Below are 57671 nucleotides of genomic sequence, written 5' to 3'. Positions count from 1 at the left end.
TGTAGCTGGTCAGGGAGGCGAAGTGATCGCCATCCGTCATCAGCCGCTCTTCGAGGGCCCGGGTGGTCTCGTCCGCCGGCGTCGTGCCTCTGTCGCCCGGCAGGCGGATGCTGTCCTGGGGACAGCCGCGGGCGATCAGCCAGGACTGCGCCATGGCCGGCAGCGGCAGCGTCGCGCGGTCGAAACTGAACGTGTGTGTATCGGGATCACGCTGGACGTGGAGAGCCACAATCTGCGGTTCGCCGGGGTGCCCCCAGGTCGCGGTCCGGTCGTGCAGGACGTAGTAGCCGTGCCGGTCGTCCGCGGAGTCATGCACGGCCAGCGGCGTGAACATGTCCTCGTTGATCCAGACGGCGTGCCAGAACTGCTCTCGGACACGGTCGTTGACGGGCTTATAGCCGTCGAGGCGGAGATCCAGGTCGTCTTGTGACATGGAGCCTTTCAGGCCGAAACGGCAAAGCAGCCGTGCCGGCAGGGATGTGGGTGTTGGTGATCAACGGCGGGGGCGGGAGGCGGCGGGCCAGGCTCCGGCCCGCTGCGCCGGGGCCGGGGCCGCGGTGCCGGGGCGGCGCGAGCCGCTCAGCGTGGTCCGGCCCGCGTCGGTGAGAGTGACGGGCTGCCCGGCATGGAGGGGATGCGAGGTGTCACGCTCGACCAGTCCGGCCGTTTCCAGCCGGTCGAGGGTGGACGGCACAAGACGCTCCCCGGACGCGGTGACAAGCGACAACCGCCCGGTGAGCAAGTGCTGGTGGAGGTTCGCGCCGCGGGCGATGGCAAGCAGGGCGGCGAAGTCGGGAGCCGACAGTTGCACGTCCCCGTGCGTGGTCTGCGTCGTGGCGGCTGCTTCGACCGGGTCCAGAGCGGTGCGGACCTTCGCCTCACGCTCGTCGCGGGTGGCAGCGGCCTCCTCCAGTTGGCCGACGGTGCGGTCGATGCGTGTGAACAGCGCCGCGTCGACCGGGTATTCGCCGGACGCCAGACGGTGCAGCAGCGTGCGGTAGAAGGTGACGGACGTCTCCGCTTGCACCAGATCACGGTGAGCATCGACCAGACGGGCGCGCGGCTCGTCGAGAATCTCACGGTCGCGTTGCTTCCACAGCGTGTCGATGCTGTGGCCGACCGCCGCCTCGATGCGGTGATCGAGGGACGTCAACGCCTTCTGCGCCTGCGCGGGGGTGGAGGGCATGGGTGAGAGAACGCTCCTTGGGGGTGAGGGGCATTCGGCCGACGGTCAGCACCTCCAGCGCGGCACGGGGCGGCGTTGTACGGGTGTGGGGCTGCGCTGTACCGATACCGTGACGCTGTCGGGGTGTCGGTGACCTGCGGATCCGGGCCGCCGACGCCCCGCCCCACAACTGGGCGAAGGGCCCTGGGCTGCGAGGGCGGGGCCGCCGCCACCTGTGGATGGCGGAAAGCGAGGTGATGGTCAGGAGGAGTGGTCCGGCAGCGCGGCAACCAGGCTGCTGCGCAGATAGGACTTCAACTGGCCTTCGCCGAAGCGGCTGTTGCGCGGGCGTGCCCCGTACGGGGCCAGGAGCCGGGCGAGGCGGAGCGGGGTGAGTTCGGCGTATGCCCAGCGTCCCTCGGCAAGGCCCGGAAGATGGCGCAGGCGGTCGGTGAGTTCGGCCGAGGCCATGGCCTCCGGATCGCCGGCCGTGGCGAACATGTCGAGGCAGGCGTGGACGATCGTTGCCGGCGGGCAATCACCGGGACAGCACAGGAAGTCACCGTCCCCGCCGAAATGCTCGTCGCAATCCTCGGCGGAGTTGTCGGCTTCGGGGTCCGCGCAGCAGCATGCCATGGACAGGAGGCGGCTGAGTTCGGCTCCGGCAGCGAGGCGTTCGACGAGCAGGTCGACGAGCCTCTCCAGCTGGTCGGCGGCGCCGGCATCGTCGCTGGGGTGGCGCTCTGCCCAGGCGACGAGCTGCCGGTCCAGAGCCCGTACGTCGGCGTAGGTGTCCAGCAGGGCGCGGTGCTGGGGGTTTTCGGGCCGGGGATCACTGTCGAGCAGGGTGGTGGTGAGAGCGTCGAGGAGCGAGGGGAACGTCGTCAACGGGCGGGGCCCTTCGGGGTCTGGAAAGCGGCGGGGTGGGGCAGGCCGGGTGCAGTGTGTGACGGCGGGCCCGGTTTCGGGATGGTGGGTTGAGTGGTCAGCTGCGGCGAGCGGGAGCGGGCGGCGTGAGTACGCGCGCTCAGCGGCCGGCGGGTCATACCCAGGCGCGCGGCCACCGTGTCGTACACGTCGTTACGCGCCCGGGGTCGCACGGCCACGATGTGGATCTCGGTGGTGTGGACCGCGTGGGCGGGGGCCGGGCGCTGGGCGTAGACGATGCGCCAGTCCTTGCGGGCATCGACGTGGAGCTTGCGGTAGCCGGACAGGTCACCGGTGAGCTTGCCGCCGAACACGTCGGCGTTCACGACGTCCTGCAGTTTGGCGAGAGCCAGGTCGCGAATGTCCTGCGGAGCGGCCAACAGGTCCCCCAGCGCCCGCGGGTCGAAGCTGAGGCCGAAAGCCGGCCGGCCGGTCACAGCGTGACCTCGTCCGCCTCGCCGTTCTCCTCCGCCACCTCGGACACGGAGGTGGAGGCGGTGGACCGTGCCGAGGGCTGCGGGCCCGGCAGCCGGCGGTGGGCGGGCCGGTCAGGTGAGGTCATGCACGCCGACAGCGGCCCGCCCGGGGCCCGGACCGCGGCCATGGCGTGCGTGAGGAAATCGCGGTGCCACACGAACATGCCGGACAGCCCGGCTTCGGGGTCCTTGTGCTGCTGGTAGGCCATCCACAGGGCGTGCAGCCAGGCGACGACATCGTCGTGGTCCTGCCACTGCTCGCACCAGGGCGCCGCGGTGGTGACCTCCGCCCCGTAGACGTCCATCAAGTGGCCGTCCACCCAGTCGGTCAGGGCGTCAAGTTCGTTCTCGTACTCCTCACCGTCCAGCTCCAGGATCGGGAGGGGGTCCGGGGGCGCCGGCTGCTGTGGCATGCCCCCGAGCCCCGGTATACCGAAGGCCGGGAAGCCCGGCGGCGGTGCGGTGGCGAGACTGTCGAGCTGCCGGGCCTGGTCGGCGGACCGCTCCATGAGCCTGCGCACGCTCGCCTCGATACCGTCGAGATCGGAATCCGGAAGCCGGATCGGTTCCATTTCCCCGTCGCGGGGATCGATGGATTCAGGCATGGAAATAGGGGCTCCTTGCAGCCGCAGCCGTGAGTGGGGAGTACGGCTTCAACGATCCGCGGATTCCCCGGTTTGGCCAACCGGGGAACCGCTGCTACAAAGCCCCCCGCCCGGCGCGGGCGTGCATACCGACGGCGGATAGACGCCCGCGCCGGTCAGCGGCAGGCGGTCTAGGCTGACAGGGTGAAGTCGTCCTGGCTGAGGGTCTGTTGCAAAGATGCGGTGAGGCGGTCGGCGGCGATCTCCGCGTAGTGCTTCGTCTTCTCGACGCCGATGAAGTCCCGGCCTTCCAGCAGGGCCGCCACCCCGGTGGAGCCGGAGCCGGCGCAGAAGTCGAGCACCGTGCCGTTGTCCGGGCAGATCTTGACCAGTTCGCGCATCACCTCGACGGGCTTTTGTGTGATGTGCTGCCGGTTCTTGCCCGAGGGCTGGGAGGCGCTGTAGAGGCCGGGCAGGTAGACCGGGTTGCGGGAGGCGTCGATCGGGCCCTGGCTGGCCCAGATGATGAACTCGCAGTTCTGGGTGAAGCGGCTCTTCTGCGGCCTGGCCTGCGGCTTGTGCCAGGCCAGCACGCCGCGCCACAGCCAGCCGGCGGCCTGGATGGCGTCCGTGGTGACCGGCAGCTGGCGCCAGTCGGTGAACAGCAGCGCGGTGCCGCCGGTCTTCGTGGCGCGGTGTGCTTCGGTCATGATCTGCGTCAGCCAGAAGCCGTAGGAGCGCTGATCCATGTTCTCGCCGGTGAAGTCCGGCAGGTCATGTCCGGCATCGGCGGAGGTGTATTTCTGGCGGGCACTGCGGCTCGTGCGTTCCTTCGCGGTCCGGCCGCCCGAGTTGTACGGCGGGTCGGTGATGACGGAGTCGACGCAGTCGTCCGGCAGACCGGAAAGGACGCTCAGCGCGTCGCCCTGATGGAGGGAAAAAGGCAAAAGGGGTACCTCAATGGGTCGGGAGAAGCGGTGGGGGTGAAACGCTCCGGATTGCACGTGATCCCCTGCCGACGGGATACGGGCGTGGCGAAGCCACTGCTGCAGGGCAAGGGGTGCGAGGGGGAGGAACCAAAAGTGTAAGGGCGGATCCCCGGTTGACTGCTATCGCGGCCGGGAACCTCACCGGGCCAGAGCGTTAATCACTGACTTTTAGGTCAACCGGGGATCCGCCCTTATTGTTTTGGAAGTGCCCGGCGGACACCGCCGATGGCCCATCCCCCGCCCTGCCCCTCGTGGAGGTTTCTCCTGCCCTGGCACCCCTGCCCCACCGCCCCGACATGGGTGCGAGCGGCAACTCGCATCCCTCGCGGCTCGATTCACCCACCGCCGGCCGCCGCGCCCTTTCCACGAGTGCGCATGCGCGACGGCCGGCACTTCACGTCGAAGGACACCCCTGCTGTGACACTGCCCTGCCCCTCCCTGCCGGAACACCGGCCGCCGGCCGACCGCGAGCCGCAGGGAGGCGTCCCGGGTTGAAGTGGATAGCCGCCGGTATCGGCGTCGTCTTCCTCTCCCCCTTCCTCCTCGGCGGCACGGCCATGATGCTGGCCTCCTCCACCGAAGCCGCCCAGAACAGCGGACAATTCGGCAACTGCCTCAACGGCGTTGACACGGACGCCGTCACCCAAGCGGTCAGCGAGATCCTCGACGGCGCGGACGGCAAGAGCGTGCATATCGAGGGCCTCACGCTGCCCGCCGAGCAGATCCCCAACGCGCAGACCATCGTCGCCACCGGCATCAGCCTCGACGTGCCCCAGCGCGGCCAGATCATCGCGCTGGCCACCGCGATGCAGGAATCACGTCTGCGCAACCTCGGCTCCGGAGACCGCGACAGCCTCGGACTGTTCCAGCAGCGGCCCTCCCAGGGCTGGGGCACCGCACAGCAGATCCGCGACCCGCTCTACGCGAGCGAGAAGTTCTACAGGACTCTGCTGACCGTGCCCGGCTGGCAGCAGCTGACCGTCACCCAGGCCGCCCAAGCCGTACAGAAATCCGGCTTCCCCGACGCATACGCGCAGTGGGAGAACCTGGCGACAGCCCTGCAGAAAGCCATCGCCGCAACGTTCCCGACCAAGCCCGGCGAGGATGCCGGAACGGAACCCGGGACAGGAATCTCCGGATGCGCCCCGGGTGAGGACGGCTCGGGATTCGGACGTATCCCCGAGGGCACCGTGCCGAAGGGATACACGATCCCCAAGAACGCTCCGGCGAAGGCGCGCAGCGCCATCAATTGGGCGATGCACCAGCTCGGCACCCTGTACCAGTGGGGCGGCAGCTGCACCAACGCGCACGGCCCCGACCCGATGGGCCGGTGCGACTGCAGCTCGCTGATGCAGCAGGCATACGCCCACGCCGGCATCACACTGACCCGCACCACCTACACCCAGATCAACGAGGGCACAGCGGTCTCGCCAAAGTCCCTCCAGCCCGGTGACCTGATCTTCAGCCGAGGCAGCGCCGCACGCCCCGAACACGTGGGCATGTACATGGGGTCCGGGCTGGTCATCGAGGCGCCGCGCACTTCCAAACCGGTCCGGATCACGCCGATCAAGGACTGGGACGTTCTCGCCGCGCGCCGCGTGCTCTAGCACCACCACCCGCCACGCCCCCTGTGCCCGCCGTACCTGGGCGCCGCCCCCCTTCTTCCCTGTTCTTTCCTGTCCCGCCGGCCCCTTCTCCGGGCTGCGCATGCAAGGAGTTCCGTCATACCTATGTCGCTCGCAGACCGCGTGGTCTACCTCGCCTATGACCCGGGGATCTCGCCCAAGGGCGGTGGCCTGCCCGGACTGTCCGTACTGAAGAATGTCGTCAACTCGATCAACCTGTTCGGGATCGTCGCCGTCGTCGGCGCGCTCGCCGTTTCCCTCGCGGTGTGGGCCTGGGGCCACCACACCGGCGGTCACCAGGCCGAGGCCAACGGGAAAAAGGGCGCGACCGTGGCCGCCGGCGCCGCACTCGGTCTCGGCGCGGCCAACGGGATCGTCGCGTTCTTCAGCACGCTGGGGTCGCAGATCCAGTGACGCAGAAACGCTTCCCCTCCCTGGCGGACTACGGGGCGGGCTGGTCGGCCAACCGCCGGATCCTCATCGTCGCGATCACCGTCGCCGCCCTGGTCGCCGTCGCCGGCACCGTCGCATGGTTCACCGGCCGCAGCGACCAGCACCACACCCCCAGCGCCCCACCCGCCACGAGCAGTACCTCACCCAGCGGATCCGCGCCCGCGCCAACTCCGTCCGGTTCCGGTTCGGTGCCCGGGCCACCGCCGATCTCCGAGCCCGTCGCTTACGCCAAGGCCGCAGCTTCGATGCTCTGGTCCTACGACACCCGCGACACCAGCCGTGACCAGCACCTGTCCGGCATGCGGGCGTGGATGACGACGGAGAGCGAGTACACCGACTGGACGTCCGTCTCCGCCCAGGTCCCCGACCCGGTGCTCTGGTCGCGGATGGCCGACCAGGACCAGCACGCCAGCGCGTCCGTCACCGAAGGCCACTACCCCTCCGCGTTCAAGCAGGCCCTCGCCGACGACCCGTCCGCGATCACCGAGGCGTACATCTACGCGGTCACCGTCAACGGCACCCAGCAGATCACCTGGAAGGACGGGAGCGGCGGCGCTGAGGACCGGGCCGTGACGCTCGCCGTGCAGTGCCGGCCCGACCACGACTGCACTCTCGCCGCCATCGCACCCCGCGTCGTGCCCTGACCCGACCCCGACGAATAGGAGGAACAACTCCCCGTGGGTTTCTGTGACTTCCCCCTCGCGGAAGCGCTGTGCACGGTCGGCGACGCGGTCGACTTCGCGTCCAATCCCGGCCAGGCGATCGGTGACTGGATGGCCAAGAGCACCGGCGAACTCGCCGCCGCCGCCGCTGACCTCGCCGCCATCGCCGTCGACTCCACCACCCATATCGACCTGAACGCCGGATGGTTCCGCGACAACTACGAAACTCTTCTGCCGATCGGCCTGGTGGTCCTGGTCGGTACCTTCTGCGCCCAGCTCATCCGGGCCGCCGTCAAACGCGACGGCCAGGCCCTCACCCAGGCTTTCACCGGCACCATATCCGGCGTCCTGTTCGCCTTCTGCGCCATCGCCCTGACCACCGTCGCCATCGAAGTGGTCGACGCCCTCTCCGCCGGCCTGTTCACAGCCGCGAGCCTCGACATCGAGACGGCGGTACGCCGCATCGTCAAGGTCTCCCAGATCGGGGCCCTGTCCGGCCTGGGCTGGCTGGTGCCCACCTTCGCCAGCCTCGGCGCAGCCCTCGGAGCATTGCTGTATTGGTGCGTGATGATGGTCCGCAAGGTCGGCATCCTCGTCCTGGTCACCCTGGCGGTCTTCGCCGGGGCGGGCGGTGGCTGGGAGATGGCCCGCCGGTGGCGCAGGGGCTGGGCCGAGGCGACCGCCACCCTCGTGGTCTCCAAGCTGCTGATGACCATCATCTTCGTGCTCGGTGTCGCCGCGATGGGCGAGACGGAGTCCAAGGACGGACTCGCCGCGCTCGCCGATGTCATGGCGGGCATCGTCATCATGATTCTGGTCCTTCTGTGTCCCTTCGCGACGTTCAAGTTCGTGCACTGGGCTGCGGAGGGCTCGGACGGCGAGACGCTCCACCGGGCCGGCGGAGCCGGTGCGCAGATCGCCCGGCAGCACGCGGAGAGGGCCGGGCGCAAGGCAGCCTCCATGGCGGCCACCGCCGGCAGCGGAGGCCCGGCCGCCGCAGCGGGCGGCGCCCCGCAAGGCCCCGCCGGACCCGGCGGCACGGTCCCCGGCCATCTCGCCTCCCACCCCTCCGGCGGTGGAGCCAGCCAGGGCGGCCAGGACGACGGCGGCTCCGGGATGTCGCCCGGCGGTGACGCTGTCAAGTCCGGCCTGGCCAAGGCTGTGCACCCTCCACCGACCAGCCCGAACTCCGACACCGCCGGACAGTTCGGCGCAGGTCCCGACGGCAACGGATCCGGCAACGGAACGGGGCACGGCGGCGGATGGATGAGCCCGCCGGTCTCCGGCGACTCAGCTCCCCCGCCCCAGGGCGCCCCGCCGGCTGCTCCGCACACAGGCGCCGATGGCGGAGGTTCCGGCACCGCGCCGCCGTCACCAACCGGCCTGTGACCCAGCCCCTTTCCCGGGCGGGAGGCACCGCTGCACCAGGCGCTGCCTTCCGCCCCGACCACCGCCCCGCTCGCGCTTCATCGGAAACGGTCCATGTCTCTCTCCGTCACCCCTCTCACGGTCAAATTCCCGCACAGGTCCCGGCGCGGCATCCTGCTCGGGCTGTCGCTCGCCCAGCTCGTCCTCGTCTCCTGCGCTCTGGCGTTGCTGCTGGTCATGGTCGTCAGCACCGGCCTCCTCGGGGCTATTGCTCTGGCACCCCTGTGGGCTGCGGTCGCCGCTGTGGTGGCGGTCCGGCGCCACGGCCGGTCGCTGGTCGACTGGGCTCCCATCGTCATCCGGTACACGCGGCGCCGCCACGGCGGGCAGACGCTGTGGCTTGCCCGGCCGGTGTCCCGGCCACGGCAGGACGGCCTGTTGCACCTGCCCGGCACCACCGCCTCTCTGCGCGTGGTCACACCGGACGGATCCCAGGCCGCCGCCGTGCACGACCCGCACCACCAGACCCTGACCGCCGTCGCCCGCGTCTCCTCCCGCGCCTTCGCCCTGCTCGATCCCGCTACCCAGAACCATCATGTGAGCGGATGGGGCAGAGCCCTCGCCAGCCTCGCCCGGACCGGGCACATCGCCAGCGTGCAGGTCCTGGAACGCACCGTCCCCGACTCCGGTGACACCCTCGCCCGGCACTGGGCCCAGCAGGGCCGGCCCGAAACGCCCGTAGCCGGCCAGATCTACACCGACCTCGTCGCCTCCGCCGGACCCGCCGCCGCACCCCACGAGGCATACCTGGCCATCAGCCTGGACCTCAAGGCCGCCAAACGCCTCATCAGCCAGGCCAGCGGCGGTCTCCCTGGCGCCTTCACCGTCATGGAGCAGACCACCACCTCCCTCGCCCAGGCCGCACGCAGCGCGGGACTGATGGTGACCGGCTGGCTGACCGCACGCGAGATCGCCGCCGTGATCCGCACCGCCTACGACCCCGCCGCGCTCGCCGCACTGCAGCAGTGGTCGCCGTCCGGCCGGGCCGAGGCCGACCCCGCCGCCGCCGGACCCGTGGTCCAGGTCGAGGAGTACGACCGCCTGGCCACCGACTCCGCCCGGCACGCCACCTACTGGGTCGAGGACTGGCCCCGCACCGAAACCACCGCCGGCTTCCTCCACGGGGTGATGTATACCGCCGGAGTACGGCGCAGCCTGTCCCTCGTCTATGTGCCGCAGGGCCTGGAGTCCGCGCTGCGAGACGTGCAGCGCAAGAAGGCCGCCATCATCGCCGACGCCAACGAACGCGCGAGGCGCGGACAGGTCGACTCCGAGGCCGACTCCGTCGAATACGCCGACGTCAAGATCCGTGAGCGGCAGCTGATCGCCGGCCACGCCGACATCGCGCTGACAGGACTGATCACCGTGTCCGCAGAGAGCGACGCGCTGCTCGATGCCGCGTGCGCGCAGATCGAAACCGCCGCCGGCACCGCCCAAGTCGACCTGAGGCGCCTGATCTTTCAGCAGCCCGAAGCCTTCACCCTGGGCGCCCTGCCCCTGGCCCGCACCACCCTGTGACCAGGGCCGACATCCTTGCCGCACGGGCAGGAAGGACATTCCCCTTTTGACTTCTCCCCCCGCCGTCGGCGACGCGCACCCCTATCTGAGGGCCGCCAGCGCCGGCGTCCGCCACCACACCCGCGCACACGCCCCGGATGCCGGCACATCACCCGCGCCGGCGGACCGTGTCCACCTCGACGTACTGCACACCCATCTCACACTGCTCCATCAGCTCCTCGACCAGGTCGCCGACGCCACCCGGCCGCCCCACCCCGCTGCGGGCCGGCATCTGGCCATGGCGCATGCCCGGCTGTGGCAGGCGGCCACCTCGGTGCACGACGCCTTCCACCTCACGCCCGCATCACCCGACGACGCTGACGCAACCCAGTGCCATCCCGAGCGGCTGCCGGAGGGGCCGCCGGTCTTGACCATCTGCCAGCGCCACCTCGCCTCCGGCCACGCGATCCGCCGCAAGACCACCCCGGCCGACCTCAACACCCCGCTCCACGGCCACACCACCACCTGCGCCCGATGAGCGGAACCCCCCGCCGAAACGAGCCCCCGCGATGACCCACCGGCCCACACGCCGCGCCCGCCGCGCCTCCGCCTCACCCCTGTTCACACCGCACGGCACCAACCGCGCCAGCCGAAAAGCCGCCCGCCGCCAGCTCGCCGAAGCCACCGCCAAAGCACGCGCCAAAACCCTTGCACAGCAAGACGGAGCCGAGCCCACCGATCAGGAAACCCCGCCCGCCCTCTTCCCGCCCGGCGGGCGTCCCGGGCCGGCCTCCGCCCGCGGCAGCAGGCTGCGGCTGCCCGCTCACCGCATGACCACCGCCGTCGCGGCCGGGGCCTACCCCTTCCTCGCTGAAGGCGGACTCGGCGCCGAAGGCATGTACGTCGGCCGCGACGTCCACGCCGAAGCAAGCTTCTGCTTCGACCCCTTCGCCCTCTACGGCAAGGTCGAAGGCTTCACCAACCCGAATGTCCTGCTGGCAGGGGTCATCGGGCAAGGGAAGTCCGCGCTCGCGAAATCCTTCGCCCTGCGCTCCGTGGCCTTCGGATACCGCGTGTATGTCCCCTGCGACCCGAAGGGCGAGTGGACGCCCGTCGCCACCGCGCTCGGCGGCACCTCCATCGCCCTCGGCCCCGGCCTGCCCGGCAAGCTGAACCCACTGGACGCGGCGCCCCGACCCGACTCGGTTTCGGAGACCGACTGGACGAGCGAGATCCGCAAGCGGCGCCTGCTGCTCCTCGGCTCCCTGGCCCGCACCGTCCTTGGACGCGACCTGATGCCGATGGAACACACCGCCCTCGACGTTGCCCTCGACACCGTCGTCACCCACGCCGCAGCGAGCAACCGCGTGCCGCTGCTCGGCGACATCGCCGCCACCCTCAACCACCCCGACCAGCTCGATGCGGCCGGCGGCATCATGTCGGGACGCCTGGGCGACGCCGCACGCGACCTCGCCCACGCCATGCGCCGCCTCGTCCACGGCGACCTCGCCGGCATGTTCGACGCACCCAGCACCGTGGCCTTCGACCCCAACTCGCCGATGCTCACCATCGACCTGTCCCAGCTCGGCGGAGCCGGCGACGACACCGCCCTCGTCCTCGCCATGACCTGCGCGTCCGCATGGATGGAATCCGCACTGACCGACCCGAACGGCGGCCGGCGCTGGATCGTCTACGACGAAGCCTGGCGCCTCATGCGCCACCCCGGCCTCCTCCAGCGCATGCAGTCCCAGTGGAAACTCTCCCGCGGCATGGGCATCGCCAACCTCATGGTCATCCACCGGCTCTCCGATCTCCTCACCGCCGGTGACGCCGGATCCCGCGGACGCGCCCTCGCCGAGGGCCTCCTGGCCGACTGCTCGACCCGCATCGTCTACCGGCAGGAGACCGACCAGCTCCACGCCGCCGCCGCGCTGCTCGGCCTGACCTCCGTGGAGACCCAGGCCATCGCGCACCTCAACCGAGGCCGAGGGCTCTGGAAGGTCGCCGGACGGTCCTTCATCGTGCAGCACCTCCTCCACCCGCACGAGGCCACACTCTTCGACACCGACGCCCGCATGCACTGACAGCCCAAGATTCCGTCCGAAGTCTGCCGCCACCTGTGCCTTTCCCTCCGCCCCCCAGGGAACCCATGCCGCCACCCCGCGCCGACCTGTCCGCCTTCGCCACTGCTCTGGCCGCCCGCCTCCCCGGGGACTGGACCAGCGAATACCACCGCCACGCCGCCTACGAGGACCAGTTCCCGATCATCGACCGGCTCTGGGACATCGGCCACGTCGACTACATAGTCAGCCAGTACGTCCTGGTCCACGACGCCGTGCTGTACGGCCCCGACGACCAGGCACTGTACATAGCCGACCGGCCCCTGCGCCCCCGCCAGTTCGTCGTGGCCCCGCTCGAACCCCACGGCGACACGATCAAGCCCCACCACTTCGTGGGCGTCGAGGAACCGAACGGCATCGCCGTGCCCAACGATCCCGCACGTGCCGCAGCCCAGCTCGTCCAACGCCTCCTTCCCCGCTACGAGGACGCCCGGCGCACAGTGCGCCACAACGCCCAGCGCCAGCCCGAGCCCCCTCACCGCAAGGGCCCGCCGCAGGTCGCGCAGGTCGTCACGCTGACCCAGTACAAAGACGGGGCGCTCGGCGCGCCGTACGAAAGCGTGCCGCCAGAGGCACACACCACGCTGTACCTCTACGGATTCCAGTACCTGCCGCATCAGGCCGCTTTCCTCCTGCCCTCCGCGTACGGCGAGGCCGGTCGAGCTCTGCGCGTCTATGCCATGGCCCAGGAGCTCGCGGCACGGGGCATCGGTGTGAATCTGCGCCACGCCGCCCCGAGCACGAGCCCGGCCCTGTCGACCGCGCCGCGGAAGGCCGCCCATGCACATCACCGCTGACGGTGTCTTCCCTGACTCACCTGTCTTACGGAGTACCCCCTGCTCTTCGCCTACGACGACATGGGCCAGCTGCACGGGCTGGCCGAGCGGATCCATAACGTGGCCGACGAACTGCCGCTCACCGACTCGCGGTACACACGCAGCGACGACCTCGACGAACTCGACGAGCGCGTGCGCGACATCGCCGGGCTGGTCACGCATCTGACGACCGCCGCCGCCTTCGAAGACCGGTCGGTGAACAGCGGCCAGGGCCCGTCGGCCGACGTCACCCGGTACAAAGTCGCGGCGCTGACGCACACGGTGCGCGCCCTGGCACAGGCCCTGGCCCATCTCGGTGAAGCCGTCTCCCAGGCCGGTCGCCTGCACCGACTCGACGCCCTGCCCCGCTCCGCGGAACGCAGCAAGGCACAGCAATCCGCGCGTAACGCCGTCAACGAGCGAATCGACAGCACCCGGCGCGACCTCAACGAGGCGGGCCGACAGTTGCACCACGCCGCCAACCGGCTCACCGCGCGGCAGGGCACCACGACACCTCCGCCCCTGCCCAGGCAGAGTCCACGCACCCGGTGACCGCCCCATCCGCGCCACCATTCGGCAAGACGCCCCCGCTGACCCTCACGATCCGAAAGCTGCGCTGTGCTGTACCTAGGCACGCCCTCGGGGCCTGACATACGAGCCGCGATGAGCGCCGGACTGATCGGCTGCATGACCACCCCGGCGCAAGGCAGCGTGATTCCGCCCGCCGCCGAATACGCCTGCGACAACGGCAAGTTCGGCCAAGGCTGGCCCGGTCACGATGCGTGGTACACGTGGCTGGAGCGCACGGTCGAGCGGTACGGCCCTGGCCGGTGTCTGTGGGCGGTCGCTCCCGATATCCCCTTCGACGCGGCCGGCACGCTCGCCGAGTCCCTTCCATGGCTTTCCCGTATCCGCACCCTAGGTATTCCGGCCGCGTTCGCCGCGCAGGACGGATGCGATCTTCTCGGTCTGCCCTGGGACGATTTCGACGTCTTGTTCCTGGCCGGATCCACCGAGTGGAAAATCGGCGCCGCCGCCGAGCGACTCGCCCGCGAGGCGAAGGCACACGGCAAGGGCGTTCACATGGGCCGCGTCAACTCCCTGCGCAGGATGGGTATCGCCGAATGGTTCGGCTGCGACAGCGCTGACGGCACCTATCTCGCTTTCGGGCCGGACAAGAACCTGCCCCGTCTCCTTCGCTGGGTCGACGAACTCGACCGCCGCCCCTCCCTGTTCGGAGCCGTACACGCAGATACCCGCGCCACCGACCACACGGCCGTAGACACACCGCCCAGTCCACGCCCCCATCCCGAACCCCGCCCTGGAGCCCCCTGCCTACCAACGAGAACACGCCGCCCGGTCCGGACGGCCACTACATCCACGGCCACGCGGTCCTCCATCTCACCGACCAGCTCAACGCCTCCGAGTCGTACGAGCAGGCCGCAGCACTGACCGACCAGGTCCTGCATCCGACTGACGGCCTGCTGGAACGCCTCGCGGACTTCTTCGAAGCCGCAGCCGAGAAAGCCAAGGAATCCGAACACGAAGACGACCTGCACTACGACTTCGAGGACGCGGCAGCATCCCTGCGTGGCCTCGGCGAAGACCTGCACGCGGCCGTCGACCGGATGCGCGCCCTCGGTCCGGCACCGCGCCCCAACTGGCAGGCACAGGTCGCCACCGACTACGGCACCGCCGTAACGGCACCGCCTCCGCAACCCGCGTCACCCGCCGCCGGCCCCGGCCACTCACGCTGACCCCTCACGACCACGGATCCCGGGCCCCCAGCCCCGGCACCGACCTCGCTGACCTTGCCACGGTCGTGGCCGAGCGCCTGCCCGGCACCTGGACGAGCGCCCGCCATCAGCATGCCCAATACCAGGACCAGTTCCCCTTCGCGCCACCGTCCCTATGGAGTCCGTCCTTTGTCCACCGACGTCGCCAACCCCGACCACCTGCTCCGCCTCGCCGGACGCGTCTCCAGATACGCCTGGCGGCTTCCCGAGCCGCCTGCGCACGCGGACGACATCGTCACTCAGCACATCGAAGACCGGATCGCCTCACTCGGTGACCTGCTCACGAGCCTGGCGTACGAACTCTCCTATCGACGCGGTGAAGCAGCCCGGTTCCCCCACCGGCACACCCAGGTCCACCGCCGCGGCACCGCCGCTCTGGCCCGCGCCGCCCGCCCCATCGGCCACGCCCTCGCAGACCTCGGCGCAGTCGTGGAACAGCTCGGCTTCCTCCACGAGATCTCCGAGTACACACCGACCGCGGAGCACGCCGACGCCATCCGCTCCGCGCGCGAGGTCATGGGCGACCACCTCGACAGCGCCCGCTCCCACCTTGACGCCGCCGCTCAGCAACTCACACAGGACGCCCGCCGCCTTCTGGACCCGCCCGGGGACCGCGGACTCAAACGCTGCGCGGCTTCGAGCCAAACCCCCGCTGCCGCCTCCCGCCCTACGGCGGCACCGCGTTCGCCCTCACAGACCCGCTAACGGCCCGCCGATTCAGAGAGTCCCCATGTACATGTACAACCCCGATTTCGACCTGTACGACAACGCCGGCCGCACCACCGAACAGAGCCACGCCTACAACACCAACAGCCCCACCAGCGACGACCTCCACCGCTGGGCCGCCCACGACGCACAGGAATTCACCGACTCCCTTGCCATGGCCGCAGCCGGGCAGAGCATCACCGCCTGGACCGACCAGATACCGAACGCCCGCAGCGCCGCGGAATTCCAGGCCGTCACCGAAGCGGTCCTCAGCCACGAGCACGGCGCCCTGGGAGCGCTGCACCAGTTCCTGGAATCGGCCGCCGAGTGGTGCGACCGCAACGAAGAACCGGACATCGCCCGCCGCTACCGCGCCCGCGCAAGCCGCCTGGCCGAACTCGGCGATCAACTCGCCTACCTCGGCGAAGACCATCTCGCCCACACCTACAGCCCCACGTCAGCAGCAGCCCCTACAGCACCAACCAGCACCGCCTGCGCGCCACCACCCCCGACCACGGGTACACCGCTGCGTCGCCCGCCCCGCTGACCACCCGCCGAAGGAGACCACCCCCTGTCGACCCGATCATTCATCGCCCGCCCCACGACCACCGGCTACGAGGGAATCTACGTTCACCTCGACGGGGTACCCAGCCACCATCTCCCGCTGCTGCTGACCGCCTACCAGTACCGTTTCGGCCGCGACCTCGACGCCATGAGCCGGCACCTCATCGACACCGTGACCATCGCCTGGGACGAACTGGGCACCGACCTTCTCGACGGCGCGCCCGACGACCTGCTCACCGCGCTGACCGGCGGCCAACAGTGGCCCAGCACGACGCTGGACAACCTGATCCCCCCGGACGGTTCGCCCCCGAGCCGCATGGCCGTCACCGACGAAACCGCCATCGCGCAGGACATGCAGTGGGGCTACATCCTGTACCCGTCCGGCGTCGAAGTCATCAGCCTCACGGAAGAAAAGCACGGCCCCCTGGTGAGGTGGGATACCGACCCCCGTACCCGGTTCAGTGACCATCCCGGTCTGTGGAGTCCCGCCCGCCCGGCGCCGACCACCGCGCCCGCCGCAGGCTGCGCAGCTCCCGCGACACCTGCCAAGCCGACGCGGGCATCCCGCAGGTGACACCGCCTGCGCCCGCCCGCCACTCACCGTCCCCCGTGGCCGGGCGCTGACCCGAAAGCTCCTGTTCATGACCTCCGCACAGATCATCCTGCTTCTCAGCCGCGCGGACGACAGCATCGTCGCCCTGCCCCGCGGCACCGGCCGTCCCTGGGCAGAAACTGCCCTGGATCTGGCCGGATTCACCCGGCAGTACGGCGGCATCCGCACCCTCCCGCTCACCGACACCGCCGCCGCACGCGAGGCCCTGGCCCACCTCACCCAGACCGCGAGAGACTGCCAGACCCAGATCACCACCAGCAACCGCGCCTACCTGGGCGACGTCGCCTCCGCCATCTCAGGCAGCCTGCCCGGAGCCTGGAAAGTGACCACCGAGAACTTCACAATGCCCGATGTGCAACAGGGCCTCGTCTCCTGGCTCTGGGGCTCGGAGAACAAACTGGCCACTGCCATAACGCAGTACGGGGTGCCCTACGGTGCTGTCCTGAGCGACCAGAGGGGCGCGGAGTTCCTCCTGATCGAGCGGCCCGGGGCGGAAGGCTGGTATCTGCTCGGTGCCCTCGTGCCGGACGCCGACTACATCGACCTCCCGGTGCCGGCGCCGTGCACCATCGCGGCGCCCACCCTACAGACGGCCTCGGTGGCGATGCGGACCGTGCTGCTGCCCGCGTATGAACAGGCAGTTCGCCTGGTACACCTGCACGAGGCCGAGGAAGACCTGGCCTGGGTACAGGAAACCTTCGAGCCCGGCACCGTGATCGAGCCGTACCCCTTTCACCTCGCTGCCAAGCTGGAGCAGTTCCTGAAACGTGCGCCCGGGTTCATCAGCGCCATCCGGCATCCCGACGCCCCAGTCCTCGCCCCGCCGCAGGCGGCGTTCCTCGACTCGTTCGAAGACGCCCTGAACGCGGCCCGGTCCGGCCCCGACCAGGCCCTCCGCAGCAGCCCCAACACAATGGCGCTGTGGCTGGACAACGGCGCGCAGCTCATCGAACTTGCCAGAGCGATCCGCGCGCCCATCGGTCCCTCCGCGCCGTCGGCACCGGCACGCCCGGGCGTGCGCACGGCCGCCCCGCCCCCGCCGCCCGCTGCCGACACTGCTGCCACTCACCGCCGATAGCCCGCCACCCACGCTCTCGAGGCACTGTCTTCCGCCTCCGCTCACCGCCAGGACTTCCATGCCCGCACCCCCGTCCGCACAGATCACCCTCTGCTTCAGCCGCGCCACCGGCATCGTTGCCATCGCATCCGGGGAGCAATACCGCTGGGCGCAGACCGCGCTCGCCGGATCCCGGTTCCAGCGTCGCGACAACGGTACGTACACACTGCCGCTGGACGATCCGGAGACCGCCCGTACCACCCTCACCGGCCTGGTCCGCTCGGCCGAGCGCCACCAGAGCACGGTGGCCACCAGCAGCCGCCGCTTCATCGGCGACATCGCCGGCGATCTCGTCGCACAGCTCCCCGGCCAGTGGAACGCGACAGTCGAGGTCTACAGCCACCCCCTGTGGCAGGAGGAGGACCTCGTGCCATGGCTGTGGGACAGCGGCGAACTCACCCAGGCCGCGCAGAGCGCCCGCGTCCCCTACGCCGCGCGGCTCAGCGACGGAGCGGACATCAACCTGCTCCTCATCGAACGACCGGGCCACGACCAGGGGTATGTGATCGGCGCGTTCGCCCCCGAGGGATTCGACGACAACTACGAGGAGCCCAACGCCCCGCGCAGCATCGTCGTCCCCGCATCCCCTGGGCTGGCCGCCCGCGCCGTCACCGGGCGCTTTCTGCCCGCCTACCAGCGGGCGCTGCACGCCCGGCGCGTCACCGAGTTCGCCTCCGCGCTCTGCCACGTCCGCGCCGAGCACGAGACCTGGCAGGCGATCCGCGCATCCGGCCGTTTCAGCGACGCCACCCCGCTTGCCACGGACGGCCTCGCCGCGGCGAGCGAAGCCTTCCAGGACAACGCCTGGTACCACTTCCGTGACTTCCTCACCCATGGCCCCATCCTGCTGGAGCACTGCCGTCCGGCCGGCACACCCTGGCCCGAGGACACCGCGGCGCTGGAGCGCCTGCGCGCCGCTGTGCAGGAGGGCCAGGCCACACTGGAGTGGTGGAATGGCCAGCTCACAGGACTACGCGAGACCCCGGCTGCCCTGCCTGCCGACAGCCCCACCGCCGCCAAGCGGACGCGCAACGAACGGGTGTGGCCGGCGGTCGAAACGTGGCTCGCCGATGGCGAGGCCCTCATCCGCCAGGCGAAGGCCGCCGCACCCGCGCCACAGAGCCCGGCCCCGCTCACGCCTGCGACGGCGCCTGCGGCCCTCCCGCCATCCCACCGGGCCACGCCGCACCGCTGACTTCTGTACGGAACTCCTTCATGACACACAACAAGACCAAGACCACGGCCAGCGCCTTCTTCCACATCAGCCCCCGCTATCTGGCAGCGAGTTGGCCCATTCAGCACCAGGCGCACATCGCGGCATTCGGCACGGCACGCGACTGGTCGTGCCGGATGAGCGCGTTCACGCTCACGGCCACCAGTCCCTGCGGGCGCATCACCATGCACCACGACCAGCGGGCTGAAGGCCGCGGCCCCCACCTGGTCATCACCGCGGGCACCGGCCCCGGCGCGCCCGACCGGTGGCGGATCGACGTCGCCGGCAACACGCCCGTCGAATTCGTTGCCGCTCTGACCACCGCCATCGCCGAGCACCTCGAAGCCGACCCGGAGCTGATCGAGCTGACGGTCGACCCGCACCGGTGGGAGTACGTCGAGGAATCCGGCCTCTCCGGGTTCCAGTCCCGCGACGGCCGCGCCTTCATGATCGGCCGCCCCGCCGACTCCCCCGCGCCGCCCCTGCAGGGCGACGAGTCCATCGAATTGCACATCGGTGCGGTCACCGGCGAACACGGGGCACTGTGGGCGGTCTCCTTCACCCACCAGACGCCGCCCACCGTCGTCAACTCGGTACTCAGGCAGACCTTTTCCCCCGAACCGGTCACCCGCCCCGCCAGCCAGACCCTCCCGGCGGCTCTCGCTCCGCTCGTCACCGTACGCGCCGCCCGACGCCACCCTGGCCCCGGTCATCCGCCACCGCCCGACCGGCCGCCGCACCGCCCCGGCATCCGCCGGAGCCGCTGACACACCCCCGCCGGCTCGAACACGACAGGAAGACCTCTTTTCACTTGTGGACCCATCCACTCACTTCATCTTCGGTATCCACCACGACCACGGCTTCGTCGCCCGGATCGGCCCCAACATGCCCATGAACCTGGGTAACTGGTTCCTGACCCGTGAACAGTTCGAACAAGTCCCCGGCACTCCCGGCCTCTACCGGCTCACCAACCCGGAGACCGACGGACCGCGGCGTACCCGTCAAGCCGTCCACGACCTGCGCGAACTCGGCTGCCACGTGCACTCCGACTTCTCCCTCGACCCCGCCGCCACACCCGATCCGCCGCAGCCGACCGTACGCAACGGGCTGATGGAGCGCCGCACGCGGATCGCCCGGGCCGCCGCCGTCCGCTCGCCCCAGAATGGTCCCGCCCTCACCACCACACCACCCACCGCCAGGCCGGTCCCACCCAAGCCCGCCTACGCCCCCACCGCCGCCACCCCACCCGGCAGACACGGACACGGCAGGCGAACGTGAACAGCGACCCGATCCGCATCCTCCGCGGGCAAGGCGGTCAGGTCGAAATCGAAGGGCCCCTCGACGCCTACGCCGCCGGCACCCTCAAACGGGCGGGGTTCATGACCTTCCCCACCCTGTACGGGCAGTGGGTGCGCCTGCCGTTCGACATGGGCGAAGCGTGGGAGAACGAGCACGCGTCCTGGGCCGCCGACATGCTCACCACTGCCCACTACCCGGTCGAACTCGACCCCAGCCTGCGCACCGCGGCGCCGGACGATACCGCGCCGCCCGCGCCGGTGCCGCGCCGCACCACAGCCGCCATGACCACCCAGGCCGCACCGCCCGCTCGCGGCTCCCGCCGCTGAACTGCCCCTGGAGGGGCTCATCACCGACACCGCCACGCCCTCACCGGCAGCCCTCGCCGGTCACGTCCGCGCCTACGCCCTGCGCTTCTCGGTCATCCATCTGAAGTGCGAGACCGCCCTGGACCAGCTGCGCAACCGGCACGGCACGATCACCGACACCCACGCCGCCACAGCCGCACGCACCGAGCGAAACCGTGACGCCGCAGCAGCCTTCGAGACCCATGTCCTGCCGCACACCAACACCCTGCTCACCGCCGCGCGGAGCGCGATCGCCACCATGACGCCCGCACGCCACCACCGGGCGTGGCGGCTCCTGCTGGACGACCTCGACCACGCAGCCACCCAGATCGATCGCATCCTCACCGACCCGGTCGAGCCCGGCACCGAGGCAGCCCGGGAACGGGACACCGCGCTGTGGCCCTACCTGACGGCCTGGGCCGAGCACGAGTACATCGTCAGCGACCTCGCTGAACAGCACCGCCTGCCCGCACCACCGTCACCGAGCGCCGACACGCAGCGGGAAGGGACCGCCCGCGCCCAGGACGCCCGCCAACGCGGCGACCTGGACCCCTTTGAATCCTGGTACGACGCCGAGGGCCGCCTGATCACCCTTGCATACCTGATCGAGGACGACGTATCGACCGTCCTCGCCCTCGCCGGTGACCTGGACAGCCATGCGTGGCAGGTCCTGGGCCAGTACGACAACGAGTACGCGGCCGGGCAGGCCTCACCGCCCCCGGTACCGCCCGGCGTGCTGCGCCCGGACTCCTCCCGCTACCACCGCCGCGTTCCCACCCCGGAAGTCACCCTTCAGGAACTGATCGGAGACATCGTCGAGGCGCGGCACAGCGGTGATGTCGCCGATGTCCTGCTGACCGCGACGCAGGACGCCGGGTACGCGCCCGGCCCGCTGGCCCGTATGGGCGAACTCATCTCCACCGCAGCGCAGTTCGCCGAGGCGACGGAGACACGTCAGGGCCACCGAACCGGCGCACGGCTGAGTGTCATCGCCCAGCAGCTCCGCCTCCTCACCGGCGAACTCCGTCAGGCCGGTGAGGAGTTGTCGGCGGCCGTCGGTGTGCTGCCCCCGCACCGCGCGCCCCGGCCGCGATTCCTGACCGCACCGGCGACGCCGGCCCTCACCACCACACCACCACTCACCGGCCCCGCACCGTACGGGCGGACGACAACCGCCCCGCGCCGCTGAACCCCCAGAAACCTGCAGCGGGCGAACGCTCCCGGCTGACGGAGCCCCCGGCAGGCGGCGGCCGTCCGCCGCCGCCTGCCGAAGGGCCCAGACCACGTGCAGGTGCGCCGTCGCAGGAGCGCCCTACCTCACCGGCCCCGCGCCGTAGACAGCAAGGACCCTGTGCCCACCGACCATCCCTCCCAGATCACCCTCGCCCACAGCCCCGGTCCCGGCATCATCGCCATCCCCTCCGGCGAACAGCACGACCGCGCGCGAACAGCGCTGCGGTCAACCGGCTTCGCCCAGCGTGACGATGGCACCTACGCGTTCCCGCTGGCCGATCCCGTCCGCCAGAGCGCCGCTGTCGCGGAGCTGGTCGGCTTCGCCCGTGACCACGACGTCTCCGTCACCCTCACCGCCCGCCGTTACCTCGGCGACATCGCCGAGCACATAGCCCGTCGGTTGCCCGGTGGCTGGAGCGCCAGGGTCGAGATCTACGCCCTGCCCGCCGACCAGGACGGCCTGGCGGACCGGCTGTGGGATGCCGGCGAACTCGCCCAGGCCATCACGACGACCCGCATCCCCTACGCGGCCGTCCTGACCGGCCACCGGGGAACTGACCCCGGCCTGCTCGTGATCGAGCGGCCCGGCCACAACCACGAATACCTCGTCGGCGCCCTCGCACCCCTCACCGGCCGGGCTTTGACAGACGAGCGGAACGCCCCGCGCTGCGTCGTCGTCACGGGCGAGCCCGCCCATACAGCCCACGCGATCACGGAGCGGCTGCTGCCCGTCTGCCACCAGGCACTTCACACCCGCCGCATCAGCGAAGTCGCCCGCGCCCTCACCCGCGCACGCACAGCGGAGCGGACATGGGACGAGACCGTCCGCACCCGCCGTACCAGTGACGGCACTCCGCTGGACGACAAGCGCCTCGACGGGCTGGAGGTCTGGTTCCGCTACCAGATGTGGGACGCCTTCCAGACGTTCCTCGACCACGGCCCTGCCCTGACCGGCGACAACTCCCCTGCCTCGCCGGCCACGGTCGTGTCCGGCGTCGAGGCCGAAGCGCTCGACCGGCTGCGATCAGCGCTCGACGCCGGTAACCAGATCCGGCATCGCGCTCCCGCACCGCCGACCGCGGAGCCCCCTTCGGCCGCTCTGGCGCAGCGCACCGCGGATGCGTGGCCTGCCATCGCGACCTGGCTGCTCGACGGACACGTACTGATCGACCACGCCCTCAAAGCCACCACGCACCAGACGCCGGACCCCGCCACGCCACTGCCACCCCCACCGCCCCGGGACCGGCACCGCCTCTTCCCGTTCTGAATCACCTCATCGACAAGGAATCCCCACCCATGCCTGTGCCGAAGACCTGGCACGTCCACCACCTGTGCGGACATGACGTGACGCATGACCTGACGGCCCGTCCTGCCGACCAGCGCGCCGGCCTCGCCCGCTGGCTCGCCGGACGAGACTGCACCGACTGCTGGAAGGCCGCCCGCGACAACGACACCGCCAGCAAGGAGGAGTGGCTCGCCGCCAAGCGCGCCGAGGAACAGGCCACCGTGCGGGAGTGGGCGGCCCAGTTCGACATGCCGCCCCTCGACGGGCCCGAGCGCGCCCTGGACTGGGGCGAACGCTCCCGCCACCAGCTGGTCACCACCGCCTATGCCGCCCTCGTCGCCGAAGGCACCTGGGACGACGCCGACTGGGCCCAGTTCGAGGAGAAGATCCGTGCCGTGACCCGGGCCGGCTGGTGGATCGACCAGCGGGACGCCGACGGCACCGATCTGCCCGAACTCCTCGACGCCGCAACGGACAACGACCGCGCGAGCGAGAACCCGTTCCGCTAGACAGGGCGGCTTATACCCGACGATCCCCGGTTAGCGAAACCGGGGATCGTCCAGACCATTGAATCCCCCCCGCCAACGCCCGCGCTGCCCGTGGAAGGACTCACCGCTGTGCCCGACGCCGTCTCCCGCCCCCCGCAAGTCCCCGCAGACATCCTCACCCCCCAACGGGACATCACCCACCGCCACTTCACCCCCGGCGACCAGATCGTCGTCGTCAGGGGCGTGGCCGACGGGGAGTTGTGGGGCGATGCCATGACGGTCGTCACGCCGTCCTGGCACACCCCCACCGACGAGGACGGCTGGCGGCTGCGCGACCCCGACGGCGGCGCACGCACCTACGTCACCGGCCACCCCCGCTACCTCGTCCACCTGACCCGCCGCTGCCCCGACTGCCTCATCCACCTGCGCGCCATGGAGGACTACCTGCTGCCCAAACTCACCGACGTCCGTGGTGTGTTCGACTGTGGCTGGTACACGGTGACCGAGCTGAACCAACTGGTGCACGCCGCCGACGCCCGGAGCACCCGATGACCCGCCCCGGTGACCGGGCCGAGCGCCACCACCTGCTGGAGCAGGTGCGCGCCGCCGCGCGCGTCGCGGCGGCGTCCGGCGGCCACTGGCCCACGACCGTGGCGGGGATACTCGGTGACATCGGCGCGACGTGGCGGGAGTCCGCCGAGGTGTGCGCGGATGCCGCCTGGCAGGCCCGCGCCGACGGACACAGCGCACTCCTCGTCCTGGAGCCGGAGCAGATCACCCGCCCCGGCACGGATTCCGGCGTGGCCCGGACCTACCGGCACATCTACCTGGGGACCCTGCGCTACGACTTCCGCTGCCACAGCATCGAAATCCTCCTGCAGACCCTGCCCGACAAGGCCGCAGGCGAACTCGACCCCTACAGCCGGGCGCTGTGGGCGTTCGCGCTGCTCGGACAGTCCCGCACCGCCGGATACGCCCTCATGGAGCAGGTCCTCGACGAGACTGGCGACCACGCCAAATCGTTGCACGTGCTGCTGCACGGGCTGTGGCTCGGAGTCCGCCTGCCCGGCCGCGAGGAACGCATGCTCCAACTCCTGACACGGGAGCCGTTCGCCGACCGCAGAGACCCGATCGCCCTGTTCCGGGAGGCGGCAGCCCTGCGCGGCCTGGGCCGGTACCACGATGCGCTGGCGACGATCGACCGTGCGCTGGACCTGCTGGCGCCGGGCGACACGGCGGTCCACGCGGACTTCGTCCGGGAACGTGCCCTGATCACCGCCGCCCACGACTGGCAGCAGCTCACCACCCCCGGCGGCGATGGAAGCCTGCGGTGATGCCCCGCGTCTACCCCGGGGGCGTCGACTCCGCCGAGGCCCTCGGCGAAGCGCTCGGCCGGCCCGTCAGCGAACAGGAAGCGCTGACCGACCACACCGTGGTCGCCTACTGGCCGGGCCTGGACTACTACACCCTGGACGACGAGCAGCAGCTGTGGACAACGGCCCAGTGGGCGGAACACCTGGACGACCCGAACTGGCAGAACCCGTTCGCCACCAGTCCCCGGGGCAGCCGGGAAGCGATCTTCCACGCCAGCCTCCGTCTCGCCCCCGGCGACCGCACACTCACCGGGCCCGAGTGGTCCGAGACCGCCCACCGGCTCGCCCGCGCCGCCGGAATCGCCGTGCCGGGCGATGACCAGGGCTGCCGCTGGATCGCCGTCCAGGCCCAGCCCAGCCGGCTCGACCTCCTGGCCAACCTCATCCGGCTCGAAGGCACATGGCAGCCGCAAGACCCGAAGCTGCTCCAGCGACTGGCGGCCGAGGCCCGCCGCATCGAATTCGACCTCGGTCTGCGCACGCCACAGCCTCACGTCACCCGCGAACCGGACCTGAGGTCCACCGCGCCGGAAGCGGCCAGCCCGGCCGGGCAGATCGCGCAGATGCTGTCGCAGCTCACCGACGAGCAGACAGGTCCGCTCGCCACCGTGCGCGGCTTCATCGAGCACGCCGCACACCGCCTCACCGGCCTCCCGCAGTCCTACGGCCCCGAGACGGGGCACCGCCTGCAATGGACCGCCCGCCGCCTTCTCGCCCTCCAGCAGGACCTCGATGACGCCGCCACCGCCCTGCTCGACCAGGCCCGCCTCACCCCGGCCACGCCTCCGCCCCCAGCCGCACAGCCAGCCCCAGCCCCGCAACGTGCGCGCTGACCACCTCTGCAGAGAGATCGCTACTTGTCCCTGGCCGACCGCCTGCTGGCCCTGCGGCGCGACGTACATTCCGGTGAAGTCCTTGCCCGCGGAGGCGACCCCGAAGCGCACAGCATCCTTCAACGCACCGGCTTCGTTCCCGTCCTCCGCCTCCACGAGCACTACCACCGGCTGCCCACCGGCCTCGACGACACCGAGGAAACCCGCCTCGCGGCCCGCGCCGTCTCCCGGCTGCGCGCCGTGGGCTACCACGTCGACTGCGACGAACCCCTCGACACCAACCTGCGCGAGCCGCACTACCTCCCGCTCGGCGCACAGGTCGCCCACCTCGCCGAACGCATCCGGGAGGCGCCCTGCACCGAGGACGTCGCCGAGGCGCTGACCGAACTGACCGCCGCCCACGACGGGATCCTCACCGCCCTCAGCGAAGTCCTCACCGCAGCAGCCGACTTCCACCAGGACCTCGGCCAGGCAGCCGACGTGCATACCGCGATGCGGCTTCGCTACCTCGCCACCGAAACCCTCGCCGTCATCTCCTGCGACCTCGGTCACACGCGCAACGCACTCGCCGACCGCCACCAGCCGCACCCCAGGCGCAGCGAGTGCCGCGATGAAGTTCCCGCCGACGAACGCGAAGCGTCCGCCCTCTGCGCCTGCCCTCCTCCGCCGCCCCGCGTCGTCGCCGGCCCCGTCCCCCCGGCGACGCCTGGGTGCAGGCGCTGACCACAATCTCCTGCACTGAGGACCATATGCCCGACCTGAAAGACCCCCGCGACCTGGAGTCGTTCGGGATCGCCCTCGCCGACGAACTGCCCGGCCACTGGCACAGCACATATCACCGGCACGCCGAATACGCCGACCAGTTCCCCCTCGCCGACGACGTCTGGGACATGAACCTGGTCTCCGCCGCGATCGCCGACATCGTGCTGGAACAAGACGCCGTACTGACCCGCGACGACGGCGCCCGTCTCTACGTCATCGGCCGCCCGCGCCACGACGAGGAATACCTCGTCGCCGCCATGGCGCCCTCCGGCCTCGGCCCGGAAGCGTTCCGTGGCGTGCGGGAGCCGGACGGCATCGCCGTTCCCGACGATCCGGCCCGCGCCGCAAAGGACGTCACAAGTGACCTGCTGCCCCGCTATGAAAAGGCCGCCGCCCTGGTCCAGCACAATGTTGACCACCCCGCGCCCGCGCCGCTCTCGCCGGCGCCCGAGCCGGAGCGCGTGGTCATGACCTGGTACGGCGACGGCCTCCTCGCCGCGAAGAGCACCAGCCAGGAAGCGGCCAGGGCCCTCCACGAGAACGGATTCACCTGGGATCCGAGCGAGCAGGCGTTCGTGCTCTCCGGAGACGACACCGCCCACCAGGCCCGCTGCGTACGGGAAGCCGGAGCCCAACTGGCCCGTCACGACATCGGTGTCATCATGCGCCACCCGCCGAGCGGTCCCGGGCTGCAGACCACCGCGGCCCAGCCCGCGCCGGCTCCCACCCGGCCAGCCGCCCGAACCCGATGACACCGCTCGACGGCAATCCGGGACTCCCCGCCCTCGAAACGACCGCACACGCAGAAAGGGGAGCGCCCTCATGAGTCTCGCCGATGAGTCGGGCACCGACGTCGAAATCTACCGGCGCTACGGTGACGACAGCGTCTACCTCGACACGCGTACCGGGGCAGGCAAACAGCTCGAAGGCGCCCTTGATGATCTCGGCGCCACACGGCACAGCAACGGCCCGTACGTATGGCGGCAGCTTCCGGTCGAGGGCCTCACCGAGGAAGAGATACGCCAGTCGGCCACCGGCGCCCTGGTGTTCCTGGCCCAGGCCGGCTACCGCTGCAATCTCGACCCTGCGCTGTTCGGCCAGACCACCCACGACGCTCTGCTCGCCCACGCCGCCGACATGCGCGAGCACTACCGACAACATCCCCCGCCCCCAAGGCCGAACCCGCTGCGGCAAGCGGTCAAGCCCGCCACGCCAGGCGGGCACGGACAGCCGCCGTCGACCACGCGGTCGCGCACGAGCTGACCGAGACCGCCACACCCGACAACGGCCATGGCACCGCCTCGGTCAGACTCTGACCACCGGGCTGCCACAGGCCCAGCACCGCGCCCGGGTCCCGCCGCCGCGACGCCTGACTCCGCCCCGGGCTGGTTGGCGCCGGGGCGGCCCCCACGCTCATGCCTGCTGGAGCACCCTCATCTCCGATCCCGACCGCACCCCGCCTCCGATTACCGCTGGTCGCCGCCCCCGCCTGGCCGTCTTCCTCTTCCGCCGTTACCTGCGCGCCTGCGCCGTCGGCGGCGGTGAGCGCGGTGTCCGGCTCGCTCCCGGCCGGCTCCGGGCGTATCCCGCCGCCTCGCCCCCCCGGTGTGACCGGTGCCTGGCCGCGGTAACCCCTCATTCTGCGAAGGAATATGACCGACACCTCCACTCCCTACGCGGTGCTTCTCGCGCGCGACATCTCCCACCGGCTCGGCCTGCTCGCCGACCATCTGGCGAAGGCCGACCCCGCGGAGGCCGCGCGGATCATGAACCAGGTCCTCGACAGCGAGAGCGGCATCCTCGGCCGCACCGGCACCCTGCTCGCGACCGCGTCCCACTACGCGAAGGAACACGCCCATCCCGGCGCGGAGCCGGGCCTGTGGCAGGACCTTGCCCGGACCGCGAACAGCGTCCACGATCACGCCCTCGACCTCGAAATGCAGGCCGGTGAATTCCACGCACTCACCGGCAAGCCCGCCCCGGCGCCGAACCCACCCCCTGCACCGTCCGCCGGGCGAAAGGGACGGCGGTGAAGCGGAGACAGCAGTGGCCCACCGGATGGGGTCCGGCCGGGGCCGAAGTGCCCCAGCCGTACTACCTCGTAGAACCACGGCATCTGGCCGGCGGCGGCGACCTGCGGCACATCACCGAATACCTGCGGGCCTCCGGCTGGAAGGACCGCGCCCCCCGCGCCGGCTCCCCTCTCTGCTTCGAGAGCCCCGACCGCACGGTGCGTGTCGGCTACGCGGGACACATCATCCCGCCGATGTGGACAGTGTCCGGCGGGCCGAAGAACGACGCCGCCGCCGGCTGGCACGCCATCTTCGGCGCCGCGGTGCCCGTGGAGATCCTCGCGGGATTCGCCGACGCTCTCACCCGGCCCCCCGCACCGCACGCCCCCGACGTGTGGCGCCCGCTGACCCGACGGGACTGGGCCGTGGGGAAGAAGGACCATCACACGGCCAGCAGTCCCGACGGCACCGCGATGCTCCAGTTCTGCCAGGAGGAGGGCCAAGCCAGCTGGTGGGCCTGCGCGAACGCCACCACCGCCACTGGCACGTCCACCCGGGTGTGGTCCGCGGCATTCAGCGACAACGCACCCCTGCACGCCGTCGAAGGCTTCGCCGCCGCGCTGGCCGACCCGAGACCGCTGCTGCGTCCGCCCGGCCAAATCCCCTTCGCCGCCGCACGGCAGGTCACCGCCACCCCGTACATGGTGCTGCCCTCACAGCTGGGCTCCTGGCAACGCGACCGCCTCGCAGCCGCCCGCACCACCCGGGCCAAGAGCGGCTGGGCCGTCAACCGCGCCCGCACCTCCGGCCACACACCCCCCGCCTACGCAGCGCCCGGCGGTACGGGAGGCAGGAGCCGGTGAGCCACGAGTACTTCCACACCCGCGCCAACGAGCCCCTGGACACGATTCAGTTCGCCACCACTCCACGTCACTTCGCCGGACACGGCGACCCCCGCCACATCACCCAGGCACTGCGCGCCGCCGGATGGAAAAACCATTCCGCCCCCGACTACCCGCACGTCATCCTGGCCAGCCCCGACAACCGCTACCACCTCGTCTTGGAGCCCACTCCGTCCACCTACAAGGCATGGTGGCGTATCACTTCGGAGGCGCCCGGACAGTACTGGCACGCGGAGTTCGGCGGCGAGACCCCGGCCGAGATCCTCGCTGGTTTCACCGACGCCCTCATCCTCCCCGCGCCCGAGCAGCAACCGGACGTGTGGCAGCCACTTGTCGCGGCGGGCTGGACCTACAACCGCGACGAGCACGGCACCGAGGAAGCCGTCGCCCCGGACGGCATCATGCGCGTGAGCCGGTTCACCACCCTGACCAGCAACAGGTCTACCTGGAAGGCCGAAGCCGCCCTGCCCACTGGCCTGGGCGGGCACGAGCGGATCTGGCACGCCTACATCGATGACGAGACACCACGGCACCTGATCGCCGGCTTCACCGCCGCCCTGGCACACCCCGAACCCGTGCAACGCGGCATGTATGACGTCCCGCACGCTCACCTGGTCACCCAGAAACAGAACGGCCCGCAGGGCAAGCACCTCCTCGCCGCGCACGAGGCCCGGCTCAAGGCCGCCCGGACCGCCGCCCGCAGAACCCGCCGCGCGGCGGCGCTCCAGACACAGCCCAGCCCGGCCACCGCCGCGCCCGCCAAAGCCGCGGTCCACCGCCGCTGACCAGCCTTGCCCGCGCGACCAAACCGGACAGATGCCGTGCTCCCTCTCCGATTCCGTGGCGCAGCCCGCCCGTCCCCTCACCCGGAAGGTCTTCTTGACAACGACAGACACCCTCGACGCACACAAGCACCGGCTGGAACAACTCGCCGCGTTCATCCGCGAGGCCGACCAGATCCTCGCCGACTGGGACAACTACTCCGACCAGCACACCGACCTCGACGGCTGGCCCCACGACGACCACGCCTACGGCATGCGTGCCAGCCAACGCGACGCCGACACCTGGAAAGCCTTCAACCGCATCCGCACCGGCGCCAAAGACATCCTCACCACCGCCGAAACACAACTGCAGCAGCTCCCGCCCACGGCCATCCAGCCGCGGTGGACCTGGCAGCTCAGCCGTCTGTACATCGCGCTCGACCGGCTCACCGAACTGCGGGACGAATGGCTCACCACCCGTGACGGCCTGCCCCCGTCCGCCCGGCCGGGGACCCCGGAGTTCGACGACGCGCGGGCCGAGCGAAACGCCGAAGCCTGGCACTACCTGGACGAGTGGGCAGGCGCCGGCGAAACCGTCCTCGAAATCCACCGTGCGGCAGAACACGCCCTGTCAGCACCCGCACCCAAGACTCCGGCGCCCGTCCCGGCACGGCCCCGACCGGACGGCCACTCGGCCGCGGCCAGGAGGTGACCATGCACAACAACATCGACGTGGCCCTGGTCGCCCCCCGCTACCTCGCCGGCGGCGGCGATCCCGCCTGGATCACCGTCCCCCTCCACCGGGCCTGCGGCTGGAGCCACGGACACGACCCCCTGATCCCGCGCGTCATTCTCTCCAGCCCCGACCAGAAAGCCCTGCTGCGCCTGGACCCGCACCCCAGCGAGCCGTGGTGGATACTCCGGCACGCTCCCGTCGGCGAACAGCGGGCCTGGTCGGTGAGCTTCGACGCCCGCACCCCGGTCGAGATCATCGCCGGACTCACTGACACACTCACCGCCCCCAAAGCCGGGCCAACGCCCACTCCCGACCCGTACGAGCCTCTGCGGCAGGCCGGCTGGCAGGACACCCACAACCACGACGGCCTCACCTCCCCGGACGGAATCTCCCACGTCGAACACGTCAACAACGGCGCCTCCAACAGCTGGTTCGTCAACACCACGGTCAGCGGGGACCCCGAGGGACTGATCTGGCAGGCGTACTTCAGCCGCGACACACCCGCACACCTGATCGCCGGATTCACCCGCGCGCTCGCCGACCAGACCCCGCTGCCCCGGGATCCCCACCGGCTCCGCATCCCCGCCCACAGCCGACGCCATACCCACGTCACCCGAACCCAACGCCCGGCCATCGACGTGGCCTTCCCGCTGGAGAACCGCGTCAAGACCCTCGCCGACCGGACGCCCCACCCTCCGGCCCCCGCCCCGCGGCCACCGGACACCGCTCAACACCGACGCACCCGCTGACGCCACCCACATGACTCCTCCTCTCCCTCTGGATCCGCCTCCTTGCCCACCCCCTCTCCCCCTTCCAGCGACGGCTACGACATAGCCTTCAAGATCCTTCTCGGCGCCGTCGCCATCGCTGTCCCCCTGTCCAACCTCGCCTGGCTCGGCGGGAACACCACCGCCTGGCTCATGGGCTCCGGTCCCTGGACGCCCTACCAGCCGGCCGACGCCCTCTTCCACCGCGACCAGCTCTGGCCCACCACCGGGCACACCGCCCAGCTGGTCGGCGCACTCATCATCCCGCTGCTGATCACGATCACGCTCGCCGTCGCCGGCGCCCTGTGGTGGACCCGCCACAAGAGCGGAAGCGGCAAGGCGAAGCGGGTCGCCGGGATGGCGAAGCACAGGGATATCGAGCCTCTGCTCGCCAAGGCGATCACCGCCAAAGCCCGCTCGCTGCGGCCGAGTCTGAAGGACGCCAAGCACATCGACGCCCGTGACTCAGGCATCCTCCTGGGCAATTTGCAGGGCACGAGGCACGAGGTCCGGATGGGGTACGAGGATGTCGCCGTCGCGATCATGGCTCCACGCTCGGGCAAGACCACGAGCCTGGCCATCCCGTCCATCCTCAACGCGCCCGGCCCCGTCCTGCTCACCTCGAACAAGGCCGCGGGCGACGCCTACACCGCTACCCTCGACGCACGTACACGGGTGGGGCGGACGTGGTCGATGGACCCCCAGCAGATCGCCCATGCCGAGCGGGCCATGTGGTGGAATCCGCTCGCCGACGCCAAGACCCTCGACGGTGCCGGACGGCTGGCCGGGCATTTCCTCGCCGCATCGGTGGACGCCTCCCAGCAGGGTGACTTCTGGTCAAAGGCCGGATCCAACATCCTCAGCCAGCTCTTCCTGGCCGCGGCTCTTGACGAGCGGCCGGTCACCGACGTCATGCAGTGGCTCGCGTTTCCCGCCGACCGCACCCCGCTCGATATCCTCCGCGACCACAGCTTCACGGCCGTCGCCGCCCAGCTCAAGGGCACCGTCGAAGGGCCGCCGGAAACACGCGACGGCATCTACGAGACGGCCCGCCAGTACGCCGCCGCCCTGCTGAACTCGCAGATCGCCGCCTGGGTCACCCCGCAGAAGAACATTCCCGAATTCCGGCCGTCCGACTTCGTCACCAGCACCGACACGCTCTACCTGCTGTCGAAGGACGGCGGAGGCGGCGCCAGCGCGCTGATCGCCGCATGCGCGGACTCCGTCATGCGGGCCGCGACCGCCCAGGCCGAACGCGCCGGCGGACGCCTCGACCCGCCCCTGCTCGCGATACTCGACGAAGCCGCCAACGTCTGCAAAATCTCGGACCTGCCCGACCTCTACTCCCACCTCGGCTCCCGGGGCATCATCCCGATCACCATCCTGCAGTCCTACCGCCAGGGCCAGAAAGTCTGGGGCGACGCCGGCATGGACGCCCTCTGGTCCGCCTCCACCATCAAGGTCATCGGATCCGGCATCGACGACCCGGACTTCGCGGACAAGCTGTCCCGGCTGATCGGCGACCACGACGTCGAAACGAAGTCGACCTCGCTCTCGGACTCCGGCAAGTCGACCAGCTTCAGCATGCGGCAGGAACGGATCCTGCCCGCCGACGCCATCCGCGCCCTGGCCAAGGGCACCGCACTCTGCTTCGCCACCGGAATGCGCGTCGCCATGCTCGACCTGCGCCCCTGGTATCTGGAACCCGGCGCCCACGAACTGACCGCCGCATCCGAACACGCCTCGGACAACATCACCCAGCGCGCCGTCGCCAAGGCCGCCCCGCAACAGACCGACTTCGGGACAGCGGCATGAGCAACCCCCGCCCCAGGGCCGAGCGAGGCACCGAGCACATCGCCCGCACCCTCTGGGAAGACTGAAGCTGCCGCACTCCCTTTGCCGTCCGGCAGGACGGCATCACCTCCGCCCGCGAAAGACCCGATCCCAGAAACCGAATATTGATGACCTTCCCCGACCACCACCACGACGTCTTCATCGGCTCGGCCGACGATGCGCCCCCTGTCGCCCGGGGTGCGGTGTCGGGTACACCGGCCGCAGCCCAACGGCGAGGGGCGGACCGGTGACGCCCGCCTCAGAGCGGCAGCACGGCACGTCACGCGGAGGCACCAGCACGGGGCGTCACAACTGGGAACTGGCGCGCGGTGATATCGAGGCGTTCGGTGAAGCGAAGACGCTCAGCGCGTGGGCACAGGATCCGCGCTGCCCGGTGACGAAGCCGACTCTCCGGGGGCGGCTCGCCCTCGGCTGGGACCCCGAGGACACGATCACCCGCCACAAGAACCACGAGCCGCCGCTGCTGTTCACCCATTTCGACCGGTCCCTGACCCTCCGCGGCTGGGCCGAACAGAGCGGCATCACCTACCAGACGCTCTACACCCGCGTGTTCACGAACGGAATGCGATTCAGGGCAGCCCTGCTGCAGGGACCGGGTGAACCGGACTACGCCATACCCGTCACCGCATTCGGCGAGACCCGGCCGCTGCACCAGTGGGCGCTCGATGCCCGGACGAACTGCACGGCCGCCACACTGCACCAGCGCATACAGGCCAGCTGGCCACCCGAGTCCGCGATCACAGAGAACCCGAACGCCGCCAAGCCCGGCACGCCTAGCGAAGGGCCGGACGCCACCGGGCCCCGTGCACCTGAAGCGCCCACCCTGCGCATCCCCGCCGCTCAGCTGCAGGCCGGCGACAACGTACTGGCCGTCAACCAGGACCCCGCCTCCGGCACACCCCTGCTGACCATCAGCCGGCCCACCAGCCCGCCGTGTCCTGCCCGCCCCTCGTCAGGAACCCGCAACGTCACGGGCCAGCGCCCCGCACCGCTGACACCCCCGACAAGCCACCCCCGAACCAGCCGGCCCTCACGGTGACCGCCAGCCGGCCTCACGACCAGTCGGCAGACCCGCTGACTCCCGACGCACCGGAGCCCCACCATCGGCATACGCCAGATCGACCTGCTCGGGCAGATCGACCATCTCCGACAGCTCGGCGCCGACTTCGCCGCCCTCCACTCTTCCCTCACCGCCCTGGACGCCCAGCCAGGGAGCGAGATGCTGCAGCAGCTCAGTCCCCGGATCCTGGCCGTCCACGAGCTGGTCGGCCGCACGCTGGTTCGTCTGTCCGTGCTTGACGGCAGCCAGTACACGGCCGTTCCCGGGAGCCGGGCTTCGCTGGAGACGCTCAGCTCCGTCGTCGCCTCCGCTTCCGTCGCTGCCTCGGAGCTGGCGAGGGCGGTGGCCGGCAACCCGCTGGACGCCGCTTTCTTCCCGGGCGGCCCGCCGGTCGATGACGTGGCCGTGCGCCGGGCACGGCATGCCGAGGCCGCGCCCCTCCTGGCCGAGAGCCTGACGACCGCCGCACACCACCTCGACCTGTGCGCGACCTCCTGCCGGTACACCGCCTCCGGTATCACCCGCGATCTCAAGGACCACCCCGAGCACGCCCCGCGGTTCCCAACCCTGACGGCCGCACAGTACGCCGCACTCGACAAGATCGCTCAAGCCGGTGCCCACCGCTACGAAAGCCGGGGCAGAGGTATGAGCGTCCTGGCCGGTGACGGCAGCACCATCCACGCAAAGCCCTTCGGAGCGATATACAAGCACCGCCTTGTCCACGTCAGCACGACAGCCTCCGCTCAACACTCCGCGCTCGCGGGCCAGAGCATCACTATCACCGCCGCCGGAAGGTGGGTCCTGGATACCCAGAAGCCTGGCCCTGCCCCAACGGCCCCACCGGGAAAGGTGCATACGGCCGGCAAAGCAGACGGAAGGAGCCGGTGACAGCCTCGCGACACCGTCGACCTCGTCAGCCGTGGCATCTGGCCGCGGGCGGAACAAACAAGATCACAGACGCGATCGGTTCGCTCGTCCGCTTGTCCCGTAGGCCCTTCGTGGACTTCGAGCTGGCCCAAGCCAGCGGCATCCTGGTGGGAGGCCCACCACCAACCACCCTTCCGGGCCGCCCCGTTCGCTGGCAGTCACCGGCCGTGACACCCCGGCTCCGGGCACAATCCAGCACCGCTGACAGCAGCACCAACGTGCCAGACACCTTCACCGTTCCGCAGGATCCCACTGTTCGCCCTGCCGCCGGCGACGTACTGACCACGACCGTGCGCGGCGACCGCGTCAACGCCCACCATGCCGCGGCGTGGGCCGCACCGGCCGCCACCGCCCGACTCCACTGCCCACACTCCTCTACACACGGAAGCCGCACACCCTTTCTATGCCCGACGACACCCCTTCTCTGCCCGAGCGCCTGCTAGTCCTCGCCGGCACGTTCACCCGCCACGACGACGCCCTGGCCGGGCTGTCTCTCAACAGCGCGACCGCCGGCACGCTCCACGCGTACATCCCCGCAGTCCAGCGTCTCGCCCACAGCACTCTCAACGCCCTCGACGCCGTCAACTGCCAGTTCCCCCGGCGCAGCGGTGCTGTCCGTGACGCGGAAGTCCGTCTCAAGCAGATCGCGTTCCTCACGACCGCCGCCGCGGACCACCTCACCGACGCGGCGGACATCATCGACGCCACCCGCGCCGAAACCCCGGACCACGACGACCCGTACCACTCCTACGAGCACGCCCTCCTCGATGCTCGCAGCCAGCTCCAGACCGCCCGCGAACTCACCGCCCTCGCCCCCGAGGACGCCGCCGGCATCGCCGAATCCCTCGCCACCGAACTGCACGACCAGATCCGCGACACCCCCTGGCTCGCCTCAGAGAAGCGCACATCCCTCTCGCCGGTCCAGCACGCCGCCCTGCGAGCGACCGCCCGCGGTCGGGTAGAGGTCTGCGAGACAGACGGTATGCAGTACGTCAGCAGCCGCGAGCTCCCCCTACCACTCACCACGATTCAGTCCCTGGAATCCAGGAACCTCCTCACACGACACGACCGGCCCAACACCCCGGGCCGGCAACGGCTCCACCTCACCACCGCCGGCCGCCGTGCGCTCGCAGCCGCCAGCGCCACGACGAGCCAACGGGAGCCGGCCGCTCTGAGCACCCACGCCGCCGCGAAACCGGCACGCCCCACACCAGCCCCCGCACGCAGCCGCTGAAGCGCCCTCCGGCCACTACCCGGAGAGGCACGACGTCACCTCCGCAACGTAACGCCCCAGCCACACGCCCCGCGCGTCAGCCGGCGCGCGGGGCGCAGGACGGCACCTCCGGCCCCGGGACGCCACGTCTCCGCCGGACTCTCGCGGCCGATGCATGCCCGAAGAAGGATGATCACCACGTATATTGACCGGCCCACGGTCGATGACGTCGCCCGTGCCCTCGCCAACCGCATCTCCGTAGATGTCCCCGTCCGCGACATCATCGCGAACTTCAGCGTCCGCCCCCAGTCCGCATCCGACTACGGCAACCGCTCCTCCGGCGCCCCGCTGATCAGGATCGCCGAGCGGGTCCACGCCGACCTCTACGGCCTGCCCCTCGACCCCAAGCCCGCCCCGGCGAGTCTGCGCGAACTCGCCGACACCTCCTACGAGGCACTCAACCAGGACGAGCAACAGGCCATCCTCGAAGCCACCGCCGCCCAGCTCCCCTACCTCGCCACCGTCCTCGGCCGCGCGGCCCTGTGGGCCGAGCGGCGCACCGGCATTCCCGAACAGGCCGCCGGACAGTTCGCGCACGCCGCTGCCATCATCCGCCAGCTGGCCACCGACCTCGCACAGGCACACCGCGCCTTCGGCCAACCCACCACGAAGCCCTCCGTGACCGGCCAGGCCGGCAACTCCCCCACACCGCCGCCGAGCCGTGGACAGCGCTGACCCCGCTCTCTGCCCAGCCACTTCCACAGACCGAACCCTGGAACAGACCATTTCGACGACGCCCCGCCTCCGCATTCTTTCACTCGGTGCCGGAATCCAGTCCAGCGCACTGCTCGCCCTGTCCGCAAAAGGCATTCTTCCCAAGGTCGACTATGCCATTTTCGCCGACACCGGATGGGAACCGCAGGCCGTATATACGCACCTGGACCGCCTGGAACGCGAGATAGCCCAGCCCGCAGAAATACCCATCCTGCGCGTCTCCTCCGGTAACATCCGCAACGACGCTCTCGACCCGGATCACCGGTTCGCGTCCATGCCTCTCTACATCCTGAACAAAGACGGCCGCCCCGGGATGACACGACGGCAATGCACCGGCGAATATAAAATAAAGCCGATCAAGAAGAAAGTCCGGGAAATCCTCGGATACCCCTATCCGGCACGCATCCCGAAGAGCGTGTTCGTCGAGCAGTGGGTCGGCATCAGCACCGACGAATTCCACCGCGCCAAAGACTCCGACGTCAAATACATGCACAACCGCCACCCGCTGATCGTGGACCTGGACTGGTCGCGCACCGACTGCGTCCGCTACCTCACCGCACTCGGCCTGGCCGACACCCCCAAGTCGAGCTGCCTGGGATGTCCGTTCCACGGCAACGCCCAGTGGAGACATATCAGAGACACATCCCCGTCCGAGTGGGCGGACGTGGTCGCCTTCGACGCCGCAATCCGCCACGGGAACGCACGCGCCAACCAGACCGGCAACAAGCTGCTGAGGCACGCCTTCCTCCACCGCTCCCGCGTGCCACTCAGCGAAGCGCCGATCGACCATGTCACCGCCGCCGAATGGGCAGCCCTCCAGCAGGAATTCGGCGACATCACGTCCGACCCGCAGGAAATGGAGCAGGGCGTTATCGACGGGTGTTCCCCGTGGGCGTGCCGCGGAACCGACCAGGAGCCGGTGCAGGACGACTTCGGGCTGGCCTCTTGATCCTGGACCTATTCGCGGGTCCGGGTGGCTGGAGCCACGCTTTGACGGTTCTCGGCGTCCCCGACGTGGGACTGGAGTGGGATGAATGGGCCTGTAAAACGCGATCCGCAGCCGGGCAGTTGACCATTCGCACCGACGTCGCCCAGTATCCAGTGTGGCCTTTCCTCGGACGGACAGCCGGGTTTATCGCGAGTCCGCCCTGTCAGGCGTGGTCGAGGGCGGGCAAGCGCCTAGGACTTCTCGACCAGCCGCTGGTCCACCAGGCCGTCGCCGACCTCGCCCAGGGCCGCGATACCCGCGGACAGCTGGTGGGCGCCTGCCGGGACCCGCGTTCCCTCCTCGCCGCCGAGCCCATGCGCTACCTGCACGCCCTCCACACCGTCGGCGAACCCGAGTGGATCGCGATGGAGGAAGTACCGGACGTGCTGCCGCTGTGGCGCCACTACGCCGCGATCCTGCGCACCTGGGGATTCTCCGCATGGGCAGGAATCCTCAACGCCGCCGACTACGGCGTCCCCCAGACCAGGAGGCGGGCGATCCTGCTCGCCTCCCGCACCCGCACCGCCGCGCCCCCCGAACCCACTCACGCCCGCAGCCCGGAGCCGGAGACGCTGTTCGGTCCGGGCCGTGAACGATGGGTGTCCATGGCCGAGGCCCTCGGCTGGGGTGCCACCGACCGGCCCGTGCCGACCGTGTGCGCGGGCGGCGGTCCCGGAGGCGGACCCGAACCCTTCCCCTCCGGCTCTCGCAAGATACTGGCCGACGCCCGCGCCCGCGGCACCTGGAAACAGCCGCCCATCACACAGGAGATCGACCACACGTCCGGTGACGAAAGGTCTACTCAGCCCGGATCGCAGGGCACACGCGGGTACCGTCCGGCCGGGGACCACCGCTGGTCCTGGTCGCTGCGCAGCAACAACCAGGCCCACGCGACCATCCGCTCCATCGAGGAGCCGGCCGGGACGCTGTTCTTCGGTCACCGCGCCAACGAGTGCGTCTGGATCGCCGAACCCTCCCACGATGAAGACACTGAGCAGTCTCCTGCACCGGAATCGATCCGAATCACCGCTCAGGAGGCGGGCCTGCTGCAGACCTTCCCGGCCGACTACCCGTGGGCCGGCAACAAGGGCCAGGCATTCGCCCAGATCGGCAACGCCGTCCCCCCGCGGCTGGCCGCTCATCTGCTCGCTCCGCACCTCGGCACATCCGTCAGCCCCGACGACTTCACCCTCGCCGCGTGATGTCTCCCTTTCCTGCTTCCGACCAGGGCGATGCTCCGGAAGACCCGTCTGCGCCGCTGCCGGTGCACTACGCCGAGCAGGCCCTCCTCGGCGCACTCCTCCTCGAACCCCACCGGCTACAGGCCCTCGACAGCCTGGAACCCGCCCACTTCGGCAACCCCGCACACAGCGCCCTGTTCGCCGCCATGCGCAGCGTTCCCGCGCCCGACCCCGAGCAGCACCGGAAGGACCCGGCCTGGCTCCACGACGTTCTGGAGGAAGCGAAGTCCGAAACGCGCGGGCTGACCGCGCCCTACCTCCACGCCCTGACCCAGGTCTGTCCCCGGCCCCAGCACGCCGTGGCGTACGCGGGCATGATTCGGGCCGATCACGCCCGCCGGACCGTCGGCACGCACGCCGAGCACTTGGCCCAGATTGCGACCGACACGACCCTGCCCGCCCCGGTCCCGGTCGTCCTCGCTCAGGCCGACACGCTGGCCCGGTACCTGGATGACCTCGTGGCCGAGTTCGCTCCGCACTCTGGTTCCCTTCCACGCACGTCGCTGCCGCCGGTGCCGCTACGTGACACCAGCGAAGAGGCCCTGGACGAGGAGCGCCTGCTCCTCGCCACCGCCACCGCTCATCCGGACGAGGTGAAGGCGATGCGGTGGCTGCGGCCGGATGACTTCGCGCTGCCGCTCCACGGCCGGCTGTACCGGTGTCTGACCGCGCTCGCGCACCGCGGTGACGTCGTCGACGCGGTGACCGTGCTCTGGGAGGCCCAGCACCAGGGGCTGCTGACCGCCAACCTCACACCGGCCGGCCTGATGGCCCTGGTCTCCACGCCGACCGGTTCCCCCGAGCACTGGGGCGAGAAGATCCTGCAGCGTGCCCTGCTCCACCGGGCCCACGCCGTCAGTCTGCGGATCCGCGCGTTCACCGACGATGCGGCCAACACTCCGCACCAGCTGATCACCGGCTGCCGCCGCGCACTGGCCGACCTCACCTCCGTGCGTGCCCGCTGGCAGCGCACCAGCCCGCAGCCGCTGGTCGCGCCCCGCGCTCCGCGCACGCCGGCCGTCACCCGCGCCGGCCCGCCTCCCCGCGCCACCGTCCCCTCGTCGACGGCCCGAACCACCCGATAACCCCAACCAGAACCGAGGCCCCTTTGCCCCACCCCGCCCTCCACGCACACGTTCACCTCGCGGCTCACCCCGACCATTCCTCCGCGGTCGTCGCCACGATCACCGGCTCCGGCGCCTCCACTGCCCGCGCCCTGCTGAGCGTCCAGGGCTTCCGCCCGACCGGCGAGCAGACGATGGTCCTGGCCCGCATCGACCACGAGGAGCACCACTACGCCGACCAGGCCGCCCGCGCCCTGCGCGAACACGGTGCCGCCGTCGACATCACGCCCGGCCTGCAGGCGGACATCGACACCGAATGGACCTGGGTCAACTACGCCTTGGACTGGCTGAACCGCGACGAGATCCGCGAGGTCTCCAACGAGGCGCAGAAGATCCATGACGACATCGTCTCGGGCCGTCTCACCATCCACCTGCACGCTGATGACGGCTGGACCATCGTGGCCGTCGGCAGCTACCGCCACGGCCAGAGCATTCACCTGCACGGCGAGAACCACTTGCGCCAAGTCGCCCTCGTCTATGACAAGCCCGCAGAAGCCATCGCGGCGTTCCACCAGTTCTACGGCGACACCGTCCGCCCCGGACCGGCGCCCGCCACCGACACCGAACGGGCCGCCGCGCAGGCCCTGGACGCCACGGCCGAGGCTCCGCCGTCGGAGTCACCTGCCACAGCGGTGTCCGAGACGGCCACCCCTGCGCAACAGAGCGAGCCCGGGTATGCCAGGGATCTCGGCGATCACGAAGCCCTGCTGAACGATTTCCTCGAAATGCACGGCGAGTGGGAGAAGTACCGGACCTGGGACGACAACACCACCGTCGTCAGCCACGAATCGCTCACCCTGCGCGTGATGTTCGTCCACGAGGCATACGTCAACGACATCGCCTGGACCATCGCCGCCTACGAATCACCCGTCGGTGCCCGCACCTGGCACGCCACCGCCAGCACCGGCACACCGGCCGAGGTCATGCGCACCCTCCTCGACCACCTCGCGTCCGAAGACGCCTACGCAGCCGGGCACAGCACACCAGTCTCCGAGCAGGCCATCGCCGAGGCAACGAAACCGCTGACCGAAGCGGGCTGGAAGCAGACCGTCGAGGGGAGCTGGATCCGGTGGGCGCCGCCGAACGGCGATCCCGTGGGCCTCCAGTTCGACGCCTTCGCCGCCCGGTTCCAGCCCGAAAGTTCCCTGGCAACCTGGACGCTCTGGGGCGGCAACACCCTCCGCCGGCCGACCTGGACCGTCAACTTCTCCCCGCACACGCCAGTCGGCCTCCTACAGCACCTCACCACAGAACTCGGCGACGCATACGACCAATCCGTACGACAAGCCCCCACACCCCCGCCGAACCACCAGACCAGCCACACCCAGCACCCGGGCGACAGCAAGCTCCCACCCTCACCGGCCCCTCCGACGCCCAGCCGCAGTCGCTGACTCCGCCCCAGTGCCTGCCGGTTGAGCCCAGCGCGGTCGCGCGGTGGAACGGCCGCGAGAGGCATGAGGGCCCCTGCCCCGGGGCCCGTGTCCCTTGCCCGGGGACCAGTCGCCGTCTGGGCAAGGGGCACAGCAGCGGCCCATCTCCGGTACAGGATCAGCATGGCTTCGGGCATCGTGAAGTGGTTTCACGCGTACACAGGGTATGGCTTCATCGTCCCTGACGACGGGGGACCGGATACCTCCGCCAACCCCTACGCTCGCCTGCCCGAAGGGGCCTCAACCGCCAAGCGACGGAGCCGTCCGCCACACCACCCCCGCGAGGTATCGGCCCTGGCCGCCGACGGGAGCCCGATCTGGGGCCTGAGCTGTCGTCACGCATTCGCTGGAGCCGCGCCTGCGGACGCGATGGGGCCGGCTGTCCGCGCCATGCCCAATCCGGTGGACGCAGCGACCGCTCGCGGTCAGCTGGCTCAGCTCACCGTCGTCGAAGAGGTGACTCCGCCCGGGTACAGCCGTACGAAGTTCCCGCACTGGACGACCCAAGCCGGCACGTGTGACACGCGCGAGGTCGTACTCCACCGCGACGGCCAGGACGTGACGCAGAATGCGGCGTGCCAGGCGGTCGCCGGTACCTGGTACTCGGAGTACGACGGCGCGACCTGGCCCGACGCGTCTGATCTGGACATTGACCATGTGGTGCCGCTCAAGGAGGCGTGGAGGAGCGGCGCGGACGTCTGGACGACGGCGCAGAGGCAGGGCTTCGCGAACGACCTGACCCGACCGCAGCTCATCGCCGTCACGGACAACATCAACCAAGGGAAGGGCGACAAGGACCCGGGGAAGTGGATGGTCCCCCTCGCCTCCTACAGGTGCGCGCACAGCCGCGCCTGGGTGCAGGTGAAGGACTACTACAACCTGAGCGTCGACTCCGCAGAGAAGGCCGCGCTCGGAGGCATCCTGAACAGTTGTTGACCCGCTGTGTACTGCCTCCGCCCCCGGCCCGGCCCGGGGGACGGGGCCCTTGGTCGTTCCAGGGCAGGATGTCCGGACGAGCTGCGGCCGTTGTCGTCGGGTCCGCAGCAGTGATGACGTAGCCGCCGAAGTGCCGTAGCACGCAGGTCACGAAGTGCGGTCCCCGCGTCTGCGGGTTGAATCCCTTTTCGACCTCGACAGTGGCGTCGGTCTCAAGTGCTCCTCCGGCGGCGGGGTTGAGCCTGTTGATGTTCGTCCAAGGCACAGGGTTATGGAAGCGAGCGTCGAGCGTGCCGTTGGTGCTGTTGCCTCCGACGACGGCCGTCCTCCGTATAAGCAGGTTTCATTCATGCTGTTCGCGGCTGTTCCTGGATCTCCAGACGGATCGGGCGAATTCCGTCATGGGTACCCAGGATTCGTAGCGGGTCGGTTCGGGGCCGTGGCCGGTGGGATTGGTCCACAGGGCAGTTGGTTTCAACGTGCACGGCGTGCTGTAGGCGAGTGCGGCCACCGTGCGCAGGTCCACGCACTCCGTCACGGTCTCGCAGTGGAAGAGGAGCCGCTTGAAGCCCTCCGGCCGGCCTTGCATGAGGCACCTGAGAGTGACCTCCAGAGAGCCCATGGGCAGACCCGCCAGAGAGCCGACGGCTTCGCCGATGCTGGGGCCGCCAGCACGGTGACCCCACCCTCTGGCGGCGAGTACGGCATGCGCCGCCAGGACAACCGCCATCACGTTGTCGTGGACTCTCTGCTGCCGCTCGTCGTCTCCGGACTGCTCGTGCGCGACGGGCAGCCCGGCTTCGTGCGCCGCTATGAAGAGGTCTACCGGCGAAACGGCGAGGAAGTACCCGCTGCCCGGCGCACCTGCCGACCGCGCCCAGCGGCGTGCCCTGTCCTTCCACCACCCTGGGGCCGGGGCCTGTTCTGTCAGGAATGCGCAGAGCACCCCGAGGTACGTTTCGTCAGTCATGTCTTCCTTCCTGGCGCTCTCCGGATGCCTGCCGCCGCCCCGCGCAGGGCGCGTCGGGGCGGCGGTGAGGCGGACAGACGGTATGACGGGCGCCATTCCCACGTCGGGACTCGGTGGTCCGGGATGTTTCGGGCATCTCCCGGCGCCGTCCGTCCGCCCCTGTTTCCCGTCCCTGGCCGGGGACGAGAGGAGAAGGCCGGGGCGGCGTGCGAAACCCGGTCTTCTCCTTCCGTCTCCGACGGGACAGGGCTCATACCGCTTCCGGCACCCCAACCGGCGCCCTGTCGCGGAACGCCAGCGCCTCGTCGTACAAGTGGCTGGTGGCCAGGCAGTGGTGAAGGCACCGGGTGAGGCGTGCGGCGAGGTTGCGCAGTGCCGTGTTGTGGTTGTCTCCGCGTTCGCGCCGCGCCCGGTAGTAGGCGGCCGCGCCCGGGGATTTCGTCAGGGCGCAGAACGCCGCCTGCCGCAGGGCGTCACGCAGGGCGTCGTTGGCGAAGCGGCGGTAGGAGACTCGCTGGGACAGGCCGCTGGCCCACGCGACGGGGACGACGCCGGCGTACGCGCACAGTCCGCGAGCGGTCGGGAAACGCCCTGCGTCGCCGATCTCGCCCAGGATCCGGGCGCCCAGGACGGTACCGATGCCGGGAACCGACTGGATCACCGCTGCGTGCGGGTGGGCGGTGAATGCCTGGTCCAGGCTCTGCGTGAGCATGGCAGCCGTACGGCACGCGTGGTTGAGGTTGTCGAGCAGGGCCAGCATCTCGACTCCTCGTGCGTCCTCGACAAGCGGATGGGTCCGTAAGGCGCGCCGGCGGAAGTGGAGGTGGAGGCGCTCGGCCTCGTCGAGGACGGTGCGCCACCGGCCGCCGCGGCGCAGGGCCTCGGCGATCTCGGCGCGTGAGAGTGATGCGGCGCGGGTCGGGGTGGGGGCGGCGGCCAGGACGGCCCGGGCCTGCGGGTGGGCCAGGCGCAGTTTGGGCCAGGCGGTGACGGCGGCCGGGTAGTAGGTGACCAGTCCGGCGCGCAGCTGGTGCTGGGCGCGTTGCCGGGCGTCGACGGCTGCGGCCTGTGCCCGTGCGAGTACGCCGATCGCGCGTGCTTCGGGCGTGCTGGGAGGGGTGGGGCGGAAGCGGCCGGAGGCCACCATGCCGGCGAGAAGAAAGGCGTCCTCCCGGTCGGATTTGGTGAGCCCGAGCGTGGTGGCTTTGCGGGCGCGTGCGGCCAGCATCGGGTCGATGCCGATGACGGTCAGCCCGGCGGCCTCAAGGCTTTGGAAGAAGAGGCCGCTGGGGTCCTCGGTCCCCACGGGGATCCTGGGCCAGCGTGTCCGGTTACAGGAACGCAGCAGGGCGATGAAGTCCGCGACCGGGTCGTCGGTGTCCTTGTAGACGATGCGTCGGTACGCGAGCCGGGTGCCGTCCTTCGCGATGACCGCGCAGTCCAGCCACCGATCGGCCCAGTCCACGGCGGCGTACATCGTCGTACTCGTCCCCACACCCGCTCCCGACTCCACCACAACCCCCCAGGACGCCAAATCGGTCCGTATACGGACCGCACCATTAGGAAATACACCCGCATGATGTCCATAAGATAACCAGCTTGGACCGTACACGGTCCATTGGTGGGGCGTCGACGCGGGAGTGAAACCGGACGGGAGGATGGACAGGTCAGATGGACCCGGTTGATGTCGGAGGGGTGTGCGTGGCTCGCAGCCGTGACCACCAGCCTCCGGCCGATTTTGTGGCGCATGGGCAGTGGCCGCTGGTCACACTCGTCCCGGACGCGCCGCTTACGGCCCGGTTCGGGGCCGCCTTCGCGCTGAACCTGTACACGGCGATGACCGGACAAGGGCTGAGCGACCGCGCGCTGGCCAAGCGCGCCGGGTTTTCCCACACTACGGTCGGGCGGATCGCGCGGGGCGAGGTGCTTCCCGACCTCGGTACCATCGCGCGGCTGGAAGTCGCGCTCCAGGCAGACCTCTACCCGTTCGGCCTGCGCGCCACCTTTGATCCCTCCGCGGCTGCCGGCGCTCCCGACGAGCCCGTACCTCCCTCAGCGTGAGGGCCGTCAGCCTCCGCGCGGTTGACAGGCGGGAGGCCGCTCGCGCGGTCCTATACTCCGGCAGAGTCACCATATGAGGGGTGTGTGTCCGTGGGGCTGGATCGCGCCGGTTACCACGTGACGACGTCCCGGTGGTCTGATGAGGAGCCAGGTGCGGTGAAGCCAGTACGTGTTGATGAGCTGAAGGTTCGTATCACCTATCACGGGTGGAGTGTGCAGGAGTCCGACGAGGCTCTCGTGCCGGTCCCCTTCCCCGACGATTCCCCGAGCGGGGGCTTCCTGACCGCGTACCAGGGGCGGTTCGACCTCTACAGCGCAGGGCACACCCATACCGCGGCGGTGACCGTGGAGCAGTGGGACAGCGAGCCTGCAGCGGACACGCGCACGCCCTGGGACGAGAGCGACGAGGCGGAGTTCGTCTCAGGATCGGGAGAGATCGCTATCTGGTCGGACGGCCGGGACCACGAACTGTCCCTGCTACCGGGAACCTGGAAGGTCAGGGTTTACTGCGCCGGGCGCGAAGAGGTGGAGCGGATCTGCAACGACGACGGAGTGGCCGACGGCGTGGAGATCTACCTGCTGCAGTTCTGGCCGGCCACATAAAGGGCACGACGCTGCCGGGGGCGGCCGGGCCGGCCGCCCCCGGCGCGGTCAAGAAGTGATCTTGACGATGAACTTGTCCTCGAAGCCATCGATGACGCGGTTCTTCCCGTAGAAGCCCTTCAGCAGATCACCACCTGCTTTGTTCTCGTCCTTGGAGATGACCTTCACCGAGAAGTTGAATTTCTTGGCGTCGGGGTCGTAGTCGACCTCCGCGGCGCCCTGGTGTGTGGAGGCGAAGGGATACTCGTCGCACTCCTTGCCTGTCTTGGCGTAGTCCTTCCCGTAGTGCCGCTTGCACTGCGCCACCGCCTTGCGGCGGTTCTCGTCCTGGCGCTTCTTGTCCGCGTACAACCGGTTCAGCGCAATGCTGGGCACCTGTCCGGGCACCTTCTTGGCCGACATGTAGGGCTTGGTGTCCTCCGGCTTGGTGAACGCCGTCCGGATGTGCTGGGCCACAGCCCGCTCGGGCGCCCCGGCCTTGGCGCTGTAGTTCAGCGTCGCCACCACGGCGAACGTGGCCGCTCCCCGCTTGTCCGGTTTGCCGCCGCCGGTGGAATTACGCAGATACTTCGCGGCGTCCCACCGCGGAGGCAGCAGGAAGAGATCCCCGCCGGTGGCTCCGTTGACCCCGGTGGGGAACTTAAGGTCGATGGACACCACATATGCCGAGGCCACGAGGTCCGTGGAGCCGCTGCTGCCCTGTCCAGGCGCGACGGTCATGGTGCGCAGGAAGGGCTTGTCAGCCTTGACCTTGTCCCAGCTCCTCGTGCCCGGGACACTGCCGCCCAGCTTGTACTTCGCTTTCTTGGGCGCCATGAACGGCACGGCCGTCTTGGGCGTGATCATCAGCGCGCCCGTCTTGGTACTGCCCGTCTTCTCCATGGACGTAAAGTGATGCGTGAAGCGCACCTCGCGGCTGTCCAGCGCGATAGTGCCGACCGCCAGCACGACGAAGCGGCTCTCCCCCACCGGCCGGCCCCTCTGGGTCCACACCTGCTGGAACAGGGCGCCCGAGCAGACGGCGAACCTCGACTTGATGTAGAACGCCTTGTCCGAGCCGAGTCCCTTCTGGCACTGAGCCGCCGTCATCGCGCGCGACGGCTCCGGATACGTGACACCCGCCGCCTGGACATCCCTCGCGCCGGCATCAGCCGAGGACGACGGCGCGGTGGCGATCCGGCCGTAGGACCGGGCCGGGCCCACCGTCTCCATCGGGAGCTGACCTCCCGGAGGGGCAGTCAGGGCCGGCTGCCGCTCGAACCGCTCACGCCCCGAAGCGGTTTGCAGTTCCGCGAGCGACGAAACGTCCGCCCCTACACGAAACACGCGTGACTCGACACGGATGTCCCCCGAGGCGCTCTCCGCGCCGTGAGCGAGCGCCGGGCCCGTTAACGGCAGCAGGGCAGCCGCCGAAGCCAGGACGAGTCCCCTCTTCGCCCGCTGTCCCATGGTTCTGATGTGTGGTCTGTTCATTCCATCCCCCCGCTGTAACCGGTGTCAGGGCTCCTCGCCATGACACGGACAGCTAAGCCACCGCGAGTCGGCACGTCCAGGGAATATCGGTTCGCTGGCTTGATCCACAGACTCTTTGACCAATGGCGACCGCTGTTACCTATCAGGATGCACGGGCGCCCAGCAGCCGGGGCGGATACCGGCGCAACAGGTCAGCGTGAATACCGGCGCATTGAACGAAGTTGACCGCTTACTTCCGGAATCGTTCGTTCTCGTATTCATCTGCGTGGCGGCTGACCGCAGAGACCTTCCCAGGACTCTCGACAACCGCAGTCATCCCATTAACGGACAGTAGCGATGGAGTTCGCAAGGGTGAGCGGGTAGCGGCACGGCACGAGCCGACCCCTCTACGGCACCAACCATTTAAGAGGTCGGCCCGCCCACCTGTACATCGTCGATCGAGGAAAGCCCAGTGCCTCCTGACCACTTGTCCTGCCCGCCGCCCGAAAGCGCCCGGCCGGGACGTCCCGAAATTAGCATCCCTCATGTGCGGGGGGCCAAAACCCGTGAGCTGCGTGACTATCAGGTCAACATCCAGCTGGTTCCGTTCGTTGCCGTGTCGTTTCTCGGCGTTGTGCTGGTGTTCCGTCCGGATGCCGTCGAAGCCGTCCTCGCGGTGAGCGGTGCCGCGGTCCTTGGTCTGCGCGGATCGTATCTGTGCTGCCAGCGGATTCTCTCGGTCTGATGACCTGACAGGTGCCGGGCCGTCTCATACCGCGGTCCGGCACCGCACCGCACCGGAGTCCCGCCCCCGCGTGCAGCGGGGCGGTGTATTCCGTTCCACAGGCCGGAAAGTTGACGTTTTCCGTGCCGGAATCCCGGAAGCAACCCCGTGAAAAGGACCGACCGCATGACCCCGAAGAGCCAGGACGGCTTGGAGTGCCTGGGCCCCGGCTGTTCCCGCATCGTCGAGCAGAGCCAGGGCTCTGGCCGGCCGCGACTGTACTGCAGCGACAAGTGCGGTACGAGGTACCGCAAGTCCCGCAGCGCGCGCCACGACGCGGTGGGCAACGACGCCTACGCCGCCCAGGTCGCCGAACGAGTACGCCCAGCATGTCCGCGTCCTCGCGCAGACGATCCTCGACGGCCGGCCGGAAGCCTCCCTGCGGCTGCTGGTGGAATGTGAGCAGGACTGGAAAGACCTGCGGGCCGCTGTCGTCCAGCTCGCCCGTGACCGCAAGATGAAGACCGCCGTTATCGCCGACGCGCTGCACATCAGCCCGAACACCCTCAGCCGTGCCGTCGGTGCCGGCCACATCGCCAGCCGCCGCGAACACCGGGCGCCGCAGCCCGCCCAGGGCACCAGTGTCCCCCACCAGCGACACCCCCGGCCGGCCCCCGCACCACCGCCACGCCCCGACGGCGGCTTCTCCGACGCCAGCGGTGGCCCGCCCACGAAGGGGCCCGCAGCTACCCTGGCCCGCGCACTGTCCCACCTCCACCGCGTCAGCGATCTGGGCCGGCCCCACCATCGACCAGCCCACCTGGACGATCCACGCCTCCACTTACGCGCCCGCCCCCATGATCGCCGACCTGGCCGAGGAACTCGTGCACGGCACCGGCACGCGGCGGTTCAGCCCCAGCGTCCAGCGGCAGCCTCCGCGTCTCACTGCTACCGCACCGGCCATCGCGACGACCGTCGCCAGACCGCAGGCGAGCCGAAGTCGCTGACCAGCACACTCACGCACGCGAACAGCAGTGTGGCCCTGCGGACGGGGGATGCCGCAGGGCCACACTCGCACCGTACCGCGTCTGTCCGTTTCACGGGGGCTTACTCTCGCTGAATGCCGGTGAGGTCCCCCGCCCTCGGCAACCCAGCGCGGGGGCGCTCGTGGATTCACTCTGCAGAGCGCTCTCGCCTTAGCTTGTGGCCCCTAAGGTCCAAGCAGTGGGCGTGGGCGGCAAGGGAGTCCAGGTGAAACGTGAACGGGCAACGGAGATGCTCGACAATCTGGACGCAGGCAGTCGCCCCCTCGATCTCGTAGACGAGGTCTATGTATTCGGTTCCTACGCCCGAGGCGCGCTGCAGCCAGGCGACCTCGACGTGGCGGTGGTCCACCGGACCGACACCGAATTCACCGAACACGTCGTCGGCGCCCTCATGTACGGGCGGGATCCGATGGCGGGCATGAAGCGCGCGCTCAAAGGCAGCAAGCGAGGCTTCCAGTTCCAGTTCAACCAGAACGACCGCCTCCCCGAAGGCTCCGAGCCGAGGCTGCTGTGGAAGCGCGGCGACACCCGCGCCACAGCAGAGGAACGGCTACAGGGGATGACAGCGGACCCGTCCGCCGGCCGTGCGCCACGTGACGCGATGATCGAGCAGTTCGAAGGACTCGACCGGTGGATCCCCCTCCCCGTGCGCACCCGGCTGGTGGAACTGCTGAACGCTGGCGGGATCGAGATCCGCCGCATCGAGCTGGCGGCTGCCGAGCCCACGAGCCCGGCAGCCGTGGCGGCGCTGGGGCGCCGCTGGAAGCCGGACAGCCCACTGCACCGCGCAGCCGCTGCCGCAGTGCGCTATACGGAGGACACCGGCATGTCCCCGCCGTCCGTGTGGGTGCAAGGACAGCCACTCGACCACCGACGCGACCAGTACGGCGCCGGCACCCTGTGGATCTACCTCGGCTGGTACCACTTCGACCAGCTCATCTTCCGGCTCCGCGAGGGCGCACAAAGTCTGGAGATCGTCCGCCCCACACGGACGCAGCCGCTTCACGCCCTCCACATCACCGTGTGCGACGCCACAGCCCTGCCCCCGCTGTAGCCGCGCCAGCCGGAGTGATGACGAAAACGGCGCCGCTCAGGAGACAGATCAGGGCCCGAGCAGCGCGACGAGGCCCTGCAACCGTCACAGGTTGCCGGGCCTCCATGCACTCGTCAGTCAACGAGGTAGTGGGCCTCGATGTAGGCGACGGTGGAGCCGTACGGCTCTCCCACCGGCTTCAACGTGTACCGGCGGAAGACCGCAGCGGTGGCGCGGCGGACACCTCGGTTGCGAGCCTCGGCGTTGTCCCACGACTGCGCGAGGGTGCGCTTGACCACCTGATCGATCTCCTCGGCCAGGTTCCGCTCCGTGATGGTGAGGCCAGACGGTGCGTGATCGTGAATGATCCGCGACAGGACACCCACGTGGTCGTCGTCCAGCACGACGGCTTCGTCGGGGTGCTTCTCGGCGTCCACGATGGCGCGGGCGACGCGGAGCGCATCGGCCAGGAACTCCAGGGCGTCCTGCGCGTTCTGAATGATCCGGTCCCGCAGCTGCCTGATTCGCTCCGCGAGGGCGGTGTACTTAGCGGACCCCGGTTCGACGCCCCTTTCGAGGGCGTCCTTGATGTGGTCCAGGATCTCCGCCGCAGACGGCGGCCTCATGTCCTTGCCGTCGTCCTTGCCGGCCTTGGGGCGGACGAGGGCCAGCAGCTCCTTGAGGATGGAGATGCCCTGGGCGTCCAGAACGAGGGCTTCCTCCTGGGAGGCGGCGACAGAGAAGGAGTGGACGTGGGCATTGATGATCTCCAGGACCATCGGTCCCAACTCGCCCAGCCGTTCCTTCCTCTCCTCGTTCGAGGACTTCTTGAACAGGGTCGTGTACACGGACCCGAACAGCCCGAAGCCGTCCTGGTACTTGGCGACCCGCTTGTCGGTGTTGATGAGCGGGTACAGCCGGGCCAAGAGCCGGTAGTCCTTGGCGAACACCTCGGCGGCGTCCGAGCTGGTGTCCAGGAAGGCATTGATGGTTCGCACGGACTCGTAGCCGTGGACCGTGAGATCCAGGCCATCCACGTCTGCGAGGAGGTCTTCGATGCGGGCGAAGGTGGTGCGGAACTCGGCGACCAGCTCGGTCAGGTCGGTGACGAACCCGCCGCCCTTGCCGGCGGATCCCTCCGAGGTGGGGTCCACGACGGCCCGCTGGACCTCTTCGGCCAGGCTGATGTAGTCCACGACCACGCCGGTGGTCTTCACAAACCCGGTCGGGGATACCCAGGTCCGGTTCGGGCGTGTGATCGTCTGGAACAAGTTGTGGGCCTTCAGCGGCTTGTCGAGGTAGAGCACGCCCTCGTTGGGGGCGTCGAAACCGGTCATCAGCTTGGCTGTCACGATCAGGAAGCACAGCGGGTCGTCCGGGGCGAGGAATCGCCGCTTCTGGTCCTCCTCATCGACCTCTGAGAGCCGGTACGGGCGCATGGCGCGGTCTTCGTCCTTAGCGTCCGAGACGTGGATGTTCACCTCGGCGGTGATCCGGTCGTGCTTGCCGACCTCAGCGAGCACTTGGGACGCCTCGAAGCCTGCCAGCAGCTCGTTGATCTTGTCCGTGTATGCCACGGCCAGCTCACGGTTGTAGGCGACGACCTGGGCCTTGAGACCGTTGCGGTAGGTGCCGGCCAGGTAGTGGTCCACGATGTCCTGGCAGACCGTGTGTATGCGATGGGGGTTGGCGAACACCGAGGTGAGGCGCCCGAACTTGCGGGACAGAGTTTCACGGTCAGGGTCGTCGAGGTCGAATTCGTCGGCGAACTGGTCGAACTCTGCCTGCAGCGCCTGGTCGTTCATCTCGAAGGTGACCGGGTGTGGGTCCAGCATGACCGGGACGGTCGCCTCGTCCAGCAGAGACCGGGACACCGAGTACCGGTGCAAAACCCTGTCCGGGTCGGTCTCCTCGCCAAAGAGGGCGAAGGTGTCGGTTGCGAGGTTCCTGACGGGGGTGCCGGTCATGCCGAAGAACTTCGCGTGCGGCAATGCCGCGCGCATCTGCCCGGCCAAGGACTGTGACCTGTCGGACTGGGTGCGGTGTGCCTCGTCGACCAGCACGATGATGTTCCTGCGGGTCGACAGGTTCTTGCCGGCATCGGCGAACTTATGGACGGTGGTGGAGATGACGCCGCGCACGTCGTCGGCCAGCAGGGAACGCAACTCCGCGCTGGTGGCGGGCTGGTGGAAGTAGGCGTCCCCCATCGCGGAGGTGAACACCCCGGAGGTCTGCCGGACGAGATGCGTGCGGTCCGAGAGCAGGATGATCGTGGGCGAATCAGTGCGGGTGTCGGCCAACAACAGGGAGGCGGCGAACACCATCAGCAGCGTCTTTCCAGACCCCTGGTGGTGCCAGATCAGGCCCTTCGACCCGTCGGCCAGGACCCGCTTGTGGATCAGATGGGCGGCCTCCATCTGCGGGTAGCGGGGCAGATACTTCTTGTCCGCGCCGCCCCCGGAGGTGTCGAAGAGGGCGAAGTTGGCCAGCATGTCCAGGAGCGTGGCCGGGGCGAGCAGCAGCTCGACGGAGCGCTGGACATCGGCCTGCCCTGACAGGTTCTCGTCGTCGTCAGTGGAACGGAACGGCTGCCAGAGGTTCGTGGGCGCGCCGGCTGCACCGAACCTCAGCTTCAGCCCGTCGGAGGCGATGGCGAAGACATTGGGCGTGAAGAACCACGGGTACTCAGTGGCATACACGTCGTTGATCTCGCGGGCGGCGTCGGCCCACCCGGACTTCGCGGTCGGTGACTTCACCTCCACCACAACAAGGGGCAGGCCGTTGACCCAGTAGACGAGGTCGAACCGGCGAGGTGTTTTGCCGGGGACGGTTATGGTCACCTCATCCGACACGACCAGCGTGTTGGCGGTCGGGTGCTCGAAATCGACGACCTTCAGGGCGTGCCACACACCGTCGGCGTCCCGGAACTCTTTGTGCCCGCGCAGCAGGTGGAGCACCTGCTCGTTGGCCCGCACCAGCCCGCCGTCGACGGCGTTGACCATGGCGGTGATCTCCTCGACCACCGCGTCCACGTCGAACCCGTGGATCACCCCAGGGTTGAGTCGGACGATGGCGTCCCGCAGCTGGTCGACGACGACAGTCTGCGTCGTTTCACGCGACAGTAACCTGCCCGCTGTGAAGCCCCAACCCATCGGGAGGGACCACTGGATCATCAGGTTCTGAAACTCGCGCTCTCGTATGCCCTTTGCCACGGCTCAGACCCCCAACTCGGCGGACTCAATGTCGATGGTGCGGTCTAGCAGTCCCGACAGCAGGCCCGCCCGGACTTCACGGAGTCGGGCGGCCTCCGCCCGGGTCGCCTCCAACGCAGACTCCATCGCGTCGAGTTCCACCGCCATCTCACGCTGGCGGTCGAGCGACGGTAGGCGCACGGCCATCCCCTTCGCCCGCTTGGCGCTGATGTGTTTGATGTTGGTGCCGCCCGCGACGTCGAGGAAGGCCCTGGACTCGTAGGCCCACATGCTCCAGTGGAAGACGAATTCAGGGATGCAGACCCCTTCGAGAGCCCGGAGACGGAGCAGGGTCATCTGGGTGCAGACGGGCGCTGGCAGTTCGTCTCGCCACATGGCGGGCATCCCGACCGCATTCGCGCTTGCGCTGCCCTCGGACACCACAACGTCGCCGTATTGGAGACCGAATTTCTTGCGCTCCGCTGGGTCGTAGTTCATTTCGAGCACGTCGGACAGGTCGAGCGTCCCATAACCGACGTTCGCGGAGCGGAGGTAGGGTGTCATGTATGGGCCGACCGCCCTGTCCGGTGTCCGGCGCACGCCGGTGGAGAAGTCGAAGGCGTGCTCGGCCCTCATGACTTCAACTGAGTCGTCGGTGATGAGGTCGGCTCGTCGTCGACGCAGAACCGCTGCCAGCGCCCCCGCCTCGGCATCGAGTGCGATGATTTGGTCGTCAACTGCGCTGATGACCTTGACGATCCGTTCTTGCATGGACGCGGGCGGCAGGGTGACGGTGGCAGCGTAGAACTCCCCCAGGCGGACATTCAATGCGCCATGGGAACGGGCTCCCTCTCGGAGCATGCCAGCGAGTGAGCCAAAGAACTGGTCTGAGTTGAGGGCCAGTTCCAGGTACTCGGGAAGCGCAGCCCCCTCCTTGGCCTCGAACACGAAGTACAGCGGGGAGACGATGCCCGGCTCGTCTCTGAGGTTGCGCGCCACCGTTCCGTAGGCGGCCGACCTCGATGTGCTCTTGTTGTAGACGAACTGCCCCGGTGCGACAACGTAATAGCCCGACGTGTCTTTGCTGGCGACCTTCTTCGTGAAGAATGATTCTTGCGCGATCAGCCCGTGCTCGGCGGAGACGGTCAGGACGTTCTGGTTAGTCCCGTCATCATTCTTCGCCGTGACACGCGTGACGACTTCCGACAGTGCTACCTGCCGCCAGTCACTCATCGAAGTCCTTGATCCCGCCTGTGGCGGAACGGCCACTTTGGGGCGCCCACGAGTTTGCAGGTCACCGAGGGTGATCTGCTCCCAGTCACTCATCGAATCCCTCGATCCCTGCGGCGGAGAGGACGGCGAGCATGTGCTGCTCGGTTTTCTGTCGCTCGGCTCGGGCGAGGTTGTAGGCGTCGATGAGGGTGCCGAGGTCTTCCTGCTCGGCAGCCGCCTGCTTGACGTACCGACCGATGTTGAGGTCGTACGCGTTTGCCACGATCTCCGCGGTAGGGACGAATCGCGCTGGGAGGCCAGCCGTTCCATCGGGGTCCACAGGGGTGCCGTCGGCGTTGAACTTTGCGTGGAAGGCAGTCACCGTGTCAGCGATGTCTGCCTTGGTCAGGACGTTACGGTTCTTGGCCTTGGTGAACCGGGTGGATGCATCGATGAACAGCACACCCTCCTGACGCTCCGGAGCCTTGGTGCCCGAGGCACGGAACACGAGGATGCAGGTCGGGATCGTCGTGCTGTAGAAGAGGTTCGAGGGCAGCCCGATGACAGCTTCCAGGAGGTTGTCGTCCAGGACGCGCTTGCGGATAGCTGCTTCCTGGCCGCCACGGAAGAGGACACCGTGAGGTAGGACGACGCCGGCGCGGCCCTTCTTCGGGTCCATGCTGGCGATCATGTGCTGCACGAATGCCCAGTCTGCCGACGACTGTGGGGCGACCCCGCCGATGGCACGCGGGTCGTTGGTCCAGGGTTTCCACTTCAGGCTGTAGGGCGGGTTGGCGACGATCATGTCGAATTGCTTGACGGACCCGTCCGGGTTCTTGAATCGCGGGTCCCTCAGGGTGTCGCCGACCTCGACCTTGAACTCGGTCAGGTTGTGCATGAAGAGGTTCATGCGGGCCACACCGGCGGTGTCCGTTACGGCCTCCTGCCCGTTCAGGCTGAGCGTGTATCCCCGACCACCGTGGGCCTTGAGGAGGTTGGCGGCGGCAATGAGCATGCCGCCTGACCCGCAGGTCGGGTCGTACACCGACTCATGATTCCTGGGGTCCAGAAGCTCGATGATCAGCTCGACGACCTCGCGCGGGGTGAAGAACTGGCCGGCGCGGGTGCCGGACCCGTCGGAGAACCGCTTCAGCAGGTATTCGTATGCTCCGCCGAGCACATCGTGGGACATGTTGCCCTCGTGCATCTTCGGAGTGCGGTCCATCGCCCGCATGACCGCCGCCAACGCCTCCCCCGGCAGCACTGCCTCGGAGGTCCAGGTCATGGACCCGAAGAGACGGGAGAACTTGTCAGGGTTGGCCGTCTCGATGGCCTGGAGGGAAGCGCGCACTCGCTGGCCGAGGCCGTGCTGGGCGATGGTGGAGAGGATGGACGACCAAGAGGCGCGACGTTCCTGGACGGTGCCAGGGTGAATGAACGGAATCTCGAACGACTGATGGTCGCGGTACTCGATCTCGCGGGCTTCCTCGGGGGAGAGGCCGTCCAAGCCCTCGTACTGGGCCAGGAACTCCTGGTGGTTGTGTTCCCAGGTGTCCGACAGGTATTTCCAGAACATCAGTGGGAAGACGACCGAGGAGTATTGCGCTTCGGGCATCGCCACGCGCAGCTCGTCGGCGGCGTCCCACAACCGGTTCTCGATCTCCTGCTGGGTCACTGCCATCAGTCGGGGGTGTCCTTGCTCGTCAAAGGGTGGCGACCCGAAGGCCGTGGTGTTCCTAGTCAGTCAGCCCAGTACGGGGATGCCCGTCGCGCATCCGCCGGACACGCCGCCGAGGGGACATGCGCGGGGCGTCGCATCCCTGTGCGGACGACCCGCCAACGATATCTCTCCCCAGGGCCACGAAATACGGCAATCGCGCCCAGCAAGCGAGGCTTCGAGGGACTGACGGAGACGGCGCCAGCGACGCCGTGGGCCTGGCCGTTCGATGGCGCGGACCCGTCGGCGAGCGCCCCTTATGCGATGTCTGGCGTGCCCCTCCCTCGTGATCGACAGGTCACGCCTTCGATCGCCCGCCCGACAGGTGCATGACTCGGCCCCGATGCGCGTCCTGGAGGACGGCGCTTTCCATCGACGACTCGCTCCCGGGACACGAACGTGACGGTCTCTGGGTTTCGGGCACACCCCCACACTCGTTTGAACTCTCCTCCACGCTGATAGCCACCCGGCGCGGAACTAGGGCCTGTTGCAAAAGTGGATCTTGTTCGTTCATGATCGTGTTTTGTGGGACGTGGAGATCTGACGAACGACCAGTGGGCCCGGCTTGAGC

59 protein-coding genes (1 of these 59 running past the window's edge) are annotated in these 57671 nt (G+C 69.5%); 47 read left to right on the top strand and 12 right to left on the bottom strand.

Going from position 1 to position 57671, the window contains the following annotated elements; translation table 11 throughout:
* The 6 genes from ACIRQP_RS35120 to ACIRQP_RS35095 all read right to left on the bottom strand — a co-directional run.
* Nucleotides 1-433, bottom strand: the 5' portion of a protein-coding gene (locus tag ACIRQP_RS35120; protein ID WP_403897763.1) for a hypothetical protein. Its footprint begins 290 nt before the window's first position; the window shows 433 of its 723 coding nt (coding positions 1-433); the start codon lies at nucleotides 431-433; its stop codon lies off the left edge, out of view.
* 60 nt (nucleotides 434-493) lie between these two features.
* Nucleotides 494-1186, bottom strand: coding sequence for a hypothetical protein (locus ACIRQP_RS35115; RefSeq protein WP_403897760.1), 693 nt, complete (start codon nucleotides 1184-1186; stop codon nucleotides 494-496).
* 240 nt (nucleotides 1187-1426) lie between these two features.
* Nucleotides 1427-2053 (bottom strand): DUF3631 domain-containing protein, encoded by a 627-nt coding sequence (locus ACIRQP_RS35110; RefSeq protein ID WP_403897757.1) that lies wholly within the window; start codon nucleotides 2051-2053, stop codon nucleotides 1427-1429.
* A complete protein-coding gene (locus ACIRQP_RS35105) occupies nucleotides 2050-2529 on the bottom strand; it encodes a hypothetical protein (protein WP_403897754.1) in 480 nt (159 codons plus the stop codon). Before ACIRQP_RS35105 ends, ACIRQP_RS35110 begins: the two co-directional genes overlap by 4 nt.
* Nucleotides 2526-3173 carry a DUF4913 domain-containing protein gene (locus tag ACIRQP_RS35100; protein WP_403897751.1) on the bottom strand — a complete coding sequence of 216 codons (648 nt, stop codon included), beginning with the start codon at nucleotides 3171-3173 and terminating at the stop codon, nucleotides 2526-2528. Before ACIRQP_RS35100 ends, ACIRQP_RS35105 begins: the two co-directional genes overlap by 4 nt.
* 170 nt (nucleotides 3174-3343) lie before the next feature.
* Nucleotides 3344-4099, bottom strand: a complete 756-nt coding sequence (locus ACIRQP_RS35095; protein WP_403897748.1) for a DNA-methyltransferase — start codon at nucleotides 4097-4099, stop codon at nucleotides 3344-3346.
* A 533-nt stretch (nucleotides 4100-4632) separates the two neighbouring features.
* On the opposite strand from ACIRQP_RS35095, the gene ACIRQP_RS35090 reads away from it, so the two are divergent.
* The 42 genes from ACIRQP_RS35090 to ACIRQP_RS34885 all read left to right on the top strand — a co-directional run bounded on the left by ACIRQP_RS35090 (nucleotide 4633) and on the right by ACIRQP_RS34885 (nucleotide 43091).
* Nucleotides 4633-5748, top strand: coding sequence for a C40 family peptidase (locus tag ACIRQP_RS35090; protein ID WP_403897746.1), 1116 nt, complete (start codon nucleotides 4633-4635; stop codon nucleotides 5746-5748).
* 117 nt (nucleotides 5749-5865) lie between these two features.
* Nucleotides 5866-6180 carry a DUF6112 family protein gene (locus ACIRQP_RS35085; protein WP_403897818.1) on the top strand — a complete coding sequence of 105 codons (315 nt, stop codon included), beginning with the start codon at nucleotides 5866-5868 and terminating at the stop codon, nucleotides 6178-6180.
* Nucleotides 6177-6863 (top strand): hypothetical protein, encoded by a 687-nt coding sequence (locus ACIRQP_RS35080; RefSeq protein WP_403897744.1) that lies wholly within the window; start codon nucleotides 6177-6179, stop codon nucleotides 6861-6863. The genes ACIRQP_RS35085 and ACIRQP_RS35080 overlap by 4 nt, the downstream gene beginning before the upstream one ends.
* A gap of 33 nt (nucleotides 6864-6896) precedes the next feature.
* Nucleotides 6897-8270 carry an ATP-binding protein gene (locus ACIRQP_RS35075; RefSeq protein WP_403897741.1) on the top strand — a complete coding sequence of 458 codons (1374 nt, stop codon included), beginning with the start codon at nucleotides 6897-6899 and terminating at the stop codon, nucleotides 8268-8270.
* A 93-nt stretch (nucleotides 8271-8363) separates the two neighbouring features.
* Complete coding sequence (locus tag ACIRQP_RS35070) at nucleotides 8364-9827, top strand: SCO6880 family protein (protein WP_403897738.1); 1464 nt, start codon at nucleotides 8364-8366, stop codon at nucleotides 9825-9827.
* A gap of 46 nt (nucleotides 9828-9873) precedes the next feature.
* A complete protein-coding gene (locus ACIRQP_RS35065; protein WP_403897735.1) occupies nucleotides 9874-10344 on the top strand; it encodes a DUF6238 family protein in 471 nt (156 codons plus the stop codon).
* Between the two features lie 31 nt (nucleotides 10345-10375).
* Complete coding sequence (locus ACIRQP_RS35060; protein ID WP_403897732.1) at nucleotides 10376-11890, top strand: ATP-binding protein; 1515 nt, start codon at nucleotides 10376-10378, stop codon at nucleotides 11888-11890.
* 65 nt (nucleotides 11891-11955) lie between these two features.
* On the top strand, nucleotides 11956-12723 hold the full coding sequence (locus ACIRQP_RS35055) for a hypothetical protein (RefSeq protein ID WP_403897729.1): 768 nt from the start codon (nucleotides 11956-11958) through the stop codon (nucleotides 12721-12723).
* Between the two features lie 60 nt (nucleotides 12724-12783).
* Complete coding sequence (locus ACIRQP_RS35050) at nucleotides 12784-13293, top strand: hypothetical protein (protein ID WP_403897726.1); 510 nt, start codon at nucleotides 12784-12786, stop codon at nucleotides 13291-13293.
* 111 nt (nucleotides 13294-13404) lie between these two features.
* Complete coding sequence (locus ACIRQP_RS35045; RefSeq protein ID WP_403897723.1) at nucleotides 13405-14193, top strand: hypothetical protein; 789 nt, start codon at nucleotides 13405-13407, stop codon at nucleotides 14191-14193.
* A gap of 473 nt (nucleotides 14194-14666) precedes the next feature.
* Entirely contained in the window at nucleotides 14667-15242 is a 576-nt protein-coding gene (locus ACIRQP_RS35040; RefSeq protein WP_403897721.1) for a hypothetical protein, read from the top strand.
* Nucleotides 15243-15267: 25 nt separating this feature from the next.
* Nucleotides 15268-15789, top strand: a complete 522-nt coding sequence (locus tag ACIRQP_RS35035; protein WP_403897718.1) for a hypothetical protein — start codon at nucleotides 15268-15270, stop codon at nucleotides 15787-15789.
* A 165-nt stretch (nucleotides 15790-15954) separates the two neighbouring features.
* Nucleotides 15955-16380, top strand: coding sequence for a hypothetical protein (locus ACIRQP_RS35030; protein ID WP_403897716.1), 426 nt, complete (start codon nucleotides 15955-15957; stop codon nucleotides 16378-16380).
* 67 nt (nucleotides 16381-16447) lie between these two features.
* Nucleotides 16448-17497: a hypothetical protein gene (locus tag ACIRQP_RS35025; protein WP_403897713.1), complete on the top strand. Its 1050-nt coding sequence runs from the start codon at nucleotides 16448-16450 to the stop codon at nucleotides 17495-17497.
* A gap of 58 nt (nucleotides 17498-17555) precedes the next feature.
* Nucleotides 17556-18731, top strand: a complete 1176-nt coding sequence (locus tag ACIRQP_RS35020; protein WP_403897710.1) for a hypothetical protein — start codon at nucleotides 17556-17558, stop codon at nucleotides 18729-18731.
* A gap of 20 nt (nucleotides 18732-18751) precedes the next feature.
* The gene (locus ACIRQP_RS35015; protein WP_403897707.1) at nucleotides 18752-19516 is read left to right on the top strand and encodes a DUF317 domain-containing protein; all 765 of its coding nucleotides are present in this window, start codon (nucleotides 18752-18754) and stop codon (nucleotides 19514-19516) included.
* A 46-nt stretch (nucleotides 19517-19562) separates the two neighbouring features.
* Nucleotides 19563-20027 carry a hypothetical protein gene (locus ACIRQP_RS35010; protein WP_403897705.1) on the top strand — a complete coding sequence of 155 codons (465 nt, stop codon included), beginning with the start codon at nucleotides 19563-19565 and terminating at the stop codon, nucleotides 20025-20027.
* The gene (locus ACIRQP_RS35005) at nucleotides 20024-20374 is read left to right on the top strand and encodes a hypothetical protein (protein WP_403897703.1); all 351 of its coding nucleotides are present in this window, start codon (nucleotides 20024-20026) and stop codon (nucleotides 20372-20374) included. The genes ACIRQP_RS35010 and ACIRQP_RS35005 overlap by 4 nt, the downstream gene beginning before the upstream one ends.
* 277 nt (nucleotides 20375-20651) lie before the next feature.
* On the top strand, nucleotides 20652-21581 hold the full coding sequence (locus ACIRQP_RS35000) for a hypothetical protein (protein ID WP_403897701.1): 930 nt from the start codon (nucleotides 20652-20654) through the stop codon (nucleotides 21579-21581).
* A gap of 162 nt (nucleotides 21582-21743) precedes the next feature.
* Nucleotides 21744-22892, top strand: coding sequence for a hypothetical protein (locus tag ACIRQP_RS34995; protein ID WP_403897698.1), 1149 nt, complete (start codon nucleotides 21744-21746; stop codon nucleotides 22890-22892).
* A gap of 29 nt (nucleotides 22893-22921) precedes the next feature.
* On the top strand, nucleotides 22922-23419 hold the full coding sequence (locus tag ACIRQP_RS34990) for a hypothetical protein (protein ID WP_403897695.1): 498 nt from the start codon (nucleotides 22922-22924) through the stop codon (nucleotides 23417-23419).
* 108 nt (nucleotides 23420-23527) lie between these two features.
* On the top strand, nucleotides 23528-23950 hold the full coding sequence (locus ACIRQP_RS34985) for a hypothetical protein (protein WP_403897692.1): 423 nt from the start codon (nucleotides 23528-23530) through the stop codon (nucleotides 23948-23950).
* Entirely contained in the window at nucleotides 23947-24732 is a 786-nt protein-coding gene (locus tag ACIRQP_RS34980) for a hypothetical protein (RefSeq protein ID WP_403897689.1), read from the top strand. Before ACIRQP_RS34985 ends, ACIRQP_RS34980 begins: the two co-directional genes overlap by 4 nt.
* The gene (locus ACIRQP_RS34975; protein WP_403897687.1) at nucleotides 24732-25604 is read left to right on the top strand and encodes a hypothetical protein; all 873 of its coding nucleotides are present in this window, start codon (nucleotides 24732-24734) and stop codon (nucleotides 25602-25604) included. The genes ACIRQP_RS34980 and ACIRQP_RS34975 overlap by 1 nt, the downstream gene beginning before the upstream one ends.
* A 24-nt stretch (nucleotides 25605-25628) precedes the next feature.
* Nucleotides 25629-26327 (top strand): hypothetical protein, encoded by a 699-nt coding sequence (locus tag ACIRQP_RS34970; RefSeq protein WP_403897685.1) that lies wholly within the window; start codon nucleotides 25629-25631, stop codon nucleotides 26325-26327.
* A gap of 26 nt (nucleotides 26328-26353) precedes the next feature.
* Nucleotides 26354-27118 carry a hypothetical protein gene (locus tag ACIRQP_RS34965; RefSeq protein WP_403897682.1) on the top strand — a complete coding sequence of 255 codons (765 nt, stop codon included), beginning with the start codon at nucleotides 26354-26356 and terminating at the stop codon, nucleotides 27116-27118.
* 70 nt (nucleotides 27119-27188) lie between these two features.
* Nucleotides 27189-27629, top strand: coding sequence for a hypothetical protein (locus tag ACIRQP_RS34960; protein ID WP_403897680.1), 441 nt, complete (start codon nucleotides 27189-27191; stop codon nucleotides 27627-27629).
* Nucleotides 27630-28018: 389 nt separating this feature from the next.
* On the top strand, nucleotides 28019-28399 hold the full coding sequence (locus ACIRQP_RS34955; protein WP_403897677.1) for a hypothetical protein: 381 nt from the start codon (nucleotides 28019-28021) through the stop codon (nucleotides 28397-28399).
* Nucleotides 28396-29241 carry a DUF317 domain-containing protein gene (locus ACIRQP_RS34950; protein ID WP_403897675.1) on the top strand — a complete coding sequence of 282 codons (846 nt, stop codon included), beginning with the start codon at nucleotides 28396-28398 and terminating at the stop codon, nucleotides 29239-29241. Before ACIRQP_RS34955 ends, ACIRQP_RS34950 begins: the two co-directional genes overlap by 4 nt.
* A complete protein-coding gene (locus ACIRQP_RS34945; protein ID WP_403897672.1) occupies nucleotides 29238-30065 on the top strand; it encodes a DUF317 domain-containing protein in 828 nt (275 codons plus the stop codon). Before ACIRQP_RS34950 ends, ACIRQP_RS34945 begins: the two co-directional genes overlap by 4 nt.
* 94 nt (nucleotides 30066-30159) lie before the next feature.
* On the top strand, nucleotides 30160-30753 hold the full coding sequence (locus ACIRQP_RS34940) for a hypothetical protein (RefSeq protein ID WP_403897669.1): 594 nt from the start codon (nucleotides 30160-30162) through the stop codon (nucleotides 30751-30753).
* A 2-nt stretch (nucleotides 30754-30755) separates the two neighbouring features.
* Entirely contained in the window at nucleotides 30756-31526 is a 771-nt protein-coding gene (locus tag ACIRQP_RS34935; RefSeq protein WP_403897667.1) for a DUF317 domain-containing protein, read from the top strand.
* Nucleotides 31527-31568: 42 nt separating this feature from the next.
* On the top strand, nucleotides 31569-33359 hold the full coding sequence (locus ACIRQP_RS34930) for a type IV secretory system conjugative DNA transfer family protein (RefSeq protein WP_403897665.1): 1791 nt from the start codon (nucleotides 31569-31571) through the stop codon (nucleotides 33357-33359).
* Between the two features lie 265 nt (nucleotides 33360-33624).
* Complete coding sequence (locus tag ACIRQP_RS34925) at nucleotides 33625-34437, top strand: hypothetical protein (RefSeq protein ID WP_403897662.1); 813 nt, start codon at nucleotides 33625-33627, stop codon at nucleotides 34435-34437.
* 180 nt (nucleotides 34438-34617) lie between these two features.
* Nucleotides 34618-35346, top strand: coding sequence for a hypothetical protein (locus ACIRQP_RS34920; protein WP_403897659.1), 729 nt, complete (start codon nucleotides 34618-34620; stop codon nucleotides 35344-35346).
* 442 nt (nucleotides 35347-35788) lie between these two features.
* Nucleotides 35789-36619 (top strand): hypothetical protein, encoded by an 831-nt coding sequence (locus ACIRQP_RS34915; RefSeq protein WP_403897656.1) that lies wholly within the window; start codon nucleotides 35789-35791, stop codon nucleotides 36617-36619.
* 168 nt (nucleotides 36620-36787) lie between these two features.
* Nucleotides 36788-37333 carry a hypothetical protein gene (locus tag ACIRQP_RS34910; protein ID WP_403897654.1) on the top strand — a complete coding sequence of 182 codons (546 nt, stop codon included), beginning with the start codon at nucleotides 36788-36790 and terminating at the stop codon, nucleotides 37331-37333.
* A 109-nt stretch (nucleotides 37334-37442) separates the two neighbouring features.
* Nucleotides 37443-38321 (top strand): hypothetical protein, encoded by an 879-nt coding sequence (locus ACIRQP_RS34905; RefSeq protein ID WP_403897815.1) that lies wholly within the window; start codon nucleotides 37443-37445, stop codon nucleotides 38319-38321.
* The gene (locus ACIRQP_RS34900) at nucleotides 38318-39562 is read left to right on the top strand and encodes a DNA cytosine methyltransferase (protein WP_403897652.1); all 1245 of its coding nucleotides are present in this window, start codon (nucleotides 38318-38320) and stop codon (nucleotides 39560-39562) included. The genes ACIRQP_RS34905 and ACIRQP_RS34900 overlap by 4 nt, the downstream gene beginning before the upstream one ends.
* Nucleotides 39562-40686, top strand: coding sequence for a DnaB-like helicase N-terminal domain-containing protein (locus tag ACIRQP_RS34895; protein ID WP_403897813.1), 1125 nt, complete (start codon nucleotides 39562-39564; stop codon nucleotides 40684-40686). The genes ACIRQP_RS34900 and ACIRQP_RS34895 overlap by 1 nt, the downstream gene beginning before the upstream one ends.
* A 23-nt stretch (nucleotides 40687-40709) precedes the next feature.
* Nucleotides 40710-42116, top strand: coding sequence for a DUF317 domain-containing protein (locus tag ACIRQP_RS34890; RefSeq protein ID WP_403897649.1), 1407 nt, complete (start codon nucleotides 40710-40712; stop codon nucleotides 42114-42116).
* A gap of 408 nt (nucleotides 42117-42524) precedes the next feature.
* On the top strand, nucleotides 42525-43091 hold the full coding sequence (locus ACIRQP_RS34885) for an HNH endonuclease family protein (RefSeq protein ID WP_403897645.1): 567 nt from the start codon (nucleotides 42525-42527) through the stop codon (nucleotides 43089-43091).
* 343 nt (nucleotides 43092-43434) lie between these two features.
* On the opposite strand, the gene ACIRQP_RS34880 is transcribed toward ACIRQP_RS34885, so the two are convergent.
* Nucleotides 43435-44061, bottom strand: a complete 627-nt coding sequence (locus tag ACIRQP_RS34880) for a hypothetical protein (RefSeq protein WP_403897642.1) — start codon at nucleotides 44059-44061, stop codon at nucleotides 43435-43437.
* Nucleotides 44062-44311: 250 nt separating this feature from the next.
* The gene (locus tag ACIRQP_RS34875) at nucleotides 44312-45556 is read right to left on the bottom strand and encodes an IS110 family transposase (protein WP_403897640.1); all 1245 of its coding nucleotides are present in this window, start codon (nucleotides 45554-45556) and stop codon (nucleotides 44312-44314) included.
* 206 nt (nucleotides 45557-45762) lie between these two features.
* Between ACIRQP_RS34875 and ACIRQP_RS34870 the strand changes: the two genes are divergently transcribed.
* Both ACIRQP_RS34870 and ACIRQP_RS34865 read left to right on the top strand, forming a co-directional pair.
* The gene (locus ACIRQP_RS34870; protein ID WP_403897637.1) at nucleotides 45763-46122 is read left to right on the top strand and encodes a multiprotein-bridging factor 1 family protein; all 360 of its coding nucleotides are present in this window, start codon (nucleotides 45763-45765) and stop codon (nucleotides 46120-46122) included.
* Between the two features lie 156 nt (nucleotides 46123-46278).
* Entirely contained in the window at nucleotides 46279-46725 is a 447-nt protein-coding gene (locus tag ACIRQP_RS34865; RefSeq protein WP_403897635.1) for a hypothetical protein, read from the top strand.
* A 48-nt stretch (nucleotides 46726-46773) separates the two neighbouring features.
* Here the strand turns inward: ACIRQP_RS34865 and ACIRQP_RS34860 are convergent, their stop codons facing one another.
* Nucleotides 46774-47937 (bottom strand): NucA/NucB deoxyribonuclease domain-containing protein, encoded by a 1164-nt coding sequence (locus ACIRQP_RS34860; protein WP_403897633.1) that lies wholly within the window; start codon nucleotides 47935-47937, stop codon nucleotides 46774-46776.
* A gap of 787 nt (nucleotides 47938-48724) precedes the next feature.
* Here ACIRQP_RS34860 and ACIRQP_RS34855 point away from each other — a divergent pair.
* The 3 genes from ACIRQP_RS34855 to ACIRQP_RS34845 all read left to right on the top strand — a co-directional run bounded on the left by ACIRQP_RS34855 (nucleotide 48725) and on the right by ACIRQP_RS34845 (nucleotide 51001).
* Nucleotides 48725-48922 carry a hypothetical protein gene (locus tag ACIRQP_RS34855; RefSeq protein ID WP_403897631.1) on the top strand — a complete coding sequence of 66 codons (198 nt, stop codon included), beginning with the start codon at nucleotides 48725-48727 and terminating at the stop codon, nucleotides 48920-48922.
* 551 nt (nucleotides 48923-49473) lie between these two features.
* Complete coding sequence (locus tag ACIRQP_RS34850) at nucleotides 49474-49908, top strand: DUF317 domain-containing protein (RefSeq protein WP_403897628.1); 435 nt, start codon at nucleotides 49474-49476, stop codon at nucleotides 49906-49908.
* A 244-nt stretch (nucleotides 49909-50152) separates the two neighbouring features.
* Nucleotides 50153-51001 carry a nucleotidyltransferase domain-containing protein gene (locus ACIRQP_RS34845; protein WP_403897625.1) on the top strand — a complete coding sequence of 283 codons (849 nt, stop codon included), beginning with the start codon at nucleotides 50153-50155 and terminating at the stop codon, nucleotides 50999-51001.
* Nucleotides 51002-51114: 113 nt separating this feature from the next.
* Here the strand turns inward: ACIRQP_RS34845 and ACIRQP_RS34840 are convergent, their stop codons facing one another.
* From ACIRQP_RS34840 to ACIRQP_RS34830, 3 genes are read right to left on the bottom strand one after another with little or no spacing between them, the layout of a single operon-like run.
* Nucleotides 51115-54192 carry a type I restriction endonuclease subunit R gene (locus ACIRQP_RS34840; RefSeq protein WP_403897622.1) on the bottom strand — a complete coding sequence of 1026 codons (3078 nt, stop codon included), beginning with the start codon at nucleotides 54190-54192 and terminating at the stop codon, nucleotides 51115-51117.
* Nucleotides 54193-54195: 3 nt separating this feature from the next.
* On the bottom strand, nucleotides 54196-55497 hold the full coding sequence (locus tag ACIRQP_RS34835; RefSeq protein WP_403897619.1) for a hypothetical protein: 1302 nt from the start codon (nucleotides 55495-55497) through the stop codon (nucleotides 54196-54198).
* Nucleotides 55490-57064: an N-6 DNA methylase gene (locus ACIRQP_RS34830; RefSeq protein ID WP_403897616.1), complete on the bottom strand. Its 1575-nt coding sequence runs from the start codon at nucleotides 57062-57064 to the stop codon at nucleotides 55490-55492. The genes ACIRQP_RS34835 and ACIRQP_RS34830 overlap by 8 nt, the downstream gene beginning before the upstream one ends.
* Nucleotides 57065-57671 lie beyond the last annotated feature (607 nt).

Source organism: Streptomyces sp. NPDC102274 (assembly GCF_044766385.1).
Taxonomy (GTDB): domain Bacteria; phylum Actinomycetota; class Actinomycetes; order Streptomycetales; family Streptomycetaceae; genus Streptomyces.
This window is presented reverse-complemented; position numbering and strand designations above follow the sequence as displayed.

What these genes read in the sequence shown, in the direction of transcription:
- ACIRQP_RS35035 (WP_403897718.1), top strand. Translation starts at nt 15,268, where the DNA reads ATGTACATGTACAACCCCGATTTCGACCTGTACGACAACGCCGGCCGC.
- ACIRQP_RS34885 (WP_403897645.1), top strand. Translation starts at nt 42,525, where the DNA reads ATGGGGCCGGCTGTCCGCGCCATGCCCAATCCGGTGGACGCAGCGACC.
- ACIRQP_RS34975 (WP_403897687.1), top strand. Translation starts at nt 24,732, where the DNA reads ATGCCCCGCGTCTACCCCGGGGGCGTCGACTCCGCCGAGGCCCTCGGC.
- ACIRQP_RS34920 (WP_403897659.1), top strand. Translation starts at nt 34,618, where the DNA reads ATGCTGCAGCAGCTCAGTCCCCGGATCCTGGCCGTCCACGAGCTGGTC.
- ACIRQP_RS34895 (WP_403897813.1), top strand. Translation starts at nt 39,562, where the DNA reads ATGTCTCCCTTTCCTGCTTCCGACCAGGGCGATGCTCCGGAAGACCCG.
- ACIRQP_RS35060 (WP_403897732.1), top strand. Translation starts at nt 10,376, where the DNA reads ATGACCCACCGGCCCACACGCCGCGCCCGCCGCGCCTCCGCCTCACCC.
- ACIRQP_RS35045 (WP_403897723.1), top strand. Translation starts at nt 13,405, where the DNA reads ATGAGCGCCGGACTGATCGGCTGCATGACCACCCCGGCGCAAGGCAGC.
- ACIRQP_RS35025 (WP_403897713.1), top strand. Translation starts at nt 16,448, where the DNA reads ATGACCTCCGCACAGATCATCCTGCTTCTCAGCCGCGCGGACGACAGC.
- ACIRQP_RS34835 (WP_403897619.1), bottom strand. Translation starts at nt 55,497, where the DNA reads ATGAGTGACTGGGAGCAGATCACCCTCGGTGACCTGCAAACTCGTGGG.
- ACIRQP_RS35100 (WP_403897751.1), bottom strand. Translation starts at nt 3,173, where the DNA reads ATGCCTGAATCCATCGATCCCCGCGACGGGGAAATGGAACCGATCCGG.
- ACIRQP_RS35020 (WP_403897710.1), top strand. Translation starts at nt 17,556, where the DNA reads ATGCCCGCACCCCCGTCCGCACAGATCACCCTCTGCTTCAGCCGCGCC.
- ACIRQP_RS34990 (WP_403897695.1), top strand. Translation starts at nt 22,922, where the DNA reads ATGCCTGTGCCGAAGACCTGGCACGTCCACCACCTGTGCGGACATGAC.
- ACIRQP_RS35030 (WP_403897716.1), top strand. Translation starts at nt 15,955, where the DNA reads ATGAGCCGGCACCTCATCGACACCGTGACCATCGCCTGGGACGAACTG.
- ACIRQP_RS35000 (WP_403897701.1), top strand. Translation starts at nt 20,652, where the DNA reads ATGACGCCCGCACGCCACCACCGGGCGTGGCGGCTCCTGCTGGACGAC.
- ACIRQP_RS34910 (WP_403897654.1), top strand. Translation starts at nt 36,788, where the DNA reads ATGATCACCACGTATATTGACCGGCCCACGGTCGATGACGTCGCCCGT.
- ACIRQP_RS34960 (WP_403897680.1), top strand. Translation starts at nt 27,189, where the DNA reads ATGAGTCTCGCCGATGAGTCGGGCACCGACGTCGAAATCTACCGGCGC.
- ACIRQP_RS34980 (WP_403897689.1), top strand. Translation starts at nt 23,947, where the DNA reads ATGACCCGCCCCGGTGACCGGGCCGAGCGCCACCACCTGCTGGAGCAG.
- ACIRQP_RS34965 (WP_403897682.1), top strand. Translation starts at nt 26,354, where the DNA reads ATGCCCGACCTGAAAGACCCCCGCGACCTGGAGTCGTTCGGGATCGCC.
- ACIRQP_RS34860 (WP_403897633.1), bottom strand. Translation starts at nt 47,937, where the DNA reads ATGGAGACGGTGGGCCCGGCCCGGTCCTACGGCCGGATCGCCACCGCG.
- ACIRQP_RS35055 (WP_403897729.1), top strand. Translation starts at nt 11,956, where the DNA reads ATGCCGCCACCCCGCGCCGACCTGTCCGCCTTCGCCACTGCTCTGGCC.
- ACIRQP_RS35070 (WP_403897738.1), top strand. Translation starts at nt 8,364, where the DNA reads ATGTCTCTCTCCGTCACCCCTCTCACGGTCAAATTCCCGCACAGGTCC.
- ACIRQP_RS34915 (WP_403897656.1), top strand. Translation starts at nt 35,789, where the DNA reads ATGCCCGACGACACCCCTTCTCTGCCCGAGCGCCTGCTAGTCCTCGCC.
- ACIRQP_RS34935 (WP_403897667.1), top strand. Translation starts at nt 30,756, where the DNA reads ATGCACAACAACATCGACGTGGCCCTGGTCGCCCCCCGCTACCTCGCC.
- ACIRQP_RS34955 (WP_403897677.1), top strand. Translation starts at nt 28,019, where the DNA reads ATGACCGACACCTCCACTCCCTACGCGGTGCTTCTCGCGCGCGACATC.
- ACIRQP_RS34830 (WP_403897616.1), bottom strand. Translation starts at nt 57,064, where the DNA reads ATGGCAGTGACCCAGCAGGAGATCGAGAACCGGTTGTGGGACGCCGCC.
- ACIRQP_RS35050 (WP_403897726.1), top strand. Translation starts at nt 12,784, where the DNA reads ATGGGCCAGCTGCACGGGCTGGCCGAGCGGATCCATAACGTGGCCGAC.
- ACIRQP_RS35015 (WP_403897707.1), top strand. Translation starts at nt 18,752, where the DNA reads ATGACACACAACAAGACCAAGACCACGGCCAGCGCCTTCTTCCACATC.
- ACIRQP_RS34880 (WP_403897642.1), bottom strand. Translation starts at nt 44,061, where the DNA reads ATGACTGACGAAACGTACCTCGGGGTGCTCTGCGCATTCCTGACAGAA.
- ACIRQP_RS35115 (WP_403897760.1), bottom strand. Translation starts at nt 1,186, where the DNA reads ATGCCCTCCACCCCCGCGCAGGCGCAGAAGGCGTTGACGTCCCTCGAT.